The sequence below is a fragment of the Geothrix sp. genome (genome assembly GCF_030219325.1).
In the GTDB taxonomy this organism is placed as follows: Bacteria; Acidobacteriota; Holophagae; order Holophagales; family Holophagaceae; genus Geothrix.
On sequence record NZ_CP126625.1, the window covers coordinates 901,939 to 957,716 of the forward strand.

Sequence of the window (55,778 nt, forward strand, 5' to 3'; positions counted from 1 at the left end):
GCATCCGCGAGTTCGTGGTGAGCCCCGACCAGAAACGCGTGCTGCTCACCAAGACCCGGGTGGGCGAGCCCGTCGAGGTGTGGAGCTACGCCTTCGAGACCAGGGAGCTGAAGCGGCTCACCGCCTTCAACCAGGCCGTGGCCGACGAGGTGGACATCCGCCCGGCGGAGGAATTCACCGTGAAGGGCGCCGACGGCAAGGACATCCACGTCTTCCTGGTAAAGCCCCACGGCTTCGATCCCGCGAAGAAGTATCCGCTCATCCTCAACGTGCACGGCGGTCCGCAGATGATGTGGTCCGACACCCTGCGCGGCGACTGGCAGGTCTATCCCGGCGCGGGCTACATCGTGGCCTTCCCCAATCCCCACGGCTCCACGGGCTACGGCCAGGCCTTCACGGACGCCATCAGCGGCGACTGGGACGGCAAGGTGCAGACCGACATCCTGAAGGTGGCCGACCATCTCGCGGCCCTGCCCTACGTGGACAAGGACCGCATGGGCGCCATGGGCTGGAGCTGGGGCGGCTACGCCATGATGTGGCTGGAGGGCCACACCACCCGCTTCAAGGCGCTGGCCGCCATGATGGGCGTGTACGATCTGCGCTCCATGCACGGCGCCACCGAGGAGCTCTGGTTCGCGGAGCACGACCTCACGGGCACGCCCTGGGACAAGGCCGCCGCCTACGACCGCATGAACCCCAGCAGCCACGTGAAGGCCTTCAAGACTCCCTGCCTGGTCATCACCGGCGAGCGCGACTACCGCGTGCCCTACACCCAGAGCCTGCAGTTCTTCACGGGTCTGCAGGAGATGGGCGTGCCCAGCCGGCTCATCGTCTTCAAGAACGATGGCCACTGGCCCGACAACCTGAAGTCCATGCCCGTCTACTACAACGCCCACCTCGAGTGGTTCCAGAAGTACCTGGGCGGCAATGCCGCCCCCTGGAAGACCGAGGACATGGTGCGAAACCTGGCCTTCGACAAGGCCGGGAAGTAGGCTCGCATGGGGGCGTGGCCGACTGGCTGCGCCCCGCATCACCTGACCGTTCAGCGAAAGGGCATCGACATGAACAGCACCCTCATGGTGGTTCCGGCGCTCCTGGCCATGGTGGCCGTCCCCCCTGTCCATGCGGCGGCTTCCGGCGGCGCCGTGAAGGCGGCCTTCTCGCGCTTCAAGGCCGACTTCATCGAGGCCTACTGGAAGCAGAACCCGGAAAGCGCCGTGGCGGCCGGCTACTACAAGTACGCGGACCGGCTGCCGATTCCCGACGACGCCGAGCGCCGCCGGGGGCTTGCCTTCGCGGCGACCTGGCTGCGGAAGCTGAAGGCGTTTGATGAGTCCTCCCTGGATGCCCAGGACCGGATCGATCTGCGCCTGATCCGCAACCAGCTGGCGTCTGAGCGCTGGGAGACCACGGTCTTCAAGGCCCACCAGTGGGATCCTTCCAGCCACAACGTGGCCCGCACCTTCGGCCTCCTCCTGGGGACGGAGTACGCCCCTCTGGAAGTCCGGCTCCGGACGGTGGCGAAGCGCCTGCCCCTGGTGGCCCCCTATTACGCTGCCGCGCAAACCTCGATCAAGAGCCCCACGCGCGAGCACACCCAGCTGGCCATCCTCCAGAACAAGGGCGCCCTGGGCGTGCTGGGCGACGGCTTCCTCAAGCAGGTGGAGGGTTCCAGGCTCACGGAAGCCGAGAAGGCCCAGCTGAAGGCTGGGGCGGCCAAGGCCAGGACCGCCATCCAGGGCTACATCACGCATCTGGAAAACCTCGACAGGCAGCTGCAGGCCACGGGCGGCCGCTCCTTCCGCATCGGGAAGGAGCTCTTCGAGCAGTCCTTCACCTACTCGATCCAGGCGGACTGCACGGCGGAAGAGCTGTACCAGCGGGCCCTGGTGGAGAAGGAGAAGCTCCATGCCCGCATGGCCGACCTGGCCGTCCAGCTCTGGCCCAAGTATTTCGGCTCGGAACCCATGCCTTCGGCGCGGCTGGACCTGATCGGCCGCATGGTGGAGCGGCTTTCGCAGAAGCACGTGGCCGCGGAGGGCTTCGTGGCCGAGGTGAAGCGGCAGATCCCCCTGCTGGAAAGCTGGGTCCGGGAGCACGACCTCCTGGAACTGGATCCCACCAAGCCGCTGGTGGTGCGCGAAACGCCGGAATACATGCGCGGGGTGGCCGGGGCCAGCATCAGCGCGCCCGGACCCTACGATCCCGGGGCCAACACCTACTACAACGTGACACCGCTGGACGGCACCGCGGCCGAGAAGGAGAGCTACCTGCGGGAGTACAACGAGTACACCCTCCAGGTCCTCAACATCCACGAGGCCGTTCCCGGCCACTACGTCCAGCTCCTCCACGCCAACAAGTCGCCCAGCCTCGTGAAGGCCCTGTTCGGCAATGGGGCCATGGTCGAAGGCTGGGCGGTCTACGCCGAGCGGATGATGCTGGAATCCGGCTACGGCGGCAACACGCCGGAGATGTGGCTGATGTACTCCAAGTGGAACCTGCGGGTGGTGTGCAACGCCATCCTCGACTACAGCATCCACGTCCTGGGCATGAGCGAGGAGAAGGCCATGGACCTGCTGCTCCACGAAGCCTTCCAACAGGATTCCGAGGCCCGGGAGAAGTGGCACCGGGCGCAGGTCACCGCGGTCCAGCTCTCCAGCTATTTCGCCGGCTATGCGGCCATCTACGATCTGCGGGAGCAGCTCAAGGCAAAGCAGGGAGACCGCTTCGACCTCAAGCGCTTCCACGAGCAGTTCCTGGGTTATGGCAGCGCGCCGGTGAAGTCCATCCGGGAGCTCATGCTGCCGAAACGCTGAGCCCTATTTCTTCTTCTTGGCCGGAGACAGCGGGAAGGGCTTCGCGACTTCGGCCAGGGTGCCGCTCAGGCCCGCTCCCTTGTGGGTGGCGCCGTGGATCACGGCCGGCTTGGCCTTCTTGGGTTTCTTGTCGTTGGACATGAGTCCTCTGTGTGCGGGTCCCCGGTTCTTTGGGATTCGGACCCTGGCTCAGCATGGACCCATTACCTGTGATGACCGTTTTTATTAGTCGATCATTTTGAATGCCTATCGATCCCCCGGGGTGCCCCGGTGGCTCAGGGCGCAGCCTGGAACAGCCACCGGAGCGCCGCCGGGAGCCGTGCGGCCCAGGCACTCTCCGTGTGGCGGGCGCCTCCGGCCACCTGCACCATCAGGCGATCGGCTCGGACGCCCCGGAGCCTCAGCGCCTCTGCGACGTCGAGCGTGTCCTGCACCGCCTGGTGGCTGTCGGCGGGTGCCCCGGCTTCCCGGTCGCCGATGTCGAGGTAGAGGCGCAGGGCCGGGTCCGGGTTCGCGGCGGCGGCCTCCTTCAGCATCCGCCGTCCGCCCACCCAGAAGGAGCTGGAGAAGCAGGCGGCCTTGCCGAAGACGCCGGGATGCCGCAGCACCGTGTGGAGGGAGATGAGACCGCCCAGGGAGCTTCCAGCCAGCGCGGTGTGGGCGGCTTCGGGCTGCGTGCGGTAGGTGCGATCCACCCAGGGCTTCAGGGTCTTCACGAGGAAATCCGCGTAGGCATCGCCCTTCGGGGTGGGGATGCGCTCGTCGCGGTAGGGCGAGTACTCGGCCAGGCGCTCCTTCCCGCCGTGGTCGATGCCCACGACGATCATGGGTGGCAGTTCGCCGCTGGCGCACAGCTTCGCCAGCGTCTCGTCCACTTCCCACTCGCCCGCGAAGGAGGTGGCCGCATCGAACAGGTTCTGGGCGTCGTGCATGTAGAGCACGGGATAGCGCCGGCCGGAGGTCTCGTAGCCCGGTGGCAGGAGGATGCGCAGCGTGCGGGTCGTGCCCAGCTGCGGCATGGCAAAGCCTTCAACCAGCCGCAGGTCGCCACTGACCGTGTGGGTGACCTCGGGCGCGGGGGCCTGGTCCCGCCAGCACTCCACCTGCACCCGCACGGCCGTGGCCGGGCCCGCCTCCACGGTGCGGTTGGGGAGCTCACCCCCCTTGGCGTCCTTCTCCACGGTCTCCCAGCTGCCCCGGGTGAGCTTGAACTGCAGGGCATAGCCGGACTCGAGGGGGAACTGGCCGGACCAGGTGCCATCGGCCTGCCGCCGGAGCTTCCACTGCGGATCGCCGGGGTTCCAGCCGTTCATGTTGCCCGCCACGTGGAGGGTGGCGTCGGCAGGTGTGGTGGCCGGCACGGTCACCTGGAAGCTCACGGCCACCTTCGCCGCCGGCTGGGCCCTCGCGCCCGGGGACAGGGACAGCAGGAGCAGTAGGGGGAGGAGCCGGCGCGGGAGCGTGAAGGGGAGGATGGCGGACATGCGGACTCCTGGCGGGGAGGGGGAGTGTCCCATGGGGCGGGGCGTCTGGCTTCCCTCGTAAGATGATGCTACGGTACGGAATGCACCTTCCGGAGCCCCCATGCGCACCGCTTCTGCTTTGGCCGCCCTCATGACGCTACCCGCCCTGGCCGCGGACCCGGCCCCCGCCACGAACCCCTTCTTCGCGGAATGGAAGACCCCCTTCGGCGTCCCGCCCTTCGCCGAGATCCGGGAGGAGCACTACCTGCCCGCCTTCCGCGAAGGCATCGCCCGGCACAAGGCCGAGGTGGCCGCCATCGCCGAGGCCCCGGGGGCCCCGACCTTCGAGAACACCATCCTGGCCCTGGAACTTGCCGGCCAGTTCACGGACCGGGTGGGATCGGTGTTCTTCAACCTCACGGGGGCCGAGACGAACCCGAAGCTCCAGGCGGTGAACCGCGAGGTGATGCCTCTGATGTCCGCCCACCGGGACGACGTGCAGCTGAACCCGAAGCTCTTCCATCGCGTGAAGGCGGTCTGGGATGCGCGGGCCACCCTGAAGCTCGCGCCGGATCAGGCCCGGCTGCTGGAGCGCACCTACAAGGGCTTCGTCCGGGCCGGAGCGGCCCTGACGCCCGACCAGCAGGTCCGGATGCGCGCCATCAACACCGAGCAGTCCAAGCTGGGCGTGGAGTTCGGCGACCGCCTGCTCAAGGCCACCAAGGCCTTCCAGATGGTGGTCTCGAGTCCCGCGGACCTCGCGGGCCTGCCCGAGGGCACCTGCGCCGCCGCGGCCGCCGCGGCCAAGAAGGCTGGGCAGGAGGGCAAGTGGCTCTTCACGCTGGACGGCCCCAGCATCTGGCCCTTCCTGGAATACGCGCAGAACCGCGAGCTGCGGAAGCGCATCCTCACGGGCTACCTGGAGCGCTGCAACCAGGGCGGCGACACCGACACCAATGCCATCGTGGCCCAGGTGGCGGCCCTGCGGGTGGAGAAGGCCCAGCTGCTGGGCTACAGGACCTGGGCTGACTACGTGCTCGAAGAGAACATGGCCAAGGATCCCAAGGGCGTCTACGGGCTGCTGGACCAGATCTGGAAGCCTGCCCTGGAGGTGGCCAAGAAGGAGCGCGCCGAGCTGCAGGCCATGATGGTCAAGGACCTGCCGGGCCAGAAGCTGGAACCCTGGGACTGGCGCTATTACGCCGAAAAGGTGAAGCAGGCCAAGTACGACTTCGACGAGGAATCGGTGAAGCCCTACTTCGCCATCGACGCCGTGCGCCAGGGCGCCTTCACCCTGGCCGGAAGGCTCTACGGCATCACCTTCACCGAGGTGAAGGGCCTGCCCGTCTACCAAAAGGACGTGCGCTGCTTCGAGGTGAAGGAGCAGGATGGCCGCCACCTGGGCCTCATCTATGTGGACTACCACCCCCGGCCCGGCAAGCGTGGTGGGGCCTGGATGAGCAACTACCGCTCGGCCTGGGTCAAGGACGGGCAGCAGGTGGATCCGGTGGTGGTGAACGTCTGCAACTTCACCGCGCCCGCCGGGGACCGGCCCGCGCTGCTGACCTCGGACGAGGTGCGCACGCTCTTCCACGAGTTTGGCCACGGCCTGCACGGCCTCTTCTACAAGGGGCGCTACCGTGGCACCGCCGGCACGCCCCGGGACTTCGTGGAGCTGCCCAGCCAGGTCATGGAGAACTGGTCCATGGAGCCGGAGATGCTGAGGCTCTACGCGAAGCACCACAAGACCGGTGAGGTGATCCCCGATGCCCTGGTGGCCAAGATGAAGAAGGCCGCCACCTTCGGCCAGGGCTTCGCCACCGTGGAGTACATGGCCGCCTCGCTGCTGGACATGGACTGGCACACGCTGACCACCATCAAGCCCCAGGACACCGCAGCCTTTGAAAAGGCCTCGCTGGCCAAGTGGGGGCTCATCGCCGAGATCCCGCCCCGCTACCGCAGTCCCTACTTCAACCACATCATGGGCGGCTACGCGGCGGGCTACTACAGCTACATCTGGAGCGCCGTGCTCGACAGCGACGCCTTCCAGGCCTTCAAGGAGAAAGGCAACCTCTTCGACCCCGCCACGGCGGCGAAGTTCCGGGCCGAGGTGCTCTCCAGGGGCGGCACCGAGGATCCCGCGCTGCTCTACCAGCGCTTCCGCGGCCGCGATCCGAAGGTGGAGCCGCTGCTCGAGAAGCGCGGGCTGAAGTAGCCGCCGCCGATCTATCCGGCAGGGCCTTGTGGCAAAGTGGTTCCACCCCAGGAGCCCCCATGCGCTGTGTCCTTGCCGTGCTCTGCCTCGCGCCGATTCTTGCGGCCCAGACGTCCGAGGCCCCGCAGGCCCACCATGGCGTCCGCCTGCCCGAGGCCTTCTTCGGGGGGAACCGGGCCCGGCTCCTGGCCAAGGCCAAGGCCATGGGGCCCGGCACGCTTGTCGTCGCGAAGTCCATGCCCACTCAGCCCAGCTCCGGCGGGGAGGACCGTCCCTACCGCCAGGACTCGGACTTCTACTACCTCACAGGCGTGGAGGAGGAACGCGCAGTGGCCCTGCTGGATGGGGACAAGGGCACCTACACCCTGCTCGTCCAGGCGCGGGACCCGAAGCGCGAGGCCTACACCGGCCCGCGTCTCGGGGTGGAGGGGGCGAAGCGCAAGGGGGCCGATGAGGCCGTGGCCTTCCCCGAGGCGGAGAAGACCCTCGATGCCGCCCTCAAGCAGGCCAAGCGCATCGTGCTCATCGACAGCTACGACGAGCCCTTCCGGGTGAAGGTCCTCGATGCGGCCTATCCCAAGGGCTATACGGGCTGGATGGGCGCCTACGAGAAGAGCCTGGTGGACGGCCGGCCCATCGTCGCGGAGATGCGGGTCATCAAGCAGCCCGCCGAGGTCGAGATGATCCAGCGCGCGGTGGACGCGAGCATCGAGGGCCATCTGGCCGCGCTGCGTGGCAGCGCGGGCTTCACCAACGAGGGGCAGGTGGCCGCCCGCCCTGGAGGGGACGGTGCGGGCCCTGGGGGCGCGTTTCCTGGCCTATGAATCCATTGCGGGCGCGGGGAGCGATGGCTGCCTTCTGCACTACGCGAACAACGACCAGCCCATCCCGCCGGGGTCGCTCATCCTCATGGATGCCAGCGGCGAGGTGGGCTACTACACCTCCGACATCACCCGCACCTGGCCCGCCAACGGCCGCTTCAGCCCTGAGCAGCGGGCGCTCTACGACCTGGTGCTCAGGGCCCAGGAGGCGGGCATCCAGGAGCTGCGGCCGGGCAACATCCACATCGCCAGCTTCATGAAGGCGGCCCGCATCATCAGTGATGGCCTCGTGGAGCTGGGCCTCATCAAGGGTGAGAAGGAAGAGGCCTTCAAGCGGGGTGACTGGGGCAAGTTCCTGCCCCACGGCGTGAGCCACTACCTGGGCCTGGACGTGCATGACGCGGGAAGCTACGGCGCGCCGCATCCCTTCCACAAGCACGGCGGCAGTCGGCCCCTGGAGGCGGGCATGGTGCTCACCATGGAGCCCGGCATCTACATCCCCCGGGGCATGGAGGGCGTGGAGGCGAAGTGGCAGGGCATCGGCATCCGCATCGAGGACGTGATCCTGGTGACGCCGGAGGGACCGCGCAACCTCAGCGCCCGCCTGCCCCGCAAGGCGGAGGAGCTGGAGAGGATCGTCCGCGGCGGGGCCGGGGCCCGGCGGTAGGCCGCCGGCTCAGAACCGCCAGGCGGCGCCCACGGTGAGCCCCGTCGCCGTGAGGTCCTTTTCGATGGGGCTCCAGAAGCCCTTGGCCTCCACGCCGAGGTGGGCTGAGACCTGATAGCCGATGCCGCCCGCCACGCCCAGGCGGGTGGCGGAGGTGGCTGAAGGGTTGGTGCCGGTGGCGCTCACGCGCCACTGCTGGCCGCCGATGCTGCCCACCAGATAGGGCCCCTTCTTGGCGTCTTCGCCGGGGAACCACAGCGCGTCGAGCATCAGGTCCACCGAGGTGACGCTGGTCTTGGTACCGGCCAGGCCGAGGGTGTCACCCTTGGGAATCTGCTGGGCGCCGATGGTGGGCCGGAACACGAAGGCATCGCTGACGGGGATCTCCACGAACACGGAGAGCCCCAGGCCCATCTGGCCGTTGGTGAGGTTCCGCAGGTCGCTCATGGGCACCAGGGCGTGGGCGTTGAGGCCGATGGCGGCGTCCTGGGCGGCGAGGGGCAGGGCGGCCAGCAGCAGGAAGGGCAGGGGGCGGAGCTTCATGGGCGGACCTCGTAAGTGGAAAGGATGGCGTTCCAGCGATTCTGCGCCTTGAGGATGCGCTCGGCCACGAGGCGCAGGACGCCCCGTCCGCCTTCGACGGGCGTCACCCAGTGGCAGGCGGCCCGCACCTCGGCCACGGCATCCGCAGGACAGCAGGCCAGGCCCACGCGCCGCAGCAGAGGCAGGTCGGGCAGGTCGTCGCCCAGGTGGGCGATCTGATCCAGGGCCAGGCCGTACTTGGCGCAGAGCTGGTCCAGCACGGGCCCCTTGTCCAGGTGGCCCGCGAAACAGTCCTCCACGCCCAGGTCCCGGGCGCGGTTCACGGTCGCATCGGAGGCCAGTCCCGAGATGAAGGCCACGGGGATGCCGGAGCGCTGCAGCCACTTGATGGCCGCGCCGTCGCGCACGTGGAAGGCCTTGGTGTGGCCGGGCTCCTTCCCGTAGAGGAGGGCGCCGGTGGTGAGCACACCGTCGATGTCGGTGCAGAGCAGGCGGATCTTGGCGGCGCGCAGGTCCAGGTCGTCCACGGCATCTCCCGACAGCCAGCCTAGCAAATCCGCAGGGTCGGGCATGACCCTCGTCACGATTCAGGCCAAAATCGGCACTGGAGTGGAACCTTCGGTTGCTGAATGATCCGATGGGTATACAGTTTTTATGGAGACTGCGCGTTTTGGGCTTGACAAAGATCAAAACCAAATGAATATAGTCGCATGGAGTTGATTTCGTGAACCACCAGCTCAGCAATCCCATGATCGACGAGGTGAGCGGCCTCTTCAGCGCCCTGGGGGATGCCTCCCGCCTGAAGATCCTGCGCTCGCTCCTGGATTCCAAGGGCCCCCTCAGCCAGGGGGCGGTCGCGGAGGCTTCCGGCCTCTCCCAGGCCAATGCCTCGAAGCACCTGGCCTGCCTGGTGCGCGTGGGTCTGGTGAGCCGCGAGCCCGAAGGCAACGCGGTGTTTTTCGCCCCAGTCATGCCGCTGGTGGGCGAGCTCTGCGATCTGGTGTGCGGCCATGTCAGCGACCGGGCCCGCGTGACCTACAAGGCTCTGAAGTGAAGGGGCGAGAGCCCTTTTTTTGGTCCGGAGTATTCCTTTATGAGTATTAAAACCATGCAATGCCTGACCTTGTGGCTGGTGGCCGGCGCCGCCGCCCTGGCGCAGGAACCCTTCACGGTGGCCACGGCCATCCGCAAGGCCTGGCGCGACCAGTCCGGGCTGAAGGCCGGCCGGGCCATGGCCGAGGGCAAGCGGGAGGAGGCCGCGGGCTTCGATGCGCTGAAGCTGCCCACGCTGACCCTGCAGGCTCAGGGCGTGCGCACGGACGAGCCCATGCAGGCCTTCGGCATGAAGCTCAACCAGAGCCGCATCGCGGCCCTGGACTTCAATCCTTCCAGCCTGAACAGGCCCGACGCGATCATGGGCTTCGGCGGCTCGGCGGTGGTGCAGCAGCCGCTCTATGCCGGCGGCCGCATCTCCGCGGCCAGGTGGGCCGGCGAATACACGGCCCAGGCCGAATCCGCCAGCCAGACGCGCCGCGAGCAGGAGACGGCGATGGCCATCGTGGAGGCCTACTTCGGCGCCCAGGTGGCCGAGCAGGCCCTGCTCTGGGTAGAGGACACCCGCACCTGGATCCTGGGCCTGGAGGCCTTCGCGGGGGCTCGCGTCCAGCAGGGGCTCATGCTCGAATCCGAGCTCCAGCGCCTGAAGGCGGTCCACGCCCAGGTCGAGGCCCAGAAGGCGGATGTGATACGCCAGGTGCGGGCCGCCCGCTCTGGCCTGGGCCTCCTCACCGGCAGCGCGCCGGTGGAAGCTCCCCTCGCGACGCCGCTGCAGGCGGAGGGTGCCGCGTTGAGTGCATCGACTCTGGTGCCCATCCGCGCGGACCTGCAAGCGGCCGAGCTGCAGGCGAAGGCGGCGGGTCAGGCCGCGAAGGCCGCTGCCGGCAGCCTGAAGCCCGAGGTCGGTCTCGAGCTGGGCGCGGGCACCCTGCGCCAGTCCTGGCACCAGGGCGGTACCTGGACCTGGGCCGCCGTGGGCGTGAAGTGGAAGGTGTTCTCCGGGCCGGACCGGGCCAGGTCCAACGCGGCCCAGGCCCAGGCTCGCGCCGCCGAGGACATGCGGACCTTCAAGCAGCAGCAGGCCGAGCATGAGGTACGCGTCGCCCGGGAAGCCCTGCGGGCCGCCGAGGCGAAGCATGCCGCCGCCAGGGAGGCGCTGGCTGCGTCCGAGGAATCCAAGCGGCTGCGGGAGGCCCGCCACCGCGAAGGCCTGACGCCCCTCACGGACGTGCTGGATGCAGAGGCCGCCCTGCAGGGCGCCCGCACCCTGCTGCTCCAGAGCCTCTATGACCTGCGCATCAGCCGCGCGGCCCTGGATCTGGCCACCGGCGCCCCCATCGAAGGAGTGACCCTGTGAAGCTTCACCTGTCCCTGGCCCTTGCGGGCCTCATGCTCGGAACGCTGGCCTGTGGCCACAAGGAGGCCTCCCCCGAGGGGAAGGCCCTGCCGAAGGTGGCCGTGACCCTGGTGGCCAGTTCCCAGGCGGAGGGCGGCACCTGGGTGGCCGCGACGCTGCAGTCCACCCGCACCGCCACCATGGCCACCCGCATGGCCGCCCAGGTCAAGCGGGTGCTGGTCCAGGAGGGCCAGCGCGTGGCCTCCGGCACCCTGCTCATGGCCCTCGGCGATGAGGATCTCCAGGCCCAGCTGAAGGCCGCCGAGACGGGGCTGGCCGCGGCGGAGGCCCACCAGCGCCGCATCCAGGCGCTCTTCGCTCAGAAGGCCGCCACCCCTTCCGAACTGGAGCAGTCCCAGGCCCAGCTCGCCCAGGCCCAGGCCGGGGTGTCCTCCCTGAAAGCCAACCTCGCCTACACCCAGATCCGCGCACCGTTCTCGGGCGTCGTGCAGTCCCGCAAGGTGAACGAAGGCGACTTCGTGGGCCCCGGCATGCCCCTGCTGGAGCTGGTGGGTGAAGGCGAGCAGGAGCTCGTGGCCACGCTGTCCGATTCTGAAGGCCGGGGCCTGAAGCAGGGCGCGAAGGTGCGCTTCGAGGCCGAGGGCGCCACGGGCGAGGCCCAGGTCACCGCGCTCGCCCCCGGTGGCGACGCCTTCAGCCACAAGGGCACGCTGCGGGCCCGGGTGCTCTCCCCCAGGGGCCTGCGCCAGGGGACCTTCGCGCGCATCCTCCTGCCGGGCGTCAAGGCCGAAGGGCTGATGTTATCGCGGAGCGCCCTGGTGACCCGGGGCGAGCTGACCGGCGTCTTCGTGGCGAAGGAGGGCCACGCGGAGCTGCGCTGGATCACCGTCGGCGATGGGGCCGGGGACAGCCTGCCCGTGCGCTCCGGCCTGAAGGCCGAGGACCGTGTCATCGACCGGCCCGGCAGCCTCCAGGATGGCCAGCCCATCGAGATCGCCGGCGGGGTGGACCGTGCCAAGTAGGGAGACGGGTGACCCGAAGCTCGGACTGGCGGGACGCCTCGCCAAGGGATTCCTCCGCAGCAAGCTCACGCCACTGCTGGTCTTCGCCTCGCTGTTGCTGGGCCTGCTCGCCGTGTGGCTCACGCCACGAGAGGAGGAACCCCAGATCGTCGTGCCCATGGTGGACCTCTACGTGCCCTACCCGGGCGCCAGTCCCAGGGAGGTGGAAAGCCAGGTGGCCACGCCCCTGGAGAAGCGGCTGTGGGGCATCCCCGGCGTGGAGTACCTCTACAGCGTGAGCCGGCCCGGCATGGCGCTCATCACCGTGCGCTTCAAGGTGAACGAGCCCCAGGAACCCAGCCTCGTGAAGGTCCACCAGGAGCTGGCGGCCAACCCGCAGCTGCTGCCGCCCGGCGCCATGAAGCCCATCGTCAAACTGCAGACCATCGATGACGTGCCCTTCCTGGTGCTGACGCTCCACGGCCAGGACCAGACCCCCGGCGGCCTCCGCCAGGTGGCCGAGGTGCTGGGTCGGGAACTGTCCACGGTGCCCAACACGGCCCAGGTGAAGGTGGTCGGCGGGGCTCGCCGCATGGTGCGCGTGGAGCCTGATCCCGACCGCCTGCGCTCACTGGGTTTCTCCCTGGCCGAGCTGCAGCCCGCCCTCCAGTCCGCGGAGGCCCAGCTGCCCGCCGGGGTGCTGGTGGATCGTGGCCGGCGCACCGAGGTGGAAGCCACAGGTTTCGTCCTGCAGGCCGCCGAGCTGAACCGCCTGGTGGTGGGCGTGCGCAACCAGAAGCCCATCTACCTGGGCGACGTGGCCCGCATCGTGGACGCGCCGGATCCGGAGCCGCCGATGGTCCTCTTCGCCGGGAGAGGCGCCCAGGGCTTCGAGCCCGCCGTGAGCGTCACGCTTGCCAAGCGTGCCGGCAGCAATGCCACGGCCCTGGCCGAGCAGGTGCTGGCCAAGGTGGAGGCGCTGCGCGGCGGCCTCCTCCCCCGCGACCTGAAGCTCACCGTCACCCGCAACTACGGCGAGACCGCCGGGGACAAGTCCAACGAGCTCATCGAGCACCTGATGATCGCCACGCTCAGCGTCATCGCGCTGATCCTGCTGGCCATGGGCTGGCGCAGCGCCGTGGTGGTGGGCATCGCCGTGCCCGTGACCCTGGCCCTCACCCTGCTCATCACCTACCTGTTCGGCTACACGCTGAACCGCGTCACGCTGTTTGCGCTGATCTTCTCCATCGGCATCCTGGTGGACGACGCCATCGTGGTGGTGGAGAACATCCACCGGCACATGCACCTGCCGGGCCAGCGCAAGAGCTTTGCCCGCATGGTGGTGGAGGCTGTGGACGAGGTGGGCAACCCCACCATCCTGGCCACCTTCGCGGTCATCGCCGCCATCCTGCCCATGGCCTTCGTGCGCGGCCTCATGGGCCCCTACATGCGGCCCATCCCCGTGGGTGCCAGCCTGGCCATGCTGTTCAGCCTCATCATCGCCTTCGTCATCAGCCCCTGGGCCAGCCTCATCGTGTTCCGAAAAGAGGCCAACCTGCCGACGACGGATCCCTCCGGCCTGCACCCGGCCACGCCCGACACGGCGGCGCCCGAGCCCGTCCACGACTGGCCCCACAAGAATCCCGAAGTGGCGCCGGACAGCCGCATGACGGCCCTCTACCGCAAGGTCATGCATGCGCTGCTCACGCGTCCGCCTGTGCGCTGGGCCTTCTTCGGCGGCGTGGTGGCCCTGCTCCTGGGGGCCATGTCCCTGGTGGGCTTCGGCGTGGTGAAGGTGAAGATGCTGCCCTTCGACAACAAGTCGGAGTTCATGGTGCAGCTGGACCTGCCGGCCGGAACGCCCAGGGAGGATGCCCTCGCCGTGGGCCAGGACATCGCCCGCCGCCTGTTGAAGGAACCCACGGTCAAGGATGTGCAGGTCTATGCGGGCGAAGCCGCGCCCTACACGTTCGTCGGCATGGTGCGCCACAGCTTCCTCCGCCAGGAGGCGGAGATGGTGGACCTCCAGGTGAACCTGGTGCCCAAGGAAAGCCGCAAGGAGCAGAGCCACGGGATCGTGGTGCGCCTGCGGCCTGAGCTGGAGAAGCTTTCGAAGCCTGCGGGTGCTCGAATGAAGCTGGTGGAAATTCCGCCGGGACCGCCCGTCATGGACACCATCGTGGCGGAGATCTACGGACCCAGCGAGGCCGAGCGCACGCGCCTTTCCCGCGAAGTCCTCACGGCCTTCAGGAGCGTCGAAGGCATCGTGGACGTGGATTCCACCCTCAACGCCACGAACCCCAAGCTCAACCTGGTGCTGGATCGCGAAAAGGCGGCGCTCCACGGCGTGGCGCCCGCCCATGTGATCCAGACGCTCGCCATGGCGGGGTACGGCTACCAGGCCGGTGCCTTCCACGTGCTGCGGGGCTCCAGCCAGGTGCCCGTGGTGGTCCAGCTGGCCCCCGGCAAGCGCCAGCACCTGGACCAGCTCCTGCAGCTCACCGTGCCCGGGGCCCGCGGGATGATCCCCGTGCGCGAGCTGGTGACCGTGACGGAGGGCGTCGAGGATGCCGCCATCCACCACAAGAACCTCATGCCCGTGGCCTACGTGTTCTCGGACCTGGCGGGCACCATCGAAAGCCCGGTCTACGCCCTGTCGGCCCTGAACAAGAAAATCGATGCGCTCAAGGGAACGGCCGGTGGCGCCGTCCCCCGCCTGGGCCTGGCACATCCCGAGAACACCGAGTCCCTGTCGCTGAAGTGGGACGGCGAGTGGCACATCACCCTCGAAGTCTTCCGCGACCTGGGCATGGCCTTCGCGGCCGTGCTGGTGCTGATCTTCGTGCTGGTGGTGGGCTGGTTCGAAAGCTTCGAGATCCCCTGGGTGATCCTGGTGCCGGTGCCCCTGTCCCTGATCGGCATCATCCCTGCGCATGGCATCCTGGGCGCCTTCTTCACGGCCACGAGCATGATCGGCTTCATCGCCGGGGCGGGCATCATCGTCCGCAACAGCATCATCCTGGTGGATTTCATCGAGCTGAAGCTGAAGGAGGGCATGGCCCTGGAAGCCGCCGTGGAGGAAGCCGGCGTGGTGCGCTTCCGGCCCATGCTGCTCACCGCCGCCGCCGTGCTGGTGGGCAGCGCCGTCATGCTGGCGGACCCCATCTTCCAGGGCCTCGCCATCAGCCTCATGGCCGGCGAAGTCGCGGCCACCGTGCTCTCCCGCATCGCCGTCCCCGTGCTCTATTACCTCGTGGCCCGCCGGGGCCACGCGGCCAACCTGCAACGCCAGGCGGCCATGGCCGCTGAATGAGGAGTGACACATGACCATCGACCGCATCGTCCACATCGTCGCAGGCACCTTCATTCTGGGCAGCCTCGCCTTGGCCCACCTCCACAGCCCGAACTGGCTCTGGTTCACCGCGTTCGTGGGCGCGAACCTGCTGCAGAGCGGGATCACCAACTGGTGCCTGATGACCTCCATCCTGCGCAAGCTGGGCGTGCCGGAAGGCCCTGCCGTCGGCTGCTCGCGGTGAAGGCCACGGCGATCCGCCTGGCGCTGGGTCTGCTCGTGGGGGGTGCCCTCGGCTACGGCTGGCACCGCCTGGTGGGCTGCAGCACGGGCGGCTGTCCGCTCACCGCCACGCCCCTGCGGGGCATCAGCTACGGCGCCGTCATGGGCCTGCTCTGGGCCTTGTCCCGGTAGGTCGCCTGGAACCATTCCACCTGATTCGGAGGGCGCATGTCCCCACTGCTGGACCACTGGTACTACCTGCTCCCCCTGGCGGCCATCGGCTACCTGTGGTGGAGCCGCCGGTCCGCCTCGGCCACGGACATCCAGGCGCTGCTGGGCCGGGGCGCCCAGGTGCTGGACGTGCGCACCCGGTCCGAGTTCAAGGCCGGCGCGCACCCCAAGGCCATCAACATCCCCCTGGATGAGTTGGAGGGCCGGACCCGGGAACTGGACAAGGCCCGGCCGGTGCTCGTCTGCTGCGAGACGGGCAGCCGCAGCGGCTTCGCGGTCTCCCTGCTCAAGCGCGCGGGGTTCGCCGAGGTCGCCAACCTGGGCTCTTGGCGCCGGCTCTCCACCCTGCTTTCCTGAGGCCCTCCGCGGCAGCGGCTGACCTGCCACCGGCCTGGCAGCATAGAACCCGTTGTGGACGACAATGAACCCGGGCGGCTCCGGGCGTGGGATACTGAGCCGACGCGCGCCGGGACAGGCGGGCGCTTTCTTTGGACAGGAAGGGCACCATGGGCGATCCGCTGTTCTGGCACCGGCTTCAGTTCGGCTTCACGGCGACCTACCACTACCTCTTCCCCCAGCTCACCATGGGCCTGGCCTTCCTCATCGTGGTGTTCAAGGCGATGGGCCTGCGCTCCGGCGAGGCCCGGTACGCCGACGCCGCGCGGTTCTGGATCAAGATCTTCGGCATCAACTTCGCCGTGGGCGTGGTGACGGGCATCCCCCTGGAGTTCCAGTTCGGCACGAACTGGGCGCGGTTCTCGCAGCTGTCCGGCGGCATCATCGGGCAGACGCTGGGGATGGAGGGCATGTTCGCCTTCTTCCTGGAGAGCAGCTTCCTCGGGCTGCTGATCTGGGGCGAGAAGAAGCTGTCGCCGAAGGGGCACTTCCGCGCGGCGGTGGCGTTGTGGCTGGGCAGCTGGCTCTCCGGCTACTTCATCGTGGCCACCAACGCCTTCATGCAGCACCCGGTGGGCTATGCTGTGGCGCCGGATGGCACCCTGCAGCTCACCAGCTTCTGGGCCTTCCTCCTGAACCCATGGGCCCTGGGCCAGTACGCCCACACCATGATCGCCTCGGTGGTGACGGGCTCCTTCGTGGTGGCCGCCGTGGGGGCCTTCTGGACCCTCAAGGGCCTGCATGCCGAGCAGGCGCGCCTGAACCTGCGGATGGGCACGGTCATGGGGCTGATCTTCAGCGTCCTGGTGGCCTTCCCCACGGGTGACCTCCAGGGCAAGCTCGTGGCGCGGCACCAGCCCATCACCCTGGCCGCCATGGAGGGGCGCTTCGAGAGCGGTCCCCGGGCCGGGCTCACCCTCATCGGCCAGCCCAACGTGGCCCAGCGGAAGATCGACAACCCGGTGCAGCTGCCCGCCGTGCTCAGCTTCATCGCCTACGGCACCTTCAGCAGCGACGTGAAGGGCCTGTCGTCCTTCCCCGAGGACCAGTGGCCGCAGAACATCGAGCTGCTCTACTACAGCTTCCACATCATGGCGGGCCTGGGCACGCTCATGATCGCCGTGATGGGCCTGGCGGCGCTCCTGCTCTGGCGGGGGCGCCTGGACGCGAACCGACCCATGCTCTGGGCGCTGATGCTGGCCTTCCCCTTCCCCTACATCGCCACCACGGCCGGCTGGGCCGTGGCGGAGTTCGGCCGCCAGCCCTGGCTGATCCACGGGGTGCTCCGTACCAACCAGGGCGCCTCCCCCACGGTGCATGCGGGTCAGACGGCCTTCACGACGCTGGGCTTCGCCGGCATCTTCGTGGTGCTGAGCATCCTCTTCCTCTATCTCATCGGCCGGGAGCTCGCCCACGGCCCCGTGAAGCACTAGGAGGCCGCCATGGAGCTGCTCTGGTTCTGGATGGTCGCCGTGATGTTCTCGATCTACGTGGTGATGGATGGCTTCGATTTCGGCGCGGGGGTCCTCCACCTGGCCGTGGCGAAGACCAACGAGGAGCGCCGGGAGGTGCTGGGCGCCATCGGGCCCTTCTGGGATGGCAACGAGGTCTGGCTGCTGGCGGGCGGCGGCTCGCTCTTCCTGGCCTTCCCCAAGGTGCTGGCCTCGGGCTTCTCCGGCTTCTACCTGGCCATGTGGGTGGTGGTCTGGTGCCTGATGCTGCGCGGCATCTCCATCGAGTTCCGCTCCCATGTGCAGGATGGTCTCTGGCGCCACTTCTGGGACGGCACCTTCGCCCTCGCCAGCCTGCTGCTGCCCGTGCTCTTCGGCGCGGCCCTGGGCAACGTGCTGAGGGGCGTGCCGCTGGATGCCAGCGGCTACTTCTCCGTGCCCCTGTGGACCACCTTCCGGCTGGGCCCCCAGCCCGGCGTGCTGGACTGGTACACCGTGCTGATCGGCGTGTTCACCCTGGTGACCGTGACCGCCCACGGCGCGCTGTTCCTGGCCTGGAAGACCGAAGGGCCCGTGCATGAGCGGTCGCGCGCCCTGGCCGGGCCGCTTTGGGGACTCGTGCTGCTCCTGTGGGTGGTGGCCACCGGCGCCACCTCCGTGGTGAATCCGGGCATCTTCCGGGGGTTGGCCGGGTCCCCCCTGGCCTGGGGCTTCACGGCCCTCTTCGTCGGGGGGCTGGGCCTGGTCTCCCTGGGCCTGCGGCGGCAGAAGTTCCTGCTGGCCTTCCTGGGCTCGGGCGCCTTCATCCTGGGCATCCTCGCGGCCAGCGCCGCCAGCCTCTATCCCGTGATGCTCAAGTCCACCCTGGACCCGGCCTTCGACCTCACGGCCCTGAACGCCAGCGTGGGCCATCACGGGCTCCGCACCGGCCTGGTCTGGTGGCTCCTCGGGTTCCCCCTGGCCATCGGCTATGCCGGGTTCCTGTTCCGCTTCCACCGAGGCAAGGTCAAGGCCGCGGCGGAAGGCGAGGGTTACTGAGCCGAGGCAGCGAGCAGCCTGATCAAGCCAGGGCACGCCCCGGTCCGGGGAGTTCCGCCACGGCTCCGGGAAAAGGTTGCCCTCAGGGTCATCCTTCTGTGATTTCGGTATCATCCAGGCCCGGTGGGGGGAACAGGGACGGCAGTCTCTGCCACCATGCCCAGGGCTGGCAGCGGCCACCCACCCCCCTCCCGACCCCATCCCCCAGGCGTCATGGCCCTCCTCACTGAAACCGATGCGGCCTACGGCGCTTTCCTGAAGGCACGCTGGGCCTCCCGCTCCCTGCGGCTCGGGAAGTACGCCGTCGCCGGGAATGGGGTCCTCCTCCTCTTCGACTGGGTGCTCACCCGTGCGCAGCCCGGCCCCCCGGAGCTGGCCACCCTCCTCGCCGTCCGGCTGGGCTGGATCCTGCTTCCGGTGGCGGGGATGCTGGGCGTGCGCGCCGCCGCCCGGGTCAACCTGCTGCCCCCCATGGTCATCACGCTGTCCCTGCTGTGGTGCTGGGGGAACGAGTGGGCCTACTTCAGGCTCGGCCTTGCCGGGACCGCCATCCAGGCCATCGCCGTCATCGCCTTCTGCGTCACGGCGGCCACCTTCCTGCCCCTGCGGCTGCGGGGGCTGTTCGGCATGTTTGCAGCCATCGCCGCCGGCCATGTGGCGCTGAACATCCTCTGGCCCCAGGCCCGGCCGCTCAGCCAAAGGCTCTGGACGGACGCCGGGATGCTTGCCTTCGTCTCGGTGGAGCTCGTGCTCTTCCGGAACCTCGCGGTCAGTCAGCACCGGGGCCTGGCCTCACGGGCGGCCCTGGAGCGCACGCTGGCCGACCTCGAAGCCAGCCAGCGCGTGACCGAGGAGCACCTGCAGGAGAGGGTCCAGCAGGCATTGCAGGAGGTGAAGGTCCTCTCCGGGTTGCTGCCGATCTGCGCGTGGTGCAAGTGCGTGCGCGACGACTCGGGCTACTGGGCGCGGATCGAGGCCTACGTCGCCGAGCATTCCGAGGCTTCGTTCACCCATTCGATCTGCCCGGAATGCGCCAAGAAGGCGTTGGCCGGGGAAGACTGAACCGCGTGCCTCCGGGAGGGATCAGGGGTGGGCCTGGTGCCTCGCCACGATCCAGTCCACCACCTGGTCGAGGCTCATGCCGCTGGAATCGAGCTCGACCGCGTCCTCGGCCTTGCGCAGGGGCGAGGCGGCCCGGGTGCTGTCGGCCAGGTCGCGGCGCTGGAGATCCGCCAGCACGGCTCCGAAATCCGGTGACTGGCCTTTGGCCTGCAGTTCCAGGAAACGGCGCTGGGCGCGGGCCTCGGGGCTGGCGGTGAGGAACACCTTGCAGCAGGCCTGCGTGAACACCACGGTGCCGATGTCGCGGCCGTCCACCACCCAGCGGCCGCGGTTGCCGATGCGGCGCTGCTGGTCCACCAGCACCTCGCGCACCCGGGCATCGGCGCTCACGGGCGTGACCAGGAGCGTGACCTCCTGGCTGCGGATGGCCTCGCTGACATCCTCGCCCGCGAGATAGGTCCGGCCCTCGTTCAGCGAGAGGTCCAGGCCGGACAGCACGCCCTCGAGGGCAGGTCGATCCGTGAGCTCGATGCCAGCCCGGTGGATGGCCAGGGCGGCGGCCCGGTACATGGCGCCGGTATCGAGGTACTGCCAGCCCAGGCGCGCGGCGGCCCGTTTGGCGGTGGTGGACTTCCCCACGCCAGACGGGCCGTCGATCGCGATCAGGGGAAGGGCGGAAGCGGTCATGGCTTCAGTTTGAAGCCCCGCGTCCCGCCATTCCATCACTTCATGCCGAAGTCCTTGAGGATCTTGGGATCCTTCTCGTCCTGGGCCAGGATCGTGTGGCAGGTGTCGCAGTCGCCCTTGATGCTGCGGCCATCGGCGGCAGTGTGGTTGCCGTCATGGCAGCGGAAGCAGCCCACGGATTCCTCATGCCCGATGTTGTTGGGGTGAGTGCCCCAGGTGATCTTCATCTCGGGGAAGACGTTGCGGAGGTAGATGGCCTTCACCACCTCGCCGGCCGTGTCCACCTGGGCCCGCTTCTGCTTGTAGATCTCGGGGTAGGTGGTGCGGTAGTACTCGGCCAGGGCCACGGGGATCTTGGCGGCAGCGGCCTTCTGGTCGGCGTAGTCGACCTTCAGCAGCTCCAGGGCCTGCTTCTTGAGGAAGGGCAGCTCGGCGCTCATGCGCTTCTCGGCCATGGCCTTGTCCAGGGCGCGATCGGGCAGCTGGAAGGCGTGCGTGGGCCGGTTGTGGCAGTCGATGCAGTCCATCTTGCGGACGGTCGCCTTGTCGACGGTCTCCTTCGGCAGCTTCTTGAAATCGTCGGTGACGTACTCGACCAACTGCCCGTTGTCATCGCGGTAGGTGACCTTGGGGATCTCCTGGCGGCGCGCGTCGGTGGTGATGTAGCTGATGCGCTCCATGGCGTCGAGGTGGCGGCCGTGGATGCCCGTGGTGCCGTTGGGCGTGTGCCCGCCGATCTTCAGCAGCAGGATGCTGGTGGACGCCGTGTTGGCCTCGTCCTCGGCGAACTTGGTGCGGACGATGAGCTTGTCGTTGGTGAACTTCTGGGGCCAGTGGCACTGCTCGCAGGTCTCGCGGGCGGGGCGCAGGTGCTCGACGGGGCTGGGGATGGGCCGGGAGAAGGTGCCGAAGGCCACGGCGAAGAGCTGCCGCGAACCGGAGATCTTGGCCCGCACCAGGGCGGGGGCGCCGTGGCCGATGTGGCACTGGGCGCAGCCCACGCGGGAGTGGGGCGAGTCCAGGAAGGCCGTGTACTCGGGGCTCATGACCGTATGGCAGGTCAGGCCGCAGAACTGGTTGGAGTCCATGTACTCCACGCCCTTCAGGCCCGCCGTGCCCAGGATGGACACGTTGATGAACGTGAGCACGCCCACCACCGTCAGCAGGCGGCGCACGCCGGGCTGCTTGAAATCCACCGCCTGCAGGGGCAGGGGGGTCTCACCGGCGAGTTTCCGCTGGCGGCGCAGACGGATGATGCCCAGGGGGATCAGGGCCAGGCCCACCAGGAACAGGGCCGGCAGGATCAGGAAGAGGATGATGCCCATGTAGGGATGAATGGACCGGGGGCTGGTGATTTCCATGAACCAGAACCAGACCAGCACGAAGGCCGAACTGGTCGTCATGGCCGCGCCCGCCAGGGTCATCCAGTTGTTGCCCAGCTGGAAGGCCAGCCGGGTCAAGTCTCTGACGCGTTCCGTAAAGCTCATATACCCACCTCCAAAACCAAGGGGCCAGACCATTGGACATTTGAGTATGAAATGTCTCTCATTACCCTAATTTCCTCCTACTGCTCCTGCAAGGGCGAAACAGGGTGCTTTCCCATTCAAACCCTTTGCTATCAATGGACCTCGTTCCAGGTTGTGACAGATGTCCAGGCCTGTCCGGGGTGCCTCAGGAACCTTGCCGACCGAGCAGGTCGAGGAAGGAAGCCCCGTACTGCTGAAGCTTCTTCGGCCCCACGCCGCTGAGGGCTAAGAATTCGGCCTCCGTGGCGGGCTGGAAGCGCGCCATCTGCTGGAGGGTGGCGTCACTGAAGATCACGTAGGCGGGCACGCCCTTGGCATCGGCCAGGCGTTTCCGCAGGGCCTTCAGCTCCCGGTAGAGTGCCTCTTCGCCCTCCACCGGCGCCTCCGTGAGCGGGGGCCGGGAGCCGCGCGGCGAGCCGCGCTTGGCCTTGCCGGGGGAAGGCGCGGTTCGCAGCGGGTCGTCGCCGCTGCAGACGTCGCAGGAGGACCCGCAGGCATCCATCCGCTCGCCGAAGTGGGCGAGCAGGGCCTGATGCCGGCAGAACGTGGCCTCGGCGAGGCGGAAGAGGTCCCGGGTCTGCCGCTGCTGGGCCTGGGCCAGGGAGGCCTCCAGGCCGTCCGTGAACCGGTCATAGCTGAGCACGTCGCCCCAGCCGTAGAACATCACGCAGTCGGCATCGGCCCCGTCGCGGCCTGCGCGGCCGATCTCCTGGTACCAGCCCTCCACGCTCTTGGGCATGTCGCGGTGGATGACGTAGCGGATGTTGCTCTTGTCGATGCCCATGCCGAAGGCGACCGTGGCCACGATGACGTCCACGTCGTCGCGCTGGAACGCCTCCTGGGCCGCGGAGCGGGCCGTGGGGTCCATGCCCGCATGGTAGGCGGTCGCGCGGATGCCCTCGCCGGAGAGGAAGGCCGCGGTGGCCTCCACCGCCTTCCGCGACAGGCAGTAGATGATGCCGCTGTCCCCGCGCCGGGCCAGGACGAGGCGCAGCAGCGCTTCACGCACCGGGGGCAGGCCTTCCGCCCCTTTGCGGTAGGCGCTGATGCGGAGGTTGGATCGGAAGAAGGAACCCTGCACCTCCACGGGGTTCCGCATCTCCAGCTGGGCGGCGATGTCGCGGCGGACTTCGGGCGTGGCGGTGGCCGTGAGGGCCAGCACGGGCACCTCCGGGAAGCGCTGCTTCAGGCCGGCGAGGGTCCGGTAGGCGGGGCGGAAATCGTGCCCCCAGTGGCTGATGCAGTGGGCCTCGTCCACGGCGATGAGGCGCAGGTCCACCTCGCGCAGCAGGTCGGCCAGGTAGAGCTCGAGGCCCTCTGGCGCGGCGTAGACCAGCTCCAGCTCGCCGTTCTTCAGGGCGCGAATGCGCTCGCGCCGGGCCTCGGCGTCCAGGCTGGAGTTCAGGAAGGTGGCGCGGAGTCCGGCTTCCGTGAGGGCATCGACCTGATCCTTCATGAGCGCGATGAGGGGGGAGACCACGAGCGTCACGCCGCCCAGCAGCCGCGCGGGCAGCTGGTAGGTGAGGGACTTCCCGGCTCCGGTGGGCATGATGCCCACCACGTCGCGGCCCGAGAGGACGGCCTCGATGATGGTGCGCTGGCCCGGACGGAAGGCGTCGTAGCCGAAGGTGGCCTTGAGGGCCGATTCCAGGTCAGGGGACGCCTCCAGGTCCGAGGCCAGGCGTTTCAGCGCGGCGATGGCCTCCGTGTCGAAGGCCGTGGGCTCGGTCTTGTAGCGGGCCCGGAGGCTCCGCAGCCCTTCCCGGCATTCCACGCGCGCGCCCTGCGCGAGCAGGGCGCGGAGCCTCTCAATTTCGTCCGGAACCCGCCCCAATCAGCAGCCGCCGTCGAGCAGGGGGCCGGCGGCGTTCCAGAAGGCCTGCATCTCCTCGGGCCTGCCGAAGGACACGCGGATGTGGTTGGGCAGGGCGTAGCCGTGCATGGGACGCACGATCACGCCGCGCTGCAGCAGCTCCTTGAACAGATCCGTGGCCTGGAAGGCGCTCTCCAGCAGGATGAAGTTGCCGCTCGTGCCCGAGAGCTGGCAGCGGTGCTTTGCGGCCTCCTGGACGAAGGCGGCGCGGGCCTCGACGTTCTTCTGGCGCGAGAAGGCCTCGAAGGCCAGGTCCTGCACGGCGACTTCCGCCGCGGCCTGGGCCAGGTGGTTGGTGTTGAAGGGGCTGCGCACCCGCTCGAGGAGGCCCATCAGCTCCTTCGAGCCGAGGCCGTAGCCGATGCGCATGGCGGCCAGGGCGTGGATCTTGGAGAAGGTGTGGAGCACCAGCAGGTTGGGACGCTGATCCAGGTAGGCGGCGGCATCCGGGTAATCGGCGGGATCCTCGTACTCGGCGTAGGCCTGATCCACCACCAGCACGATGTCCTCGCGCAGGTCGCGCACCAGCCGCTCGATGGCAGCGCGCTCGAGGCGGATGCCCGTGGGGTTGTTGGGGTGGCCCAGGTAGACGAGACGGGTGTCCTCGGCCACCGAGCGCAGGAGGTCGTCCACGTCCAGTTCCGTGGCAGAGGCCCGGGATTCGATGACGCGGCCGCCGGCGGTCTGGGTGGCGATGCCGTAGATGGCGAAGCTGTGCTTGGGGATGACGGCGCTGCCGCCGCCCAGGAAGGCCGCCTTGGCGACCATCTCCAGGATCTCGCTGCTGCCGTTGCCCAGGACCACGCGGTCCACCGCCAGGCCCTTGCGATCGGCGATGCGCTTGCGCAGGTAGTAGCCGTCGCTGACCGGGTACAGGCCCAGGCCCTCGAACTCGGAGCCGGCGATCACGGAGGCCACGCGTGCCTTCACGGCCTCGGTGGGCCCCCAGGGGTTCTCGTTGGAGGCGATCTTGACGATGCGGGTGAGGCCCAGCTCCCGCTGGACTTCCTGGATGGGCTTGCCGGGCACGTAGAGGGGGATGCCGGAGAGGCGCTCGAAACCGGGAATGCTGGAGAGGCTCGCCGTCATCATGCGGGCCGCTCGGAGAGGACCTTGTCCACGATGCCGTACTCCAGGGCCTCTTCGGCGCTCATGAAGAAGTCGCGGTCCATGTCCTTCATGACCTTCTTCAGGGGCTGGCCCGTGTGCTTGGCGAAGGTGGCGGCCAGGTTGTCCTTCAGGCGCTGGATCTCCTTGAAGGTGATCTCGATCTCGGTGGCCTGGCCCTGGGCGCCGCCCGACGGCTGGTGGATCATGATGCGGGCGTTGGGCAGGGCGAAGCGCTTGCCCTTGGTGCCCGCCGACAGCAGGTGGGCGCCCATGGAGGCGCACTGGCCGATGCAGTAGGTGACGATGTCGTTCTTCACGAACTGCATCGTGTCGTAGATGGCCAGGCCCGCGGTCACGCTGCCGCCGGGGCTGTTGATGTAGATCTGGATGTCCTTGTCCGGGTCCTCGCTCTCGAGGAAGAGCATCTGGGCCACGATGGCATTGGCCACGTTGTCGTCGATGGCGGTGCCCAGGAAGATGATGTTGTCCTTCAGCAGCCGGGAGTAGATGTCGTAGCTGCGCTCGCCGCGGGGCGTCTGCTCGATGACGATGGGGGGATAGTAGCTGCTGGGCATGGGCCCTCCGGCTGATGGATCAGAATAGCAAGAAGGCGCCGGATGGCGCCTTCTCCGTGAAACGGGCACAGACTACTTCTTGGCGGCGGGCTTCTTGGTCTTGGGTTTCTCCTCGGCCTCGGGTTCCTTGGCCTTGGCGGCCTTCTTGGCGGGCTTTTCCTCGGCCTCGGGCACGTCCTTGGGCGCAGCCTTCTTTGCCACCTTCTTGACGGGCTTCTCCTCGGCCTCGTGGTCGTGTCCGTGGTCACAGTCGGGGCCGTGGACGTGCTCGGTGGCGGGCGCCACGATGGCGGGCTCGCCGCCCTCCTGACCTTCCAGGTCGCCACCCTCCAGCCCGCCCGCGTCGAAGCGGTTCACGGGGATGCCGGCCTCGCGCTTGCGCTCCAGCTCGACCAGGGCCTCGAAGGCGGCCTTGTCGAGCAATTCCTCCGCGACCTTGGCGGTGGTCAGCAGGTGGTCGAAGATGCGGTCCGTGCGCAGGCGGCCCTTGATCTCAGTGGCGTTGCCACGCTTCTCCAGCTCGGCCTTGAAGGCGTCGAAGGGCTGCTGGACCTGGTTCTCGGCCATGAACTGGCGGATCTCGGCGTCGATGTCCGCTTCGGGGACTTCGATGGACTCGGCGTTGCCGATGGCCTGCAGGAGGTAGCCGCTGCGGACGGCCCGCTCGGCGTCGCTCAGGCGGTACTGGCGGTAGGCCTGCCAGTTCACCTTCTTGGGGTCCATGCCCTGGCGACTCACGTGCTGGGCGAATTCCTGGCAGTAGTCGTCCAGTTGCAGGCCCACCATGGAGCGGGGCACTTCGAAGGGCGCGGCGTCCAGCAGGGTGTCGAGCATGGTCGCGTGGAGCCGGGCCACGGCATCGCGCTCGGCGGCCTCTTCCAGGTCCTTCCGCACGGCGGCCTTGAGGGCCTCCAGGTTCTCGAAGGCGCCCATGTCCTTCGCGAACTCGTCGTTCAGCTCGGGCACTTCCTTGGTGCGGAGGTCCTTCACCTGAACGTCATAGGCGAGGCTCTTGCCGGCCAGGACTTTGTTGGCGTCATCATCCGGGTGGGTCAGGGTGAAGGTCTTCTTCTCGTCCACCTTCATGCCGACCAGCTCGGCATCGAAGGGTCGGGTGGCGTCGATCTCGAGCACCTGATCCTGGTAGGTCTGGGCCTTGAGGCCCTGGGGCTTCACCCGGATGTCGCAGGTGGCGATGAGGCCGGTGGCCACGGCGCCGTCCTCGACCGGCAGGAACTTGGTGGCGCGCTGGCGCAGGCCTTCCAGGTGTTCCTGGACGGTGGCCTCGTCGATGGCGCGCTTCTTCTTGGTCAGGGCCATGGTCTTGTAGTCGGGCAGGGTGACTTCCGGAGCCACGTCGAACTGGGCGCGGAAGACGGCATCGGCGCCCTCCTTCAGGTCCAGCTTCTCCAGGGAGGGGTGGGAGATGGGCAGGGCACCCGCTTCCTGGGCGGCCTTCCAGAAGTGCTTCTCCACCAGCTGCTGGGCCACGTCCGACTGGATCTCGCGGGCGTACTTCTGCATGAGGACCGGGCGCGGCGCCTTGCCGGGGCGGAAGCCCGGGATGCGGACCTTCGGGGCGATCTTGGCGACCACGTCGTTGAAGGTGGCGCTCACCTCGGCGGCGGGCACCGTCACTTCGACGGCCTTGCGGGTGGGGGAATTGTGGTGGAGGGTGGCGGACATGGGTGCTCCGTGATGCGGTAAATGCCTGGGAATCATTCAGCTTTTGTCTAACACCAAAATCGCCGCAGGCGATTTTGGTGCGAACGGTCGGACTCGAACCGACACGGTGTGAACCGCTGGAACCTAAATCCAGTGCGTCTACCAGTTCCGCCACGCTCGCAAAAGCCGAATTGTCAAAGGGGTGGTGCGCCCAGAGCGACTCGAACGCCCGACCCTCAGGTTCGAAGCCTGATGCTCTATCCAGCTGAGCTATGGGCGCGCACCGAATCCCCTAGTCTACCTGGAACGTCCGGTCGCATCGACCCCAGGGTTGGCTGGATAGAGCGCCGGATGCTGAAGGCTCTATCCAGCTTCGCCCGTGGCCTATCGGACGCGCCGTCTGGCGCGTCCTCCCGCTCGCCTTGCTCGCGGAGGCCGGAGCCGGGCGCGCACCGAATCCCCTAGTCTACCTGGAAAGGCCGGTGGCTTCGAGCCTGAACGACCGCCGGACCGCGGAATGGCCTGCGGGGCAGGCCAATGGAGCGAGGATCCGGCGAGGAGTTCATGCCACCTGCCACCAGCGCCCTCAATCCAGCAGGCACCAGGCATCTTCGGCCCCGTGGCGCCTGAGCCCGGCCAGGGCCGCACCATCCAGGCCCATGCGCCGGGCGGCCAGAGCTTCCGTATCCAGGTCGCAGGGGATGACGCCGGGATCGTCGGTGCCCAGGGCGCAGCGGACGCCGAGGCTCAGCATCCGGGGCAGGGGGTGGGGGTCCACGTCGGCGGCCAGGGCCCGGTTCGAGCTGGGGCAGATGTCCACGGGAATTCGCCGTTCGGCCAGCAGGTCGAGCGTGGCGTCATCCGCACGAATGCCGTGGACGATGCGCGAGACGCCGCCGTCCAGGATGGCCTCGCGCACGTTCACCCCGTGGCCGTTCTCGCCCGCGTGGGCGGCGATGCGCAGGCCCGCCGCCCGGGCCCGGTCGAAGACGGGGGCCCAGTCCCGGAAGGGGCAACCCTCCAGCCCCCCGGTGGAAAAGCCCCTCACGAAGGGGGGCAGTTCCGGCAGCACCAGGTCGAGGACCGCGTGGCCATGCCCGGGCCCGAAGTGGTTCACCGCGTCCACCACTACGCAGCCGCGAACCCCCAGCGCCTCCGCCTCGGACAGTCCCGCTTCCATTCCGCGCCAGAACTCAGGGAGGGAGATCTGCCCGCGATGGACGACGAGGAAGTGCGGGGAGGCCCACAGGTCGAAGCCGCTGCCACCGCAGGCCCGGGTGCGCCGCGCCACGGCCAGGACGGCCTCGCGCAGGGCGCTGCGGCTGTCCAGCAGGGCGGCCCCGAAGAGGAAGGCCTCGATGAAGCCTTCGAAGGGCAGGGCCTGTCCGGACCAGAGGGCTTCCAGGCTGGCGGGCAGGGGCAGACCCCGGCGCTGCGCTTCGCCGCTGACCCATGAAGGATCCAGCCCGCCTTCGAGGTGGGTGTGGCGGTCGATGAGGGGCGGGACAGACGGATCGTGCATCCCGCTTCTCCCAAACCAGGTCATGTTCTTTCCCTCACGGGCAAGCGCAGCTTGCCCGCCTATTCGTCGTAGTCGTCCATGCGCAGGTCGCCGGGATCGAAGCCCTCGCCACGGCCCCGCTCGATGGCGACGCCGCTCTCGGTGAACGTCTCCTCCAGGCTCTCCGCCTCGGGTTCCGCGGCGAAGTCGTCCTCGATGACGTGGACGCTCTTCTCCTTCTTCACGGCCTTCGGTTTGGCCGGCGCCGTCTTCTGGTTGGCCCCGCACTTCGGGCAGATGGCCTCCGGCTTCCCGAAGTCATAGAACTTCGCCGCGCACTGGAAACATGTGAATTTCTTGCCAAGATCTGCCATTGCCCGTCCCCGTCCAAACCCAAAGGAACAAGGTTCTACCAGATCCTGGCCCGGTTGTCATCCCTTGTGATCGGCAATCCTAGGCCCAGGGGGCGGCACCCAGCTTCGTGGCATCGCCATCGCACAGTTGCTGGATGACGGTGTTGGTGAAAATCCGGTATCGAATTTCGACGCCCTCGCCGAAGCGCTCCACAAAGGTGGCGCGGCTCCTTTCGAGCTCGTCCCGGAGCTGACCATAGAGGTTCCCCTTGGTGTGGGCCATGGCGACCTTGGCGGGGAAGTAGAGTTCCACGTCGCCCACCAGCACGCGGGCCAGCCGCTCAGCCGCGGCGCGGGTCCGGGGATCCAGTTCGACGGGGGCGGCCGGTTCGATCGGCTCAGGCACGACCTGGGTGGGGGCGCTGGGGTGGACTTCCCGTGGTGGCTGGGGAGGGTGTTCCTCCTCCTTGCCGGAGGCCAGGGCGGCCAGCATGGCGGAGGCCACCAGGACCAGCGCACGCACCTGTTCCGGGTGGTCCAGCTTGGGGCGGAGGCCGCTGTCCACCAGAACCAGGGCCACGGCCCGCTTCTTGTGCCGGAGGGGGAAGATGGCGGCGTCGGAGGCTTCGAAGCCGCTGATGGCCCCGAGCAGGGCCGCGTAGCCCGCTCCCTTGCGACGGATGGCCCGGGTGGAGCCGTGGATCAGGGCCTCGAGTTCTTCGGGGGGCACGATGGCGCCGGGCTTCCGGGGGGCCTCGCCCTCGAAGCCCCGGTGGGCGTAGAGGGAGGCCAGCCCCTGCTTGAGGATGAACAGGGCGCTGCGTTCGGCCAGGGGGCCCAGGGCATCCAGCAGCCGCTTGAGCAGGTCGCTCTGGCTGGCGGCCTCCTCGAGCAGATCCAGGCCCGGTGCCAGGTCCGGAATCTGCGGCCCGGCTGGGGGGAGGGTCCCGGCGGAGGAACCGCCGTCCCGAAGCTGGGCGAGGAGGGCCTCGTCGGGATGGAAGTTCCCCAGGGCGTTCTGCCAAGTGGCCATCACTTCCTCAAGGAGGGTCTGGTTCTGCTGATTGAGCCAGGCTTCCAGGCGGGTCCTGAGGGCGTCGTTCTGGGGCTGATCCACGGGGCGGGAGTCGCTCATCAGGGGCTCGAGGAAAGTTGGACTCAAGGGTATCCCATTCCTGGCCTTTTCCCGTCTGCTGGCAATTGAACCCGTGAACCGTTAGGATGGCCCAGGTTCCTTGGAGTTGTCGGATGGCGGATCTTTCCATTGCGGTGAGGCAGGTCGGTGAGGTGGCGGTGCTTCTGCCCGCTGGATTCATCAATGCCCACACCGTCCGGGAGTTCGAGGAGGCCCTGGAAGGACTGGTCCAGGACGGCCGCTACACGATCCTGCTCAACTGCAAGGACCTCAGCTACATCAGCTCGGCTGGCCTGGGCGCCATCATGGGGCTGATCGAGACCGTGCGGGAGCACGGGGGCGACATCCTGCTCTCCAACCTCCAGGAGAACGTCTTCGCCATTTTCGACACCCTTGGATTCACCCAGCTCTACCGGGTGTTCGTCGACGAGGACCAGGCCATGGCGGCGGCTGCGCCGGAGCGGAAGGGCTGAGGGTGGCGGCCAAGATGGACCACGCCCAGTTCAAGCTCGTCATCCCGAGCCAGACCCGCTATCTGAACCTGGTGACGGGCCTGGCCAAGCGGGCCTCGCTGGTGGCCGGACTCGACGACGCCACCGCCGCCAAGGTGAGCATCGCCGTGGATGAGGCGGTGACCAACGTGATCCTCCACGCCTACGGCGGTGAGGGCGAGCACAGCGTGGAGCTGGAGCTGCGCTTCACCGAGCAGGCCCTGGAGATCCACATCTGGCACTCGGGCCGGGGCATCCGCGGCGATCAGCTGGTGCTGCCGGATCCCAAGGAATACATCAAGCACCCCCGCAAGGGCGGCCTGGGGCTCCTGCTCATGAGCCGGTTCATGGATGAGGTGCAGTTCAAGGCGGACGAGGTCTCCGGTCGCAACGAGTGCTGCCTGATCAAGAAGATCAGCTGAACCACCTGGTTCACCCGACATGCCCACCAATCCTTTCGACCGCCTCCGCCACCTGGCGCTGAAGATCCCCGAGGGCGCGCAGGAGCTTCTGCCCCTCATCGACTTCCTGGAGGCCTTTCCGCAGCAGGGCAGCGAAGAGGACCTGGTGCACCTGGTGGGCGTCACCGCCATGGGGATCGCCAAGGCCGGCCAGGGCGGGCTCTGGGATGGGGGCAAGTGGCTGTTCCTGCGGGGTGCCGCACCGGCCTTCCCGACCCACCCGGGGGAAGACTGGCAGGTGCGCCCCTGGATGTACGGCGATGAGTGCTACGGCCACCTGGTCCTGCGTGTCGGCGGTCTGCCGGAAGCGGTGCCTCTATTGCTGTCCATCAGCGCACCCCTCCTGGCCTGGCGCCGGGCCGAGGCCTGGCGCAGTTCCCAGAACCAGGCCCTGGCCCTGCAGCTGTCCCGGCTCAACACGGTCTTCGAGCTGACCCGCAACCTGGGCGTGGTGGAGACTCGGCGCGACCTGGTGCGCCTCATGGCCAACACCCTCATGGGTGAGTTCCGCATCATGCGGCTGCTGGTGGTGGACCCCCAGGGGCAGGTGCTCCATGCCAAGGGCCTGGGGACCGTCCCCGAGTCGCTCGAGGGCGAACAGCTCCAGCACGTGGTGGAGGCCCGGGGGCTGGTCCACGCCATCGAGCTGGTGGACCAGACCCACAGCCACGGCTTCGCCTATGCGGCGGAACCCGCCGTGGGCGTGCTGTCCGAGGACGACCTGGTCTTCCTGCGCACCCTGCTGAACCTGACCTCCTCGCAGCTGTCCAGCCTCGAGCTGCGGGAGGCGAGGATCCAGGCCGAGCGCATGGAGAAGGACCTGGACTTGGCGCGCAACATCCAGCGCAGCCTGCTGCCCAAGACCCTGCCCGAGCCGGCCGGGTGGCAGTGCGCGGCGGCCAACCTGCCCTACCAGGCTGTTGGGGGCGACCTCTACGACCTGTGGATGGCCCGGGACGAGGGCAATGGCGATCGCCTGCACCTCGCCGTGGGGGACATCTCGGGCAAGGGTCTGCCCGCATCGCTCATGATGACCCAGCTCTCGGCCTTCCTCCGCGCCATGGCGGACCACCGGGTGCCGGATTGGGGGCGCCTGGCGGAACGGGTGAACCGCCGGATGAACGACGTGCGCGACCGGAACCGCTACACCACGCTGTTTGCGGGCAGCCTGAACCCGTCGAACGGCGACCTCCGCTACGTGAACGGAGGCCACAATCCTCCGCTCCTGGTGCGAGCGAACCGGGAGGTGGTGCGGCTCTCCCCCACGGGGCCCATGGTGGGGCTCCTGCCCGGCGTCACCTTCGCCGAAGGGCGGGCGCACATGGACCGGGGCGATGTCCTGGTGATCTTCACGGACGGCGTGGTCGAGGCCGAGAACGCCGCCGGCGAGGAACTGGGCGACGGCCCCCTGGCGGACGTGGTCCTGCGCCGGCCGGAGGCGGGGGCGGACGAGCTGTTCGAAGCCCTGCTGGTGGAGGCCTTCCAGCACCTGGGTGAGGGCAAGTTCCGGGATGACGTGACGCTCGTCGTCATCAAGCGCATGGGCTGAACGGTTCTTGAAGCGTTTCGTATCCTGGTACCTGGAGGCCATCGCATGAACCAGACCAAGACCCTTCTCATCATCGTGGCCATGACCGGCCTGCTGGTGTGGATTGGCGGGATGATCGGCGGGGAATCCGGCATGGCCCTGGCCCTGGCCCTCGGCTTGGTCATGAACGGCGTGAGCTACTTCTTCTCCGACAAGATCGTGCTGGCCAGCTACGGCGCCCAGCCCGTCAGCCAGGCCCAGGCCCCCGAACTGCACGCCATCGTGGCGAACCTGGCCCAGCGGGCGGGCCTGCCCATGCCGCGCATTGCGATCATCCCGGAGGACACTCCGAACGCCTTCGCCACGGGGAGGAACCCGGAACACGCGGTGGTGGCGGTGACGGAGGGAATCATGCGCATCCTCAGCCGTCCCGAGCTGGAGGCCGTCATCGGCCATGAACTGGGCCACGTCAAGCACCGGGACATCCTCATCGGCAGCCTGGCGGCGGTGCTGGCCCAGGCCATCATGTTCCTGTCCCGGTTTGCCGGGATCTTCGGGGCCCGGGACGAGGAGGGCCGCTCCAACCCCATCGCCAGCATCGCCATCATGATCCTGGGCCCGCTGGCCGCCTTCATGCTGCAGATGGCCGTGAGCCGTTCGCGGGAATACATGGCCGACGAGTACAGCGCCCACCTGACGGGCCGTCCCGACATGCTGGCCTCCGCCCTGGAGCGCCTGCAGGCCTACAACCAGCAGCTGCCCATGCAGTCCGCCGAACCGGCCACGGCGCACATGATGATCGTGAATCCGCTGAGCGGGGGCGGCCTCATGAGCCTCTTCTCCACCCACCCCCCCATGGCGGTCCGGGTGGAGCGCCTGCGGCGCATGCCCATCGAGGCGAGATAAGCCCGAACTGAAAGGTCCCACCGATTCGGCCGATAGAGCCCCATGCGGGACCGGTTGGGCAAATTCGAGGTGGTGCGCCTGCTGGGCAAGGGGGCCATGGGCGAGGTCTACCTGGGCCGGGATCCGAAGTTGGGGAGGGACGTGGCCCTGAAGGTCATCTCGGCCGGCACCGCCTTCGGCGATGAGGCCCAGGCCCGGTTCGAGCGGGAGGCCCGGGCGGCGGCCCTGCTGAACCACCCCCACGTCGTCACCATCTACGAGTTCGGGGAAGACGAGGGCATGCACTACCTGGCCATGGAGTTCCTGGATGGCCATGAACTGGAGGCCCTGATCCGCGAGGGGAAGACCCCCAAGGCGGACCTGCTGGAGGTCCTGGCCCAGGTCTGCGACGGGCTGGGTTATGCCCATGGCCGGAGCGTGATCCACCGGGACATCAAGCCCGCGAACGTCCTGGTCACCCGGCAGGGCAAGCGCCTCCACGCCAAGCTCATGGATTTCGGCGTGGCCCACATGGGCCCCTCGGGCCTGACCCAGTCCGGCGTCTGGATGGGCACGGTGAGCTACATGGCCCCCGAGTATCTGGATACGGGCAGGGCCACGGCCAGTTCCGACATCTTCGCCCTCGGGGTGATCCTGTACGAGATCCTGTCGGGCGGCCGCAAGCCCTTCCACGGCGAGAGCACCACCTCGGTGCTCAACTGCATTCTCCGCCATGCCCCCGAACCGATCCGTCCCGCGGACCTCAAGGACGTGCCGGGACGCCTGATCGCCGTGGTGGACCGGGCCCTGGCGAAGCGGCCGGAAGATCGCTATCCGGATGCGGAGAGCCTCGGAGGTGCCATCCGGGAGGGGCTGAGCGGGCCCGTGGAGGCTCCGATGGCCGCCGCGGTTCCCGCGCCCGCTCCGGTGCGCCCCGAGCCCGAAGGGTCGGGGCACCGCATCCGGGTCGGCAAGGGCGGGCAGGGCCAGTGCCTGAGCCTGAAGGTGGCGCTGCGGCAGGCCAAGGCGGGAAGCGAGATCCTGGTGCTGCCCGGGGTGTACCGGGAATCCCTGGTGGTGGACAAGGATGTGGCCATCCTGGCCCTGGGCGAGCCCGGCGAGGTGATCATCCAGGCCAGCTCCGGCCCCGCCCTGATCATCCAGACCCAGGCGGTCACCCTGCGCGGGCTCACGCTCCAGGGGCCCGCGGGAGAGGCGGTCCTGAAGGTCAAGTCCGGATCCGCCCGGGTGGAAGGGGGCAGGATCCTGGGTTTCCAGGATGCGGGCGTGGAGGTGGACTCCGGGGCCCAGGTCTCCCTCGAGGAGGTGGTCATCGGGCCGGGAGCAGGCACGGCCCTGCGGGTCGGCGGGCGTGGTCAGGCGACCCTGGTGGGGTCCACCCTCCAGGGTGAGGCGGGCGGGGTGGAGGTTGAAGGCGAGGGCCGCGTCCAGCTCACCGGCTGCCGCCTGGTGGACAGCCGCTTCGCGGGCCTGCTGGCCCTCGAGCACAGCCAGGTGGTCGCGGAATCCTCGGATATCGGAAATCACGCCTGTGCCGGGGTGCATGTCCTGGCCGGGGCCAACGTGGTGCTGCGCCAATGCCGGGTGGCCGGGAACGCGGGCTTCGGAGTGTCGGTCATGGACCGGGGCCTGGCCACCATGGAGGGCTGCCAGGTGCAGGCCAATGGCGGTGCCGGGCTGCTCATCCATCGCGGGGCCACCGTCCAGGCCCGGAACTGCGCCTTCTCGGAAGGCCGGTCGCTGGGCGTGGATTGCGCCGAAGGCGGCCAGGGGGTCCTGGATGCCTGCGAGATCGCGGGCAATGCCGGGGCCGGCGTCCAGGTGGAACCCGGGGGCAGCCTGCTGCTGGTCCGCTGCAGCCTCAATGAGGGACGGGACACGGGGCTCCTGCTCATGGAGGACTCCGATGTCACCCTGGAGGAGTGCGTGGTCCGCCGCAATGCCAGAGGCGGTGTCCTGCTGGCCAGGGATGCCGCGGATCCGGTCATGCGGGGTGGCAATCGCATCGAGGACGGCTTCCACCGCGTGGATGCCGGGGGCAACCTGGTGAAGGTGACCCCGATCTAGGCCGGACCTCCGGGCAGTCCTATTCCAGTCCCGCCAACTCGTCCAGGAGGGCCAGCCAGGAGGCATCCCCGGGTGCAGGCCAGGCCATGGGGCGGATGAGCGGGTCGCCCGTTTCGGGCGGTACCGCGCCCTTGGCCATCAGGGCAACCGACCACTCCCGGGCGCTTCCCAGCTCGCGCTGGAGGTCCTGGATCTGTCCCAGCGAGGCGGCGTCCCCAGCGCCGGTCCCCACGAGCAGGAGGGGGCAGCTGGAGTGGCGGTCCATCCGGAGCACCGCGAGGGCCTGTTCGAGGGTTCCGGCGGCCTCTTGACGGACATAGCCGGCAGTGGAGAGGGCCTGGGCCACCAGATCCCGCTCAGGCCCCGCTTCCATGGCCAGGACCAGACGGGTGGAGCGCCGTCCCAGCAGTCTGAGGGCGTCCGGGGACTGGGCGCCCGCAGGGGCGGTCCGGGCGGCGGGTTCCTTGGCGAGGGCGGGGCTTCGGGGGCCTGAGGGGCGGGGGGGTTCGGCGGATTGGCTGGCGGGTGTCCGCAGCATGCGCTCGCGGATGTCCAGGACCACCCGGAGCTCCCGGAGCTCGGCTTCCCGGAGATCCAGGAACTGGAGCCCCAGGATGATGCCACCGTCGCGCTCCAGGGCGTTGGCCAGGATGCCGCGGGCCTCGAAGAGAGGGAGGTTCGGCAGGTCCCGGACCTTGAGCAGGGGAATGGACTTGCCCCGTTCGAAGAAACCCAGACCGGGCGTGATCCGCAGGTGGTCATCCAGCCGCAGGACCCGATCCACCCGGAAGGCCAGGCCTCCCTCGGACAGGTTGACGAGGGGACCCGAGATGCCGTGACCGGGAATGGCTCCGTCCTGGGCCACGACGTAGGCCTTCTCCCTGGGCCTGAAGGGGTAGCGCTTGTGCTGCCGACGGTCGGCGGGAGCCATCCTGGCGGGGATGCTGAACCGGTACAGGAGGTAGTTCTCACGGCCCAGGAAGGTTGTGGGGGCCCAGTAGCGCTGGTCCCCCAGCAGGAAGACCATGTCGAAGACCGCGCCGGCCGCCAGTTCGTGGGGGAGGGGCCGGATGAGCTTGAGGTGGATGCAGCCCTTTTTAAGGTCGACGTGCTGGACCTGGGAAGAGTAGGGAAGGGTGTGGGTCCCTTCCACCTTGATGGGGAACTCCGTCTCCTGGGCGAGGAGGTCCTGCATGGACTGGCGGATCAGGACCGGGTCCTCCAGAGGAGTACCGCGCCCCGTCCAGTTGCTGACGTTTCCCAGGTCCATCATGCCGCCTTCCCCCAAGGCATCGGGCCGGGGGGCGGGAGAATTGAATCCTAGGAGCGAATCTAGACGTTGAACAGGAAGTTCATCAGGTCGCCGTCCTTCACCACGTAGTCCTTGCCCTCGGTCCGCATCTTCCCAGCGTCCTTGGCGCCCTGTTCACCGCCATACTGGATGAAGTCCTCGTAGGCGATGACCTGGGCCCGGATGAAGCCCTTTTCGAAGTCGGTGTGGATGACTCCGGCGGCCTGGGGGGCCGTGTCGCCCTTGTGGATGGTCCAGGCGCGGACTTCCTTCACGCCGGCGGTGAAGTAGGTCTGGAGCCCCAGCAGATCATAGCTGGCGTGGATGAGCACGTTCAGGCCCGGCTCGGTCAGGCCCGCCTCTTCGAGGAACATGGGGCGGTCCTCTTCCGGCAGGTCCTGGATCTCAGCCTCGAGCTTGGAGCAGATGGGGATGCAGGGGGCGTCGCGCTCGGCGGCCAGGGCCTGGAGCCTCACGTAGTGGGGATTGCCTCCGGGGTTCCGGATGTCCTCCTCCCCGATGTTGCCCACAAAGAGGGTGGGCTTGAGGGTGAGCAGGCCATAGGACTTGACCAGGGCCTTGTCTTCGGCCGAGAGGCCCAGGGTCCGCGCCCACTTGCCATCGTTCAGGGTGGCGTACAGCGGCTCCAGCACCGCCACCAGGGCAAGGGACTCCTTGTTGCCGGTCTTGGCGATCTTGCGGTGGCGCTCCAGGCCCTTCTCGATGGCGTCGAGGTCCTTGATGACCAGTTCGGTCTCGATGATGCTCAGGTCCCGTTCCGGGTTCACGCCACCCTCGACGTGGGTGACGTTGCCGTCCTCGAAGCACCGGACCACCTGCACGATGGCATCCGTCTCCCGGATGTGGCCCAGGAAGGCGTTGCCCAGGCCCTCGCCCTTGCTGGCGCCCCGGACCAGGCCGGCGATGTCCACGAATTCCTGGGCGGCGGGCAGGATGCGCTGGGGGTTCACGATCTTCGCCAGGGGCGCCAGGCGCGGATCTGGCACGTCCACCACGCCCGTGTTGGGCTCGATGGTGCAGAAGGGGTAGTTGGCCGAAGCCGCGCCCGCACGGGTGAGAGCGTTGAAAAGGGTGGATTTTCCCACATTGGGCAGACCCACGATGCCACAGGCGACAGCCATTCCATCCTCCAAGCCCTCCAGTATCCCAGACAAGACTTGTGACGAAAAGAAAGGCTTCCGGCACTTGCGCGGAGCCCCCCGGCGCCATACTCTCCCCGCCAAGGTCACAGGGAACCGAAGGGGAGGCAGCATGATCGTGAGGGCGGAATGGCCGGGTTACGTGGTGGACGTCCTCGTCCGCCCCGGCCAGGAAGTGGAGGAGGACGAGCCCCTGATGATCCTCGAGGGCACCGATTCCTCCCGCACCTCCTTCTATATCAATGCGCCTGAGGGTGGCAAAGTCCGCGAGATCCTCATCGAGGAGGGTGACTTCGCCTATGAGGATGACGATCTGGTGGTGATCGGGGACTCGGACCGGGACGAATAGCTGATCGAAACGCTACACTGGCCTTCTCCTCATGAGGTGGCAGATGGCAGTGGTGCGGGCCGAGATGGCTGGGAAGGTCCTGGAGGTCTGCGTCGCCGAGGGTGACGCGGTGGGCGAGGACCAGGACCTGGTCATCATCGAGTCGATGAAAATGCAGATCCCCGTGGGCAGCCCGGAGGAGGGCACGGTCAAGAAGGTCTTCGTGGTCCCCGAGCAGTTCCTGAACGAAGGGGATCCCATCGTCGAGTTGAGCTGATGGACGTCCGCCTGGAGTATCTGGGTGGTCTGGATGCCGGCATCGTCCTGCTCGGCCTCGACCGGCCCGCCGCGAAGAATGCGCTAGGGCGCCAGCTCCTCCGGGAATTCCTGGAGGCGCTGAGGGTCCTCGCCGCCGATGCTGCGGTCCGCGTGGTGGTCGTCCACAGTCTGGTCCCCGGCGTGTTCTGCGCCGGGGCTGACTTGAAAGAGCGGGCGGAGATGTCCGCCGCGGAGGCCGCAGGCTTCGTCCAGGGCATCCGGGCCTGCTTCTCCGACCTGGAGCGGTTGCCCATGCCCGTGATCGCGGCCCTGGAGGGCGCCGCCTTCGGCGGGGGGCTGGAACTGGCCCTGGCCGCCGATCTCCGCGTGGCGGGGGCCGAGGCGAAGATGGGGCTGGTCGAGACGGCCCTGGCCATCATTCCCGGCGGAGGGGGCACCCAGCGCCTGCCGCGCCTCATCGGAGTGGCCCGGGCCAAGGAACTGATCTTCACCGCCCGGCGCTTCGGCGCGGAGGAGGCCGGTCGGCTTGGCCTCGTGAACTGCGTGGTACCCGCCGGGCAGGCCCTGGAAGCAGCGCTGGGCCTGGCGCGGGAGATCCTCCCGAACGGTCCCGTCGCCCTCCGCATGGCCAAGCAGGCCGTCAGCCAGGGCCTGGACCTGGACTTGGCTTCGGGGCTCGCCCTGGAGGAGGCCTGCTATGCCCAGGTCATCCCCACCCAGGATCGGCTGGAGGGGCTGGCCGCCTTCCGCGAGAAACGCAAACCCCAGTACAAGGGCGAATGATGAGCCACTCGCACGGCCCCACGACCACCGGACGGCTGGCCCTCAGCTCGCTGATCTTCGGCCTGAACTTCCTCGTCCAGGGGGTTGGGGGCCTGTGGACGGGATCGCTGGGGCTGGTGTCCGACAGCCTGGAGAACCTGAACGACGCGGTGGTGAACCTGCTCGCCCTGGGCAGCATCCGGCTGGCCAACCGGCGCGAGCCCTGCGACCGGTGGACCTACGGCTGGCACCGGATCGAGATCTTCAACACCCTGCTGGGCGTCCTGCTCCTGGTGATCCTCGCGGGCGCCGTGCTGTTCGAGGCCTGGAACCGGGTCCAGCACCCGGTCTCCATCAAGCTGGGCTGGGCCATCGGGTTCTCCCTGGCGGGGCTGCTGCTGAACCTGGCGGCCACCTTCGTGCTCATTCCCGCCGGCGGGTCTGGCCAGGAGCGGGACCTGAATCTGCGGAGCGCCTACCTGCACGCTCTGGGGGACAGCCTGGCCAACGTGGCGGTGGTGGTGGGCATGGTGGTGATCCGCTTCACCGGCTGGAAGTGGGTGGATCCCCTCCTGGCCGCAGGCATCGCGGCGGTGATCCTGCGCGGCGCCTTCCTGCTGCTGCGGGACGCCGTGGGCATCCTCATGCACCACGCCGCCTTCGATCAGGAGGAGGCCAAGGCCGAACTGCTCCGGCTGCCGGGCGTCACGGGCATCGAGGATCTCCGCTCCTGGCGGGTCTGCAGCCACCTGACGGTCTGCACCGCCCACGTCATCGTGGAGGCCGAGCGGCTGGAGGACACGGAAGTCCACCAGCAGCGCATCGAGCACCTGCTGGCAGAGCGCTTCGGCGTGCGCCACCTCACCCTCCATTTCGAGACCAGGGCCATGGCCGACCGCCATCAGCACCGCTTCGTGCACGAGCATGAAGCGGAAGGGTATGAGCATCATCACGAGTGAGGCCCCAGGCTTCCGTCGCGCGGGCTGCGCCCGCGCGTAGAAAAAAATGCGGCCCGAAGGCCGCATCCTTTTTCACTGAGGACGGATCAACCCATCCCATGCTTCTTCATGATGGCGGCCCGCTGGGTGTCGAACTCGACCTGGTTGATGAGCTGGCTGTCGAAGAGGTCCTTCAGCTCCGTCAGCTCTTCCTTCAGCGACTTCGTGGGAGCCGCGGCGGCGGGGGCGCTGCCCGCAGGGAAGCCCTGCTGGCCCATCTGCTGCTGGGCGCCGGCCATCTGCTGGCCCATCATGTTGCCCATGCCGAAGCCCACGCCCATGCCCATGCCCAGTCCGGCCACGCCGCCCTGGTTCTGGGCCGCGAGGGGGATGCTGTCGGCCACCTGCATCTGCGTGTAGGCACCCATGACGGGGGCCATCATGCCCACGCCCGTGCGCTTGTCCATCATGGCTTCCACTTCCTCGGGGAGGCTGATGTTCTCCACGAAGAACTTGGACAGCTCCAGGCCCATGGTCTTGAACTCTTCCTGCAGCTTCTGCTTCACGAAATCGGAGATCTCGTCGTACTTCGCGGCCAGGTCGAGGGCGGGGATCTTGGCTTCGCCCAGGGCATCCGTGAAGCGGCTCATGATGGTCTTGCGCAGCTGCTCGGAGATGTCGGGCACCGTGTACACGCCGTTGGTGCCCACCAGCTGGCGCAGGAAGGTGGCACTGTCCACCACCTTGATGGAGTAGATGCCGAAGGCCCGGATGCGCAGCATGCCGAAGTCGGCGTCACGCATCATGATGGGGTTCGAGGTGCCCCACTTCAGGTCGTTGTAGAGTTTGGTGGAGATGAAGTAGACATCGCTCTTGAAGGGGCTCTCGAAGCCGTACTTCCAGCCCTTCAGGGTGGCGAGGATGGGCAGGTTCTGGGTGGTCAGCCGGTGGGTGCCGGGCTTGAACACGTCCGCCATCTGGCCTTCGTTGACGAAGACGGCCTCCTGGCTTTCACGCACCACCAGCTGGCCGCCGTTCTGAATCTCCTGGCCCCGCATGGGGAAGCGCCAAGCCAGCGTGTCCGTGGAATCATCCAGCCATTCGAGGATGTCGAGGAATTGGGCTTTGCCCCAGTCCATCAGACCCATGGGTTGTTCTCCTAGTGGCATTGGCCACGGCTACGATTCTAGGCCGGTTGGCAAGCCGGCCAGGGCGGTCGGAGGGAAAAACCGGTGAACGGTCGGATCGGATCGGGGAGCCGTCGTCAGCGCGTTCCCTTGACCATGCGCACGGGGTCTTCGGACTTGCCCTTGCCACCGGGCTGGTCGATGCGCGTCTTGCTGTGGACCATGCGGGTGTCCGAGTCGATGATGCAGCGCCAGCCTTTGGCCTCCTTCGGCGTGCGGACATCCACTTCCCAGCCACCGGAGGCCCCGTTCAGGGGGATGCGGCGGGCCGTGACCGCCTTGCCACCGGTGTCCTGCTCGGCGATGGCCTTGGCCTCCTTGGCGGACTTGATGGGGCCGGACGCGTGCTTTTTCGATTTGGTGGTCCCGGCCGAAAGGACGATTGCGGGAACGAGCAAGGCCAAGGCCAGTGAACGCGAGTGCATGGGGACTCCGGGGGATGGCAGGATTCTAGCCTCGGCCCGGGGGCACTGGCAATCAGGCGCGGTAGAGCGCGGCACCCCAGTGGAGGCCGGAACCCAGGGCGGTGAACACCAGGTTCATGCCGGGCTTGATCAGGCCCTGCTGGCGGCACTCGTGGAACAGGATGGGCAGCGTGGCGGCTGTGGTGTTGCCCCAGCGCTCGACGTTGTGGGGCACCTTCTCGGGGGGCAGCCCCAGGGCCTTCTGCACGCCCTCGATGATGCGAAGGTTGGCCTGGTGGATGAGCAGCAGGTCCAGGTCCTCCACGGCCAGGCCCGAGAGGGCGCAAACCTCCCGGACGGCCTGGGGCATCAGGGTCACGGCGGTCCTGAAGACCTCCTTGCCGGACATGACCGGGACCGTCTCCCCGGCGTCGATCTGCTCGTGCGACACGAAGGGCCTCCGCTTGAAGCTGGCGCCCGGCATCATCAACACGCCGGCCGCGGTGCCGTCCGTGTGGAGCCGGATGGGGCCCAGGCCCGCCTCCCCGTCGCGGGCCTCGATCACCACGGCCCCCGCGCCATCGCCGAAGAGCACGGTCCGGTCCCGGATGGCGGTGTTGGCGGCCCGCTCGGCTTCCGTGACCTCCCGGGTGGAGAGCCCGATGACCGTGTCCCAGCCCAGGTGCCAGGGCATGAAGGGGGAGTGCACTTCGGCGCCCACGAGGAGGACGCGCCGGTAGCGGCCGCTCTGGAGGACGAGGTCCGCCAGCTCCAGCCCGTAGAGGAAGCCGCTGCACTGCTGCCGGATGTCGAAGGTGGGGATGTCCCGCAGGCCCAGGGCCGCCTGCAGGAGGGGGCCATTGCCCGGCAGCACGTGATCCGGGGTCATGGTCGCGAAGATCACCGCGTCGATGTCGGTGGGCGTCAGACCGGCATCCGCGATGGCGTTCCGGGCGGCGATCGCGCCCAGGTCGCTCGAACCCTGGCCCGGTTCTGCATAGCGCCGCTCCTGGATGCCGCTGCGCACGCGGATCCACTCGTCCGAGGTATCCATGAGCTTCGACAGCGCCTCGTTCGTGACGAGGTGTGGGGGCACGCCGATGCCCGTTCCAGTGATGACGCTTCGCATGGGGCTCCTGTCGGTGGCAGTCGGTCAGGATAGCGGGAACCTGGGCGATGAACAGCGCGGTCGTGACTCAAGCCTCACGGTCCGGGGATCAGGTGCGAGGGCGTCGGGTTCCGGTCCCGGTCAGCTGCCGGGCCTGTCCCGAACGTAATCGGCCAGGGCCATGTCCTGCTGCAGGATGTGGTCCCTGAGCCAGGTGGAAAGCATGGGCACCAGTTCGCCAGGGACCCGGTCATCGCCCAGGTTGAAACGCGCCTTCAGTTTCCGCAGCTGGTCGAGGAGGCGGGCATGCTCCCAGGCATGGGCCTCCGCGCCGGGGAAGCCGCACCGGGCCATGAAGGCGTCTTCACCCTCGAAATGGACCCCGATGTACCTTTCCAGAAAGGCGAGGATGGCGTTCATCTCGTCCTTTGACGGCCCTTCCCGGGTGGATTCCACCAGCATGCGCAGGATCCTGAAGAGCCCCTGGTGGTGGGCGTCGATGCTGGGGATATCCGTCGCATATCGCGAGCGCCACGTCGGGCTTGCCGTGCGATTCGTCATAGAGGGTCCGGCCTATCCCATGGAGCGTCCAGATTGGGACTGCGCGGCCTGGAATCGTGCTCACACTTTCTTACAGTCCGGACGGTGCCTGGGCCTCCCCCGGGGCAGCCACCTCATCGGCGCTGCTGAGGAAGGCATAGCCCCTTCCATGGCGGGCCCGCACGGGCAATGGCTCCCCCGGGCTTACCTTCAGGACCTTGGTCCGGAGCCGGCTGAGCATGGTCTCCATCCGGCGCATGGCATAGACATCCGGAATCTGCTCAAGGGCCCGGGAGAGGACGTCCCGGTCGACCACCACGCCAGGCTGAGCGAGCAGGGGGGTCAGGAAGCGCTGCTCGTTGTCCGTCAGGGACACGTCGGCTCCGGAAGGGGTGACCAGCCGGGCGCGAAGGGGATCCAGCCGCCATCCTGCGGGAGGATCGGCCGGCCGGTGCAGTTTGAGCCTGCGGTGGAGGCTTCCCAGTGCCGAAGCGAGTTCCCGGATGTCCGCGGGCTTGGCGAAGTAGAGGTCGGCCCCGCAATCCAGGCCCAGCACCCGGTCGTGGGTCTCGTCCCGGGCGGTGAGCATGACGATGCCCAGGTGGGGGCGTTCTTGGCGCAGGCGCGTGGCGATGGAATAGCCGTCCTCTCCGGGAAGCCCGATGTCGAGGATGACGATGTCGACCGGATGGGCCTTCAGGTGCGCCTCCAGCTCAATGCCGTCGCAGACGCCCACGGCCTTGATCCCAACCCGGCCCAGTCCCGAGAGGATGTATTTCCTCATCACGGCCTGGTCCTCGCAGGCGACGACCCGGATCCCCCTGACCGGATTCCCGGGGGCCCTCCCGTCGATTGCCTGGACATCGTTCATGCAGCCTTGCCCTCAAGCGGTTCATTCACTCCGGAGACAACCATGTACAGGGACACCATAGGCTGCCTTGGCCCCAACGCCTCGCACGAGGGTATCAAGTCCGCAGGAAGGCCGTGGCCCGGGGGTCGCTTACCGAGGCGGCCTCGCCGGCCGGATATGTCAATTTTCCACCTCAAGCGCTGAATGCACCTTGGGAATGAATACGACTCCGGCGGATTACATTTATCGGCATGCATGTCCTTGCACTGAAGCACATGTGAGAAAGTGTGAGAAAAAGAGGATGTGTTTATCCCGAATAATGACAAGGCCCTTTATTCCTTTGATTCACAGGGCTGGTCTGTCTATCCGGGAGTCCTCATGCGTCACCACTCCAAGCTCATGCTCGCACTGGCGATGTCCGTCCTCGCCCTGGGCCCGATGGCCTGCACGAGTTCGTCCTGGTGCGCCGACTGCGAGCAGGCGACCGCCATTCTCGGACTGAACTACCAACCGGTGAATACCTACACCGTGGGCACGGCCATCCCGGTCAATCCGCCGAATCCTTCCGGTGGCACCCCCCGGATCTACACGGTCGACTCCGGGATCCTCCCTCCCGGCCTCAGCCTGGACCCGGCCACCGGGCGCATCACCGGAACACCCACGGCGGCCGGCGTCTACACCCTGACCATCCGTGGCGCCAACAGTGCCAACAGCGCCTCCCAGACCATCCAGATCACGGTGGTTCCTGCCCAGCCCCTGGGCCTCGGCTATGCGACGCCGCAGGTCTTCCCGGCGGCTTCGGCCATCGCCATGCAGAATCCGGTGCTGGCCCAGGCCACGCCCGGCCTCGCCACGATCTATGCGATCACCGCCGGGAGCCTGCCAGCGGGCCTGACCCTGAACGCGGACGGCACCATCAGCGGCACGCCGACCGCGCCCGGAGTCTTCCCCTTCACCGTCACCGCGACCAACGGGACCCGGACCGCCACCGCCTCGGCCACCTACACCGTGACGCCCGCCGGCAGCCTGGGCCTGACCTACGCCACGCCCAAGGTCTTCGGAGCCGGGCTTGCCATCACCGCCCAGGGTGCGGCCCTCCTGAATCCGACCCCGGGCGTTCCCACCACCTATGCCGTCACCACCGGAGCCCTTCCGGCCGGACTTGCCCTCAGTGCCACCAACGGCGATATCACCGGGACGCCGACCGCGCCTGGCGTCTTTCCTTTCACGGTGACCGCCACCAACGGCACCCGCACGGCGGCCTCGAGCCCCGCGTACACCGTGACTCCCGCGGCGGCACTCGCGCTGGCCTATGCGACGCCCCAGACCTTCACCTCCGGCACGGCCATCGGCACCCAGGTGGCCACCCTCTCCAATCCCACGCCAGGGGTGGTCACGACCTATGCCCTGACCGGGGGGACCTTCCCTCCGGGCCTGAGTCTGGACCCGGCGACTGGTGGCATCACCGGCACCCCCACCACGCCCGGTGTGTACACCTTCACGGCCACGGCCACCAATGGCACCCGGAATGCTAGTGCCACGGCCACCTACACGGTGGTGCCGGTGGGCGCGCTAGGTCTCGATTACACCTCGCCCCAGACCTTCACGGCCGGGTCGGCCATCGCCACCCAGATGCCCTCGGTCACGAACCCCACGCCTGGATTGACGACGACCTTCGCCGTGACCAGTGACGCCCTGCCTGGTGGTCTGACCCTGAATCCGGACGGCACCATCACCGGCACCCCAACGACGCCGGGCGTGTACGCCTTCACCGTCACGGCCACCAATGGCGCCCGCACGGCCACTTCGAGTCCCACCTACACGGTGACGCCTGCCGCGGCCCTGGCTGTCGACTACTCCACCCCCCAGACCTTCACCGCCGGGACGGCCATCGCCGCCCAGGCGCCCGTCCTCTCCAATCCGACACCGGGCGTGGCCACGACCTACGCCGTGACCGCCGGCACGCTGCCGGTGGGCCTGACCTTGAATGCCGATGGCACCATCACCGGCACACCCATCGCCCCCGGCGTCTACGGATTCACGGTCACGGCCACCAACGGGACCCGCACCGCCACTTCGAGCCCCAGCTACACGGTGGTCCCCGCTGCGGCCCTGACCGTCGACTATTCCACCCCCCAGACCTTCACCACCGGGACGGCCATTGCCACCCAGGCGCCCGTCCTCGCCAATCCCACGTCCAACGTGGCCACGACCTATGCCGTGACCGCCGGCGCGCTGCCGGATGGCCTGACTTTGAACGCCGATGGCACCATCACCGGCACGCCGACGGCGCCCGGTGTCTATGCTTTCACCATCACGGCCACCAACGGCACCCGTGTCGCCACCTCCTCGCCGACCTACACCGTGACGCCCGCGGCGGCGCTTGCACTCACCTACGCGACGCCCCAGACCTACCCGGTCGGAACGGCCATCACCACCCAGGCCGCAGGGCTCGGAAACGCCACGCCTGGCTTGAACACCACCTATGTCTTGACCAGCGGTTCACTGCCTGCCGGACTCACGCTGGACGCGGGCACCGGCAACATCCTGGGTACTCCGACGGCTCCGGGAGTCTACACCTTCACCATCACGGCCACGAACGGTGGTCGCAGCGCGCTGTCCAATGCCACCACCTACACGGTGAACCCCGCCTCGAACCTGACCGTGGGCTACGCTTCGCCCCAGACCTTCCCGGTGGGCTCGGCCATCGCCACCCAGAACCCGACCCTGGCAAACGCCAACCCGGGCCTGACGACGACCTATGCCATCTCCAGCGGCAGCCTGCCCGCAGGTCTGACCCTGAACAGTGACGGCACCATCACCGGCACGCCCACCACTGCTGGCGTCTACACCTTCGTCATCACGGCCACCAACGGCACCCGGACCCCCGCCGTGTCGGGCACCGTCACCTACACGGTGAACCCCGCGTCGAACCTGACCGTGAGCTATGTCTCACCCCGGACCTTCCCGGTGGGGTCGGCGATCGGCACTCAGAGCCCGACCCTGGCAAACGCCAACCCGGGTCTGACGACGACCTATGTCATCTCCAGCGGCAGCCTGCCTGCAGGTCTGACCCTGAACAGTGACGGCACCATCACCGGCACACCCACCACCGCTGGCGTCTACACCTTCGCCATCACGGCCACCAACGGCACCCGGACCCCCGCCGTGTCGGGCACCGTCACCTACACGGTGAATCCGGCTTCGAACCTGACCGTGGGCTACGCTTCGCCCCAGACCTTCCCGGTGGGCTCGGCCATCGCCACCCAGAACCCGACCCTGGCAAACGCCAACCCGGGCCTGACGACGACCTATGCCATCTCCAGCGGCAGCCTGCCCGCAGGTCTGACCCTGAACAGTGACGGCACCATCACCGGCACGCCCACCACTGCTGGCGTCTACACCTTCGTCATCACGGCCACCAACGGCACCCGGACCCCCGCCGTGTCGGGCACCGTCACCTACACGGTGAACCCCGCGTCGAACCTGACCGTGAGCTATGTCTCACCCCGGACCTTCCCGGTGGGGTCGGCGATCGGCACTCAGAGCCCGACCCTGGCAAACGCCAACCCGGGTCTGACGACGACCTATGTCATCTCCAGCGGCAGCCTGCCTGCAGGTCTGACCCTGAACAGTGACGGCACCATCACCGGCACACCCACCACCGCTGGCGTCTACACCTTCGCCATCACGGCCACGAATGGCACCCGGACGCCCGCCGTGTCCAACACGGTGACCTACACCGTTCCTGCGCTGGCGCCCACCGCCCTGAACTACACCTCCCCGATCACGTACACTGCCAGCCTCGCCATCGCGAACAACAACCCGAATCCCACCGGGGGCGCGCCCACGGCCTACAGCATCGCGGGGGGCAGCCTGCCTGCGGGGCTCAGCCTGGACCCCGCGACCGGGGTCATCAGCGGCACCCCGACGGTCGGTGGCAGCTTCTCCGTCACCATCAGCGGCAGCAACTCGACCGGAGGTACCAGCCAGACCCTCAGCATCACCGTGCTGGCCTATCCCACGGCGAACCTGTCCAGCAATCCCTCGACCGTGCCCATCGGCCAGTCCTCCAGCCTCACGGTCCTCTTCACGGGCAGCGCGAGCGGCACCGCCCTCCTCACGGGGGACGGAATCGTCACGCCGCTGACCGTGACCTCGGGGACCTCGGTGCCCACGGGCATCGTGAACGTGCCCGGCACGCTCCGGACCTACACCCTGACCGTGACGAACGCCCAGGGCTACACGGCCACGTCCCAGACCACGGTGCAGTGGATTCCGGTCCCCCTGGACACCTGGACGGTGACCCTCCCCACCACGGGTGGCGGGCCCCTGACGCCCGGCTCGGGGAACCTCCTCCAGGGCCAGATCGCCATCACTGTGCCCGACCAGGGTCAGAGCCTCTGTGGTGACGTCACGCTCACCGTGAACAAGGAGGCCTCTCTGCCCGGGGCCATCGTCGCGGCGGCCCGGGACTACTCCCACACCTTCAACATCGCTTCGAACCTGGGCTATCCCTTCCGGGTGCCCATCACCATCACCCTGGCCTACGATCCCACCCTGGCCAGCCCGAGCCTGACTGGCACCGACCTGCCGATGGCCTTCTACTGGGACCCCAGCTACAGCAAGTGGGTGGCCACGGGGCTGAAGGCTGTGGACACCACCGCCCACACGGTGACGTTCACGACCCTGCTCCCCGGTCGCTACGCGGTCCTGGGCGTCCCGAGCCTGGCCGTCGCCACCCAGAACCTGGGCTTCGCCAGCGGCACGGATGACTGGCGCCAGAACAACCCCTCCGTCTATGACCTCCCGGGCGGTGCCAGCCTCGGCATGAGCTCCTTCGCCTCCTGGTTCTTCCCCTTCGGGAAACCGGCCAATGGCGGCACCGGCCTGTTCAACCAGTTCCCGACGGTGGGTGATGCCAATGCCGCGGCCCTCATCAGTCGCCTGGCCAACGGCACCATGGACAGCTGGGAGGCCCTCTGGAACCAGGGCACCTACACCCTGACGGACCGCCAGACGGGTCTGGCCCTGCTGACGGGCCTCATGGTCACCGGCCAGCCCCAGGTCTTCCTCATGAGTGACGCCCGTCCGGCCATCAACAATGGTCTGGCGACCGCGGTCTACGGGTACGACAACGCGACCGGCCGGTTCAAGGTGATGGATCCCAACTACCCCGGGAACGCCCTCACCATCGCCTGGTCCGCGGGTTCCGGCTTCTCGTCCTACGATCGCGCCGCCGGCTACAGCCCCGCCCTGGCGAAATACGCCTTCGAGGGCCAGACCAGCGTCCACCGGCTGGCGGACTATGACCGGGTTCTCTCCGGGGCGGCCACGAGCTTCCCCGCCGCCACCTTCGCCACGATCAATGTCACCAACGTGGCCGAAGTCCCCAGCCCGAACCTCGCCCAGGACGTGGTGGTGACCAGCGCCAACAACGTCACCGTGAGCGGCACTGTCACCAATGGCGACGAGGCCGCCAGCCACATCTACTGGAGCCAGAACGGCAGCGCGCCCCGCACCGCCGTGCCCCTGGTCGGCAATGCCTTCACCTTCACCATCCCGGCCCTGGCAGACCCCTACGCCACCACCGTGACTCTGGAAACCACCTCGACCCCCTGTGATCCCAGCTTCTCCCACTCCGGCTTCGCGAAGTTCGTGGTGAAGCAGTCCAGCCTCACCCCCTGGTTCACGAACTCCTGCTTCGAGAACGGGCAGGCGAATCCCGCGCCCTGGGTGCTGGAGCAGGGATTCAACGGCTCCAGCGTCGCGGCCGTCCCCTACCCGACGCCCCAGACCTTCAGCACCACCACCGGGCAGATGAATTCGTACTCCATCAGCTGGAACCAGGCCGCGGTGGACAGCGCCCTGGTCCACAGCGCGGCGCACGCGGCCGATGCCAACGTTCCGGCCATCGCCTCGGTGCTGGACGGCGACTACAGCTTCATGGTGAACAACCCCGCCAACGGGGCCCACATCAGCCGGATGTACGAAACCATCACCGTGCCGACCACCGTGGCCAACCCCAAGCTCACCTTCTACTGGGCCGCCGCCATGCAGAGCGCGGGCCACGTCCCGGCCCAGCTGCCCTACGTGGACATCCTGGTGCAGGACGTGACGAACAACTATGAAGTCCTCTACTTCGTCCACCACTATCCGCCCAGCACGGTCGGAGCGACGACGTACACCGATGGTTATCCCGGCTGGATCGCGGGCAATGGCACCGGCGCCAACCAGTGGTACGGCATCAACTGGCAGAAAGTCGGTCTGAACCTCGGCGCCAGCCGCCAGGGCCACCAGCTGAAGATCACGGTCATGGCCGCCGACTGCAACCAGGGCGGGCATGGCGGCTACGCCTACATCGACAACATCGGCTGCAACTAGCACCGGGTTCGGATTTTCTTTGGAGTTGTCATGCGCACTGCCGTCTCGACGCTGATGCTTGCCCTTGCCGCCAACCTAAGCGCTGCCGGCCCAGTCGCGCCCGCCCAGGAGTTCAACTGGGTCCAGGGCCAGCTGGCCTACCTGTCCCAGCAGAACTCCGCCTGCATGAAGGACTCCCCGGGCTTCGGCCTGGGGGGCGGCCAGTGGTTCATGCCCCGGTGGGGCTGGGAGGCCACCTTCCTCCACGGTCGCCTCGAGCCGACCAGCCGGCTCTGGAAGGCCAATGAGGATCACCTTGATGCCACGGCGCTGTTCCGTCCCCTGCTGGATACGGGGCGGTGGATCCCCTTCCTGCGGGCCGGCGTCGGGGCCTCCCGGCTGCAGAATCCGCTATCCCTGAGCGGGGCCACCACCACCCGCCTGAACCTCCTTGCCGCGGCGGGCACCCAGGTGATCCTCAGCCCGCGGGCCCTGGGCACCCTGGAACTGCGCACCACCACGGTGGAAAGCTCCACCCGGAGACAGGAACTCGCCGCGCTGGTCGGGCTGGGCTACCGTTGGGGCGGCAAGGCTCCGGCTGCTCCGGCACCGGTGGTTGCTCCCGCTCCCGAATCAAAGCCGACGCCTGCGCCGGTTCCGCCGCCCACCGCTCCCGAGCCGGTGGTCGTGCCGCCCCCTGCACCCGCACCGGCACCCGCTGCTCCTCCTCCGCCCCCGGTCCCTGAACCAGTGCCAGCTCCTCTGCCCGTCAAGTTCGTTCTCGGGGATGCCGTCCTGCATTTCGCCAACAACGGCTCGGAGTTGAGTCCGGAGGGCATGGAAGCCGTCCAGGCGGTCGCCCGGCAGCTGCAGGCCTACCCCGGTGCCTACACCCTGATGGTCAGTGGCCACACCTCCAGCCTGGGCGGCAACGCCCACAACCAGGCGCTGAGCAAGCGCCGCGCCGAGGCCGTGGCCAGGCTCCTGGCCGGGGCCGGCATTCCCGCGGATCGCATCTTCACCGTGGGGCGCGGGCCGGATGTCCCCATCGCCGACAACAAGACCCGGGAAGGCCAGAGCCGGAACCGCCGCGTGGAGATCGACGTCAAGACCACCGAGGCCGTGGAGAGGGTCCACAAGGCCACCGGCATCGTGGATCTTCCCGTCCAGCCGAAGGCGCCTGCCAAGGCGGGCAAGGCCCGGCCAAAGCCTCAACCAAAGCACTGAACGCCGTTCTGGATCTCCCCCAGGGAAAGCCCGGGGGAGATCCAGGTCAGCTGCCGGAGCCGGGAATGCCCAGCTCTCCGAGCCACCGGGCCTGTTCGGAGGGGCGCTCCACCCTCAGGCCACGGACCTTGAGGGTGTGCAGGCGCAGGGCCCCATCCGCAAACCCGAGCAGCAGGCCCTCCGGGGTGAGGCGGTAGCACCCCGGAGGGCAGGGTTCTCCCGTCGGCAGGGCCCAGGCGACCTTCGCCGTGCCCAGGGGGGTCTCCAGGAAGGCATTGGGCCAGGGATCCGCCACGGCCCGGATCTGGTTGAAGGCTTCCGCTGCGGTCATGGCGAAGTCCAGCCGGGAGTCGGCCGGCTTGCGACCGCCAAAGTAGGTGGAGGGGCCGAGGGTCTTCTGGTCGATGCGCGGGCAGGAACCGTCCACCAGGCCGGGGATGGCATCCCGCACGAGGTCCCTACCGGCGGCGGCGGCCTTGTCCGTGAGGCTGAGGGCGGTCTCGTCCCAGGCGATGGGCAGGCGCGCCTGGGCCACGATGAAGCCATCGTCGGGCTTGGGAGTCATGGCGTGGAGGGTGACGCCGGTCTCGAGTTCGCCCTTCACCAGCACCCAGTTGATGGGTGCCCGGCCCCGGTACTTCGGCAGCAGGCTGCCGTGCAGGTTGTAGGCGCCGAGGCGCGGAATTTCCAGGAAGCGGGCCTGGATCATCTCCCGGAAGTAGAAGCTGAAGAGGAAATCCGGACGAAGTTCCCGGATGGCGTCGTACACCGAGTCTTCGTTGAACCCCGGGGCCATGGTCACGGGAATGCCCTGGGCTGCGGCCAGCACAGCGGGCGGAGTGAACCACAGCTCGTCTGGTCCCTGGGGATAGGTGTAGAGGCCGACCACGTCTACGCCCGCCTCCAGCAGCCCTTCCAGGGCCGCGGTCCCCACGCTGGAGTAGGCACATACCACGGCGGTCGGCTTGGACATGTTTTTCCCTCGGAACTTCTCCAGGATCGCATAATCGGTTGAATCCCCTGTCCGTAGACCTATGTTGTGTCGGGAGCCCCCGTGCGCCTTCGACCCCTATCCCTCCTGTTCTGCGCAACCCTCCTGGTCGCTGGGGGGGATCCCTTCGAGGCACCGCCAGAGCTGAAGACCTTCGCCCAGAAGCAGACCATCGGCCACATGGGGGTCGCCACCAAGGTCAGCTACCTGCTCAGATCCTTCTTCGCGGCCCCGGAGGATGGCGGGCTGGGGATCACCTACGACAACGCCTACACCCGCACCCCCATGGAAGCCTGGCGGGACCGCAAGGCCAACTGCCTGACTCTGACGGCGCTCTATGTGGCGGCCTGCAAGTCCATCGGCCTCGAGGCCAGGTACGGGGAATCGCTGAGGGTCAGCCGCTGGCGGCGGGTGGGTACCACGGTGCGCTACGAGCGGCATGTGGTGGCCGTCGTTCCGGCCGGCACCATTGGGCAGGAACTCGTCGCCGATTTCCTTCCGGAAATCAGGAAGGACACTCAGCTCATCGTGCCGCTGGAGCCCAAGCGCGTGCTGGCCCTGTTCTACAGCAACCGCGCCGTCGAGCTGATGGCCGAGCCCCGCCCGGATGAGGCCCTGGCGTCTGCCCACCGGTCCATCGAGATGGACCCGAACCTGGGTGTGGGTTGGAACATCCTGGGGGTGGTGCAGCGGAGCCTCGGCCAGGACGCCGAAGCCGAGAAATCCTTCCTGAAGGCCATCGGGGCCGATCCCAAGGATGGGGCCCCCTGCGGCAACCTGGAGAACCTCCTGAGGGCGCAGGGCCGGGAGGCGGAGGCACAGGTCTACCGGGACCGGGGCATGGAGGTTCGGAAGCGGGATCCCTTCTTCAACGCCTTCCTGGCGGAAGAGGCCCTGCAGGACAGCCACTGGGAGGAAGCGGACAAGCGCATCAAACAGGCGATCAGGCTGCTACCCCAGGAGCCGGACTTCTACCTGATCCAGGCACGCCTGGCCCTGGCCCAGGGGCAGCGGAAAGACGCCATCAAGGCCCTGGAGAAGGCGCGCAAGTGGGCCATGCCCGAGATGCAGGCCCGCTACGACACCAAGCTGGCGCTGCTCAAGGGAGAAACGCCCAGCTAGTTCGCCTCCAATTCCGCGAGACGGGTCTGGGCATCCACGCTGTCCGGATGGTGCATCAGGCATTCCCGGAGGTAGCGGCGGGCTCCCTCCAGGTCCTCCAGTTCCCGGCGCGCTTCGGCCAGGTGGATGAGCGCCTCCTCGGCCTGGGGATCCACATGGAGGGCCTGCCGCCAATGGCCCTCCGCCCGATCCCAGTCGCCGAGCTCGGCGCAGGCGTGGCCCGCATCCAGCAGGAAGCGCAGCCCATGCGGATCCATGCGCACCGCCCGTTCCAGGTCCATCCGCGCCGGGAGCGGATCTCCCAGGTGGGCGCGGGCCAGGCCCCGCAGATGCCAGAAGGCGGGGCGCTCCCGACAGGGCTCCGCCAGCCCGTCCAGGTAGGGCAGCAGCGCCTCCCAGGCCGCCATGCCGGCCAGGCAATCCGCCTGCAGCAGCAGGAGGTCCACGTCCCCGGGCTGTTCCTTGAGCAGAGCCAGCACCTCCGCGTAGGCGGCCTCGTACCCGCCCTCGGCGACCAGGATCTGCAGCCTCAAGGGCGGGTGGTGGTCCCCCTGCTGGTCGAAGGGGACCTGATCCAGCAGCTCCTTTGCGAAGGCCGGGCGATCCTCCCACCAGAAGGCGAACTCCGCGCGGCGGAGGTGCCATTCCTGACGGAAGGAGCCGCCCTCCTCGCCTTCCGGGATGGTGTCCCAGGCCCGCTCGAGGGTCAGCAGGGCATCCCCGTCCCGGTGCAGCTCCAGGGCGATCTGGTAGCGCTCCATCCAGAGACGGAAGGCGCCGGGCAGGCTGCCGATGGCACTCTCGATCACCTTCCAGGCACCTTCCCGGTCCCCCAGCTGGCGGCGGGAGACCGTCTCTGCCAGCCAGTGCAGGGGCTGGGTGCGCCGTTCCGCGGGCAGGTTCTGGACCAGCGCGAGGGCCTCCGCGTAGCGGCCATTCCGGAGCAGGTGCATGCCAGCGGCGCCCCGGTCCCAGGGCAGCCGGGGATCCCCATGGCGGGACATGAGGACCCCCAGCGCCTGCTCAGCCATGTCCTCCCGGCCATGCTGGAGACCGGCCAGCATGAGGTCCTCCAGGATGAGGGGATCGTCCCAGGAGAGGGGCAGGGCCTCCTCGAAATGGACCCAGGCCCGGTGCAGGGTCTCTGGCTCAGCCACCCGGAGCAGCAGGATGCCCTGCAGGTGCCGGAGCCGGCCCATGTGCGGGGCGAGCGCCATGAGGCGCGCACCCCAGGCCAGCCTCTGGAAGGACGGAGTGCCCGGGACTTTCCGGAAGGCCCGGGAAACCAGGGCCCTCCTCCAGAGCGGCAGGCGGGCAAGCTGCGCCTCCAGCGCCTCCAGCCAGGCCAGGTCCCGGTGGCCGAGGGAGAGGTGGAGGGCACTCCTCAGCTGGAGGATCCGGTAGCCAAGCTCACCCCGGTTCCATCCGGAGGTCCCCAGCGCCTGGAGCACCTCGTAGGGATGATCCCCCTGGGCCCAGCGCCGTTCGGCCCGATGGAGCCGGGGCCGGTCGATCCACTGGGCCCGGGCGTTGAGTCCGATCCAGGCGCCCAAGCCCATGGTCCCGAGGACTAGGGCCAGGGCCGGCAGGGGGGTGAGGCCTTCGGGAGGCGCAGTGAGCAGGGCCATGCCCGCGATGGCGGCCACGGATAGCACCGCGGCCAGCGTGGTTCGGAGCAGCCAGGATCGTCCGGATTCCGTCATGGATCGAGTATGAGCC

49 protein-coding genes and 2 tRNA genes (1 of these 51 running past the window's edge) are annotated in these 55,778 nt (G+C 68.2%); 27 read left to right on the top strand and 24 right to left on the bottom strand.

The window, feature by feature from the left end; translation table 11 throughout:
* Both QOZ81_RS03975 and QOZ81_RS03980 read left to right on the top strand, forming a co-directional pair.
* Nucleotides 1–992, top strand: the 3' portion of a protein-coding gene (locus tag QOZ81_RS03975; RefSeq protein WP_291201301.1) for a S9 family peptidase. It extends 1,087 nt beyond the left edge of the window; the window shows 992 of its 2,079 coding nt (coding positions 1,088–2,079); its start codon lies off the left edge, out of view; the stop codon is at nucleotides 990–992.
* Between the two features lie 69 nt (nucleotides 993–1,061).
* Nucleotides 1,062–2,816, top strand: coding sequence for a DUF885 domain-containing protein (locus tag QOZ81_RS03980; RefSeq protein ID WP_291201298.1), 1,755 nt, complete (start codon nucleotides 1,062–1,064; stop codon nucleotides 2,814–2,816).
* A gap of 3 nt (nucleotides 2,817–2,819) precedes the next feature.
* On the opposite strand, the gene QOZ81_RS03985 is transcribed toward QOZ81_RS03980, so the two are convergent.
* Nucleotides 2,820–2,957, bottom strand: a complete 138-nt coding sequence (locus QOZ81_RS03985; RefSeq protein WP_291201295.1) for a hypothetical protein — start codon at nucleotides 2,955–2,957, stop codon at nucleotides 2,820–2,822.
* Nucleotides 2,958–3,091: 134 nt separating this feature from the next.
* A complete protein-coding gene (locus QOZ81_RS03990) occupies nucleotides 3,092–4,300 on the bottom strand; it encodes an alpha/beta hydrolase-fold protein (protein WP_291201292.1) in 1,209 nt (402 codons plus the stop codon).
* A 100-nt stretch (nucleotides 4,301–4,400) separates the two neighbouring features.
* Between QOZ81_RS03990 and QOZ81_RS03995 the strand changes: the two genes are divergently transcribed.
* Genes QOZ81_RS03995 through QOZ81_RS04005 form a run of 3 tightly spaced genes read left to right on the top strand, consistent with a single transcriptional unit; the run spans nucleotide 4,401 to nucleotide 7,982 of the window.
* A complete protein-coding gene (locus QOZ81_RS03995; protein ID WP_291201289.1) occupies nucleotides 4,401–6,494 on the top strand; it encodes a M3 family metallopeptidase in 2,094 nt (697 codons plus the stop codon).
* A gap of 59 nt (nucleotides 6,495–6,553) precedes the next feature.
* On the top strand, nucleotides 6,554–7,318 hold the full coding sequence (locus QOZ81_RS04000; protein WP_291201286.1) for an aminopeptidase P N-terminal domain-containing protein: 765 nt from the start codon (nucleotides 6,554–6,556) through the stop codon (nucleotides 7,316–7,318).
* A complete protein-coding gene (locus QOZ81_RS04005) occupies nucleotides 7,284–7,982 on the top strand; it encodes a M24B family metallopeptidase (protein ID WP_291201283.1) in 699 nt (232 codons plus the stop codon). The genes QOZ81_RS04000 and QOZ81_RS04005 overlap by 35 nt, the downstream gene beginning before the upstream one ends.
* A 9-nt stretch (nucleotides 7,983–7,991) precedes the next feature.
* Here QOZ81_RS04005 and QOZ81_RS04010 read toward each other — a convergent pair whose 3' ends face one another.
* Both QOZ81_RS04010 and QOZ81_RS04015 read right to left on the bottom strand, forming a co-directional pair.
* Nucleotides 7,992–8,525, bottom strand: coding sequence for a hypothetical protein (locus QOZ81_RS04010; RefSeq protein WP_291201280.1), 534 nt, complete (start codon nucleotides 8,523–8,525; stop codon nucleotides 7,992–7,994).
* Complete coding sequence (locus QOZ81_RS04015) at nucleotides 8,522–9,097, bottom strand: KdsC family phosphatase (RefSeq protein WP_291201277.1); 576 nt, start codon at nucleotides 9,095–9,097, stop codon at nucleotides 8,522–8,524. The genes QOZ81_RS04010 and QOZ81_RS04015 overlap by 4 nt, the downstream gene beginning before the upstream one ends.
* A gap of 152 nt (nucleotides 9,098–9,249) precedes the next feature.
* Here QOZ81_RS04015 and QOZ81_RS04020 point away from each other — a divergent pair, with 152 nt between their 5' ends.
* The 10 genes from QOZ81_RS04020 (at nucleotide 9,250) to QOZ81_RS04065 (ending at nucleotide 19,631) form a co-directional block, all read left to right on the top strand.
* Entirely contained in the window at nucleotides 9,250–9,579 is a 330-nt protein-coding gene (locus QOZ81_RS04020) for an ArsR/SmtB family transcription factor (protein WP_291201274.1), read from the top strand.
* A gap of 54 nt (nucleotides 9,580–9,633) precedes the next feature.
* The gene (locus tag QOZ81_RS04025) at nucleotides 9,634–10,938 is read left to right on the top strand and encodes a TolC family protein (protein WP_291201269.1); all 1,305 of its coding nucleotides are present in this window, start codon (nucleotides 9,634–9,636) and stop codon (nucleotides 10,936–10,938) included.
* Nucleotides 10,935–11,960 (top strand): efflux RND transporter periplasmic adaptor subunit, encoded by a 1,026-nt coding sequence (locus QOZ81_RS04030; protein WP_291201266.1) that lies wholly within the window; start codon nucleotides 10,935–10,937, stop codon nucleotides 11,958–11,960. The genes QOZ81_RS04025 and QOZ81_RS04030 overlap by 4 nt, the downstream gene beginning before the upstream one ends.
* A complete protein-coding gene (locus QOZ81_RS04035; protein ID WP_291201263.1) occupies nucleotides 11,950–15,252 on the top strand; it encodes an efflux RND transporter permease subunit in 3,303 nt (1,100 codons plus the stop codon). Before QOZ81_RS04030 ends, QOZ81_RS04035 begins: the two co-directional genes overlap by 11 nt.
* Nucleotides 15,253–15,262: 10 nt before the next feature.
* Nucleotides 15,263–15,475, top strand: a complete 213-nt coding sequence (locus tag QOZ81_RS04040; RefSeq protein WP_291201260.1) for a YgaP family membrane protein — start codon at nucleotides 15,263–15,265, stop codon at nucleotides 15,473–15,475.
* On the top strand, nucleotides 15,472–15,645 hold the full coding sequence (locus tag QOZ81_RS04045) for a DUF6132 family protein (RefSeq protein WP_291201256.1): 174 nt from the start codon (nucleotides 15,472–15,474) through the stop codon (nucleotides 15,643–15,645). The genes QOZ81_RS04040 and QOZ81_RS04045 overlap by 4 nt, the downstream gene beginning before the upstream one ends.
* Before the next feature lie 36 nt (nucleotides 15,646–15,681).
* Nucleotides 15,682–16,041, top strand: a complete 360-nt coding sequence (locus QOZ81_RS04050) for a rhodanese-like domain-containing protein (protein ID WP_291201253.1) — start codon at nucleotides 15,682–15,684, stop codon at nucleotides 16,039–16,041.
* A 149-nt stretch (nucleotides 16,042–16,190) separates the two neighbouring features.
* Complete coding sequence (locus tag QOZ81_RS04055; RefSeq protein ID WP_291201250.1) at nucleotides 16,191–17,513, top strand: cytochrome ubiquinol oxidase subunit I; 1,323 nt, start codon at nucleotides 16,191–16,193, stop codon at nucleotides 17,511–17,513.
* A gap of 9 nt (nucleotides 17,514–17,522) precedes the next feature.
* Entirely contained in the window at nucleotides 17,523–18,569 is a 1,047-nt protein-coding gene (gene cydB / locus QOZ81_RS04060) for a cytochrome d ubiquinol oxidase subunit II (RefSeq protein WP_291201247.1), read from the top strand.
* A 213-nt stretch (nucleotides 18,570–18,782) separates the two neighbouring features.
* Entirely contained in the window at nucleotides 18,783–19,631 is an 849-nt protein-coding gene (locus QOZ81_RS04065) for a hypothetical protein (RefSeq protein ID WP_291201244.1), read from the top strand.
* Nucleotides 19,632–19,652: 21 nt separating this feature from the next.
* Here the strand turns inward: QOZ81_RS04065 and cmk are convergent, their stop codons facing one another.
* The 11 genes from cmk to QOZ81_RS04120 form a co-directional block, all read right to left on the bottom strand.
* Nucleotides 19,653–20,318 carry a (d)CMP kinase gene (cmk, locus tag QOZ81_RS04070; protein WP_291201241.1) on the bottom strand — a complete coding sequence of 222 codons (666 nt, stop codon included), beginning with the start codon at nucleotides 20,316–20,318 and terminating at the stop codon, nucleotides 19,653–19,655.
* 35 nt (nucleotides 20,319–20,353) lie between these two features.
* The gene (locus QOZ81_RS04075; RefSeq protein ID WP_291201238.1) at nucleotides 20,354–21,805 is read right to left on the bottom strand and encodes a NapC/NirT family cytochrome c; all 1,452 of its coding nucleotides are present in this window, start codon (nucleotides 21,803–21,805) and stop codon (nucleotides 20,354–20,356) included.
* Between the two features lie 184 nt (nucleotides 21,806–21,989).
* Nucleotides 21,990–23,618, bottom strand: a complete 1,629-nt coding sequence (locus QOZ81_RS04080; RefSeq protein WP_291201235.1) for a RecQ family ATP-dependent DNA helicase — start codon at nucleotides 23,616–23,618, stop codon at nucleotides 21,990–21,992.
* A gap of 60 nt (nucleotides 23,619–23,678) precedes the next feature.
* On the bottom strand, nucleotides 23,679–24,809 hold the full coding sequence (locus QOZ81_RS04085) for a pyridoxal phosphate-dependent aminotransferase (RefSeq protein ID WP_291201232.1): 1,131 nt from the start codon (nucleotides 24,807–24,809) through the stop codon (nucleotides 23,679–23,681).
* Nucleotides 24,806–25,402 (bottom strand): ATP-dependent Clp endopeptidase proteolytic subunit ClpP, encoded by a 597-nt coding sequence (clpP, locus tag QOZ81_RS04090; RefSeq protein ID WP_291201229.1) that lies wholly within the window; start codon nucleotides 25,400–25,402, stop codon nucleotides 24,806–24,808. Before clpP ends, QOZ81_RS04085 begins: the two co-directional genes overlap by 4 nt.
* 72 nt (nucleotides 25,403–25,474) lie before the next feature.
* Nucleotides 25,475–27,088: a trigger factor gene (gene tig, locus QOZ81_RS04095; RefSeq protein WP_291201226.1), complete on the bottom strand. Its 1,614-nt coding sequence runs from the start codon at nucleotides 27,086–27,088 to the stop codon at nucleotides 25,475–25,477.
* 75 nt (nucleotides 27,089–27,163) lie between these two features.
* Nucleotides 27,164–27,248: transfer RNA gene (locus tag QOZ81_RS04100), tRNA-Leu, on the bottom strand.
* A gap of 22 nt (nucleotides 27,249–27,270) precedes the next feature.
* A tRNA-Arg gene (locus tag QOZ81_RS04105) sits at nucleotides 27,271–27,347 on the bottom strand.
* Between the two features lie 306 nt (nucleotides 27,348–27,653).
* Complete coding sequence (locus QOZ81_RS04110) at nucleotides 27,654–28,589, bottom strand: adenosine deaminase family protein (RefSeq protein WP_291201223.1); 936 nt, start codon at nucleotides 28,587–28,589, stop codon at nucleotides 27,654–27,656.
* A gap of 59 nt (nucleotides 28,590–28,648) precedes the next feature.
* A complete protein-coding gene (locus QOZ81_RS04115; RefSeq protein WP_291201220.1) occupies nucleotides 28,649–28,942 on the bottom strand; it encodes an FYDLN acid domain-containing protein in 294 nt (97 codons plus the stop codon).
* Nucleotides 28,943–29,021: 79 nt separating this feature from the next.
* Entirely contained in the window at nucleotides 29,022–30,056 is a 1,035-nt protein-coding gene (locus QOZ81_RS04120; RefSeq protein WP_291201217.1) for a hypothetical protein, read from the bottom strand.
* Between the two features lie 113 nt (nucleotides 30,057–30,169).
* Between QOZ81_RS04120 and QOZ81_RS04125 the strand changes: the two genes are divergently transcribed.
* Genes QOZ81_RS04125 through QOZ81_RS04145 form a run of 5 tightly spaced genes read left to right on the top strand, consistent with a single transcriptional unit; the run spans nucleotide 30,170 to nucleotide 35,509 of the window.
* A complete protein-coding gene (locus QOZ81_RS04125) occupies nucleotides 30,170–30,529 on the top strand; it encodes an STAS domain-containing protein (protein ID WP_291201214.1) in 360 nt (119 codons plus the stop codon).
* A 14-nt stretch (nucleotides 30,530–30,543) separates the two neighbouring features.
* Nucleotides 30,544–30,969: an ATP-binding protein gene (locus QOZ81_RS04130; RefSeq protein ID WP_291201212.1), complete on the top strand. Its 426-nt coding sequence runs from the start codon at nucleotides 30,544–30,546 to the stop codon at nucleotides 30,967–30,969.
* Nucleotides 30,970–30,988: 19 nt separating this feature from the next.
* Nucleotides 30,989–32,557, top strand: a complete 1,569-nt coding sequence (locus QOZ81_RS04135; protein ID WP_291201209.1) for a PP2C family protein-serine/threonine phosphatase — start codon at nucleotides 30,989–30,991, stop codon at nucleotides 32,555–32,557.
* Between the two features lie 45 nt (nucleotides 32,558–32,602).
* A complete protein-coding gene (gene htpX / locus QOZ81_RS04140) occupies nucleotides 32,603–33,442 on the top strand; it encodes a zinc metalloprotease HtpX (RefSeq protein WP_291201206.1) in 840 nt (279 codons plus the stop codon).
* Between the two features lie 42 nt (nucleotides 33,443–33,484).
* Entirely contained in the window at nucleotides 33,485–35,509 is a 2,025-nt protein-coding gene (locus tag QOZ81_RS04145) for a protein kinase domain-containing protein (RefSeq protein ID WP_291201203.1), read from the top strand.
* Between the two features lie 19 nt (nucleotides 35,510–35,528).
* Here QOZ81_RS04145 and QOZ81_RS04150 read toward each other — a convergent pair whose 3' ends face one another.
* Nucleotides 35,529–36,782, bottom strand: coding sequence for a PilZ domain-containing protein (locus QOZ81_RS04150; protein ID WP_291201200.1), 1,254 nt, complete (start codon nucleotides 36,780–36,782; stop codon nucleotides 35,529–35,531).
* 59 nt (nucleotides 36,783–36,841) lie between these two features.
* Nucleotides 36,842–37,942 carry a redox-regulated ATPase YchF gene (gene ychF, locus QOZ81_RS04155; protein ID WP_291201197.1) on the bottom strand — a complete coding sequence of 367 codons (1,101 nt, stop codon included), beginning with the start codon at nucleotides 37,940–37,942 and terminating at the stop codon, nucleotides 36,842–36,844.
* A gap of 130 nt (nucleotides 37,943–38,072) precedes the next feature.
* On the opposite strand from ychF, the gene QOZ81_RS04160 reads away from it, so the two are divergent.
* From QOZ81_RS04160 to QOZ81_RS04175, 4 genes are read left to right on the top strand one after another with little or no spacing between them, the layout of a single operon-like run.
* Nucleotides 38,073–38,309 (top strand): acetyl-CoA carboxylase biotin carboxyl carrier protein subunit, encoded by a 237-nt coding sequence (locus tag QOZ81_RS04160; protein WP_291201195.1) that lies wholly within the window; start codon nucleotides 38,073–38,075, stop codon nucleotides 38,307–38,309.
* Between the two features lie 43 nt (nucleotides 38,310–38,352).
* Nucleotides 38,353–38,565 carry an acetyl-CoA carboxylase biotin carboxyl carrier protein subunit gene (locus QOZ81_RS04165; protein ID WP_291201192.1) on the top strand — a complete coding sequence of 71 codons (213 nt, stop codon included), beginning with the start codon at nucleotides 38,353–38,355 and terminating at the stop codon, nucleotides 38,563–38,565.
* Nucleotides 38,565–39,350, top strand: coding sequence for an enoyl-CoA hydratase-related protein (locus tag QOZ81_RS04170; protein WP_291201190.1), 786 nt, complete (start codon nucleotides 38,565–38,567; stop codon nucleotides 39,348–39,350). The genes QOZ81_RS04165 and QOZ81_RS04170 overlap by 1 nt, the downstream gene beginning before the upstream one ends.
* Nucleotides 39,347–40,288, top strand: a complete 942-nt coding sequence (locus tag QOZ81_RS04175; protein ID WP_291201187.1) for a cation diffusion facilitator family transporter — start codon at nucleotides 39,347–39,349, stop codon at nucleotides 40,286–40,288. Before QOZ81_RS04170 ends, QOZ81_RS04175 begins: the two co-directional genes overlap by 4 nt.
* Nucleotides 40,289–40,374: 86 nt before the next feature.
* Here the strand turns inward: QOZ81_RS04175 and QOZ81_RS04180 are convergent, their stop codons facing one another.
* From QOZ81_RS04180 to QOZ81_RS04200, 5 genes are all read right to left on the bottom strand, one after another.
* The gene (locus QOZ81_RS04180; protein WP_291201184.1) at nucleotides 40,375–41,415 is read right to left on the bottom strand and encodes an SPFH domain-containing protein; all 1,041 of its coding nucleotides are present in this window, start codon (nucleotides 41,413–41,415) and stop codon (nucleotides 40,375–40,377) included.
* A gap of 116 nt (nucleotides 41,416–41,531) precedes the next feature.
* Nucleotides 41,532–41,879, bottom strand: a complete 348-nt coding sequence (locus QOZ81_RS04185; protein ID WP_291201181.1) for a hypothetical protein — start codon at nucleotides 41,877–41,879, stop codon at nucleotides 41,532–41,534.
* 52 nt (nucleotides 41,880–41,931) lie between these two features.
* Nucleotides 41,932–42,987: a 3-oxoacyl-ACP synthase III family protein gene (locus QOZ81_RS04190; RefSeq protein ID WP_291201179.1), complete on the bottom strand. Its 1,056-nt coding sequence runs from the start codon at nucleotides 42,985–42,987 to the stop codon at nucleotides 41,932–41,934.
* A 120-nt stretch (nucleotides 42,988–43,107) separates the two neighbouring features.
* On the bottom strand, nucleotides 43,108–43,527 hold the full coding sequence (locus QOZ81_RS04195) for a bacteriohemerythrin (RefSeq protein WP_291201177.1): 420 nt from the start codon (nucleotides 43,525–43,527) through the stop codon (nucleotides 43,108–43,110).
* 70 nt (nucleotides 43,528–43,597) lie between these two features.
* A complete protein-coding gene (locus QOZ81_RS04200; RefSeq protein ID WP_291201174.1) occupies nucleotides 43,598–44,377 on the bottom strand; it encodes a response regulator transcription factor in 780 nt (259 codons plus the stop codon).
* A 357-nt stretch (nucleotides 44,378–44,734) separates the two neighbouring features.
* Here QOZ81_RS04200 and QOZ81_RS04205 point away from each other — a divergent pair, with 357 nt between their 5' ends.
* Both QOZ81_RS04205 and QOZ81_RS04210 read left to right on the top strand, forming a co-directional pair.
* Nucleotides 44,735–50,740 (top strand): beta strand repeat-containing protein, encoded by a 6,006-nt coding sequence (locus QOZ81_RS04205; RefSeq protein WP_300715349.1) that lies wholly within the window; start codon nucleotides 44,735–44,737, stop codon nucleotides 50,738–50,740.
* Between the two features lie 30 nt (nucleotides 50,741–50,770).
* Complete coding sequence (locus QOZ81_RS04210) at nucleotides 50,771–51,946, top strand: OmpA family protein (RefSeq protein ID WP_291201168.1); 1,176 nt, start codon at nucleotides 50,771–50,773, stop codon at nucleotides 51,944–51,946.
* Nucleotides 51,947–51,992: 46 nt separating this feature from the next.
* On the opposite strand, the gene QOZ81_RS04215 is transcribed toward QOZ81_RS04210, so the two are convergent.
* Nucleotides 51,993–52,919, bottom strand: coding sequence for a formyltransferase family protein (locus QOZ81_RS04215; protein WP_291201165.1), 927 nt, complete (start codon nucleotides 52,917–52,919; stop codon nucleotides 51,993–51,995).
* A gap of 81 nt (nucleotides 52,920–53,000) precedes the next feature.
* Between QOZ81_RS04215 and QOZ81_RS04220 the strand changes: the two genes are divergently transcribed.
* Nucleotides 53,001–54,059 carry a tetratricopeptide repeat protein gene (locus QOZ81_RS04220; protein WP_291201162.1) on the top strand — a complete coding sequence of 353 codons (1,059 nt, stop codon included), beginning with the start codon at nucleotides 53,001–53,003 and terminating at the stop codon, nucleotides 54,057–54,059.
* On the opposite strand, the gene QOZ81_RS04225 is transcribed toward QOZ81_RS04220, so the two are convergent.
* A complete protein-coding gene (locus tag QOZ81_RS04225; RefSeq protein ID WP_291201159.1) occupies nucleotides 54,056–55,762 on the bottom strand; it encodes a tetratricopeptide repeat protein in 1,707 nt (568 codons plus the stop codon). The two genes, QOZ81_RS04220 and QOZ81_RS04225, sit on opposite strands and share 4 nt — an antisense overlap.
* Nucleotides 55,763–55,778: the final 16 nt, after the last annotated feature.

What these genes read in the sequence shown, in the direction of transcription:
- QOZ81_RS03980 (WP_291201298.1), top strand. Translation starts at nt 1,062, where the DNA reads ATGAACAGCACCCTCATGGTGGTTCCGGCGCTCCTGGCCATGGTGGCC.
- QOZ81_RS03985 (WP_291201295.1), bottom strand. Translation starts at nt 2,957, where the DNA reads ATGTCCAACGACAAGAAACCCAAGAAGGCCAAGCCGGCCGTGATCCAC.
- QOZ81_RS03990 (WP_291201292.1), bottom strand. Translation starts at nt 4,300, where the DNA reads ATGTCCGCCATCCTCCCCTTCACGCTCCCGCGCCGGCTCCTCCCCCTA.
- QOZ81_RS03995 (WP_291201289.1), top strand. Translation starts at nt 4,401, where the DNA reads ATGCGCACCGCTTCTGCTTTGGCCGCCCTCATGACGCTACCCGCCCTG.
- QOZ81_RS04000 (WP_291201286.1), top strand. Translation starts at nt 6,554, where the DNA reads ATGCGCTGTGTCCTTGCCGTGCTCTGCCTCGCGCCGATTCTTGCGGCC.
- QOZ81_RS04010 (WP_291201280.1), bottom strand. Translation starts at nt 8,525, where the DNA reads ATGAAGCTCCGCCCCCTGCCCTTCCTGCTGCTGGCCGCCCTGCCCCTC.
- QOZ81_RS04015 (WP_291201277.1), bottom strand. Translation starts at nt 9,097, where the DNA reads ATGCCCGACCCTGCGGATTTGCTAGGCTGGCTGTCGGGAGATGCCGTG.
- QOZ81_RS04025 (WP_291201269.1), top strand. Translation starts at nt 9,634, where the DNA reads ATGCAATGCCTGACCTTGTGGCTGGTGGCCGGCGCCGCCGCCCTGGCG.
- QOZ81_RS04040 (WP_291201260.1), top strand. Translation starts at nt 15,263, where the DNA reads ATGACCATCGACCGCATCGTCCACATCGTCGCAGGCACCTTCATTCTG.
- QOZ81_RS04050 (WP_291201253.1), top strand. Translation starts at nt 15,682, where the DNA reads ATGTCCCCACTGCTGGACCACTGGTACTACCTGCTCCCCCTGGCGGCC.
- QOZ81_RS04055 (WP_291201250.1), top strand. Translation starts at nt 16,191, where the DNA reads ATGGGCGATCCGCTGTTCTGGCACCGGCTTCAGTTCGGCTTCACGGCG.
- cydB (WP_291201247.1), top strand. Translation starts at nt 17,523, where the DNA reads ATGGAGCTGCTCTGGTTCTGGATGGTCGCCGTGATGTTCTCGATCTAC.
- QOZ81_RS04065 (WP_291201244.1), top strand. Translation starts at nt 18,783, where the DNA reads ATGGCCCTCCTCACTGAAACCGATGCGGCCTACGGCGCTTTCCTGAAG.
- cmk (WP_291201241.1), bottom strand. Translation starts at nt 20,318, where the DNA reads ATGACCGCTTCCGCCCTTCCCCTGATCGCGATCGACGGCCCGTCTGGC.
- QOZ81_RS04075 (WP_291201238.1), bottom strand. Translation starts at nt 21,805, where the DNA reads ATGAGCTTTACGGAACGCGTCAGAGACTTGACCCGGCTGGCCTTCCAG.
- QOZ81_RS04085 (WP_291201232.1), bottom strand. Translation starts at nt 24,809, where the DNA reads ATGATGACGGCGAGCCTCTCCAGCATTCCCGGTTTCGAGCGCCTCTCC.
- clpP (WP_291201229.1), bottom strand. Translation starts at nt 25,402, where the DNA reads ATGCCCAGCAGCTACTATCCCCCCATCGTCATCGAGCAGACGCCCCGC.
- tig (WP_291201226.1), bottom strand. Translation starts at nt 27,088, where the DNA reads ATGTCCGCCACCCTCCACCACAATTCCCCCACCCGCAAGGCCGTCGAA.
- QOZ81_RS04110 (WP_291201223.1), bottom strand. Translation starts at nt 28,589, where the DNA reads ATGCACGATCCGTCTGTCCCGCCCCTCATCGACCGCCACACCCACCTC.
- QOZ81_RS04115 (WP_291201220.1), bottom strand. Translation starts at nt 28,942, where the DNA reads ATGGCAGATCTTGGCAAGAAATTCACATGTTTCCAGTGCGCGGCGAAG.
- QOZ81_RS04120 (WP_291201217.1), bottom strand. Translation starts at nt 30,056, where the DNA reads ATGAGCGACTCCCGCCCCGTGGATCAGCCCCAGAACGACGCCCTCAGG.
- QOZ81_RS04125 (WP_291201214.1), top strand. Translation starts at nt 30,170, where the DNA reads ATGGCGGATCTTTCCATTGCGGTGAGGCAGGTCGGTGAGGTGGCGGTG.
- QOZ81_RS04130 (WP_291201212.1), top strand. Translation starts at nt 30,544, where the DNA reads ATGGACCACGCCCAGTTCAAGCTCGTCATCCCGAGCCAGACCCGCTAT.
- QOZ81_RS04135 (WP_291201209.1), top strand. Translation starts at nt 30,989, where the DNA reads ATGCCCACCAATCCTTTCGACCGCCTCCGCCACCTGGCGCTGAAGATC.
- htpX (WP_291201206.1), top strand. Translation starts at nt 32,603, where the DNA reads ATGAACCAGACCAAGACCCTTCTCATCATCGTGGCCATGACCGGCCTG.
- QOZ81_RS04145 (WP_291201203.1), top strand. Translation starts at nt 33,485, where the DNA reads ATGCGGGACCGGTTGGGCAAATTCGAGGTGGTGCGCCTGCTGGGCAAG.
- QOZ81_RS04150 (WP_291201200.1), bottom strand. Translation starts at nt 36,782, where the DNA reads ATGATGGACCTGGGAAACGTCAGCAACTGGACGGGGCGCGGTACTCCT.
- ychF (WP_291201197.1), bottom strand. Translation starts at nt 37,942, where the DNA reads ATGGCTGTCGCCTGTGGCATCGTGGGTCTGCCCAATGTGGGAAAATCC.
- QOZ81_RS04160 (WP_291201195.1), top strand. Translation starts at nt 38,073, where the DNA reads ATGATCGTGAGGGCGGAATGGCCGGGTTACGTGGTGGACGTCCTCGTC.
- QOZ81_RS04165 (WP_291201192.1), top strand. Translation starts at nt 38,353, where the DNA reads ATGGCAGTGGTGCGGGCCGAGATGGCTGGGAAGGTCCTGGAGGTCTGC.
- QOZ81_RS04170 (WP_291201190.1), top strand. Translation starts at nt 38,565, where the DNA reads ATGGACGTCCGCCTGGAGTATCTGGGTGGTCTGGATGCCGGCATCGTC.
- QOZ81_RS04175 (WP_291201187.1), top strand. Translation starts at nt 39,347, where the DNA reads ATGATGAGCCACTCGCACGGCCCCACGACCACCGGACGGCTGGCCCTC.
- QOZ81_RS04180 (WP_291201184.1), bottom strand. Translation starts at nt 41,415, where the DNA reads ATGGGTCTGATGGACTGGGGCAAAGCCCAATTCCTCGACATCCTCGAA.
- QOZ81_RS04185 (WP_291201181.1), bottom strand. Translation starts at nt 41,879, where the DNA reads ATGCACTCGCGTTCACTGGCCTTGGCCTTGCTCGTTCCCGCAATCGTC.
- QOZ81_RS04190 (WP_291201179.1), bottom strand. Translation starts at nt 42,987, where the DNA reads ATGCGAAGCGTCATCACTGGAACGGGCATCGGCGTGCCCCCACACCTC.
- QOZ81_RS04195 (WP_291201177.1), bottom strand. Translation starts at nt 43,527, where the DNA reads ATGACGAATCGCACGGCAAGCCCGACGTGGCGCTCGCGATATGCGACG.
- QOZ81_RS04200 (WP_291201174.1), bottom strand. Translation starts at nt 44,377, where the DNA reads ATGAACGATGTCCAGGCAATCGACGGGAGGGCCCCCGGGAATCCGGTC.
- QOZ81_RS04205 (WP_300715349.1), top strand. Translation starts at nt 44,735, where the DNA reads ATGCGTCACCACTCCAAGCTCATGCTCGCACTGGCGATGTCCGTCCTC.
- QOZ81_RS04210 (WP_291201168.1), top strand. Translation starts at nt 50,771, where the DNA reads ATGCGCACTGCCGTCTCGACGCTGATGCTTGCCCTTGCCGCCAACCTA.
- QOZ81_RS04215 (WP_291201165.1), bottom strand. Translation starts at nt 52,919, where the DNA reads ATGTCCAAGCCGACCGCCGTGGTATGTGCCTACTCCAGCGTGGGGACC.
- QOZ81_RS04225 (WP_291201159.1), bottom strand. Translation starts at nt 55,762, where the DNA reads ATGACGGAATCCGGACGATCCTGGCTGCTCCGAACCACGCTGGCCGCG.